This window comes from Prochlorococcus marinus str. MIT 1013, assembly GCF_027359395.1.
GTDB lineage: Bacteria > Cyanobacteriota > Cyanobacteriia > PCC-6307 > Cyanobiaceae > Prochlorococcus_B > Prochlorococcus_B marinus_E.
Window position 1 is genome coordinate 1805599 of the sequence record NZ_CP114778.1, and the last position, 57671, is coordinate 1863269.

Consider the following 57671-nt stretch of genomic DNA (forward strand, 5'->3'; position numbering starts at 1 on the left):
AATTTCACTTGGATTTAAGGTATGTTTCTCTCCATGGCGAGCTAGAAAAACAATCTCTATTCCAAATAGATTGCCTATTAGTAATTTATTAGAAGGCTTTCCATAGGGAGTGTCTAAGCTTAATTCGACTATGTTTTTAAGATTTTCTATCTTATATAGTCCGCTTCCGCCAATAATTCCTAATCTAGCTTCTTTGAAATCATAGGTATCTGATTGTGTTCCAGAAATATTCAAAAAATCATGTTCAGTGATCATCTCGTTCTTGCTGGTGGTGGTCATACTCATGCCCTTGTGATGCTTCGATGGGCAATGAATCCAAAATTGAAGCCTGCTGGAATGATTACTTTAGTCAATAAATCAAGTACTACTATTTATTCTGGGATGTTTCCAGGTGTCATAGCAGGTAAATACAAGATTGATGAAATACTAATTGATTTGAGGAATCTCGCTTCAAAAGCAGGAGTTTCATTTGTGATGGCAGAAATTGAGGGGATTGACCTTAAGAAAAAAAACTTACTTTTATCAGGACGCCCAGAAATTGAATATTCTTTATTATCTATGAATATAGGAACAAAAACTAACTTCAATTCTAAATCTGAAATTGCATGGGATAAAGATTTAGCTGTTCCCATTAAACCTTTTTCTGAGTCTTATAAATTTATTGTCGATCAAGATATTCACAAGGATAATTCTTCTGCTAAACCATTTGTAATTATTGGTGGCGGATTCGCTGGGATAGAAATAGCTTTTTCTTTAAGAAAAAGATGGCCAGAAAGATCAATTATATTAAAAGTTAAATCTCGAAGAAAATTTAGTAAAAATCTATTAAAAAAATTAAAAGATTTAAAGATTCAGATCATAAAAAAGGACCCATCTGTTTTATACCCAACATTAATATGTACTGGTAATAAATCATTTGAATGGATAAAAGATAGTGGTTTTCCTATAGATGAAAATGGGAGGATATTAACAAAAAAAACTCTTCAAGTCCTTAATTATCCAGGGTTATTTGCCGTAGGAGATTGTGGAGTTATTAAGGATCATCCCCGCCCTTCTTCTGGAGTATGGGCTGTTCGCTCAGCAAAACCATTGGCAAAGAATTTAGAGAGAATCAGTAAAGGTTTAAAACTTAAGGAATGGAAACCTCAACGAAAAGCAATACAACTTTTAGATATCAACTATATAAACATGAAATCCAAAGCTTTTATTTCTTGGGGTGAAGTGATTATTGGCCCTTTTGATTTTCTATCAAGATTAAAAGAATCAATTGATAAAAAATTTGTCTCGAAATTTCATTTTATTCAAGATATAAATACAGAAATGCTTGCGGAAAAGGAGATGATTAAATGTAGAGGTTGTGCAGCAAAATTACCATTTACCCCATTAAGCTCAGCATTAAAAAAATTAGATTTAATAGAATCTCCAAAAGATGATTCTATTGATATAGGAATATTAAATTCTTGTAAGACTTTAATACAAAGTGTAGATGGATTCCCTTCTTTAATTAGTGATACATGGCTAAATGGAAGGCTTTTGGCTTTTCATTCTTGCTCTGATATTTGGGCATGCGGAGGATCTGTGATCTCTGCACAATCTGTTGTGAAATTGCCATCCTTACCTAATGATTTACAGCAAGAGTTATTATTTCAAGTATTGGAAGGTATCAATTCTGCTTTATCTATTCAGGGGGCGAAACTTATAGGTGGACATACATTAGAATCAAGAAAAACATCTAAAGAGCCATTCTCTCTAGGAATTGAAGGCTCGTTAACTGTTAACGGAGTTATTGATGATAAAAAATATTTTTGGTCTAAGGGAGGAATGAAAAAGGGAGATCAAATTCTAATTAGTCGTTCGTTAGGTACTGGAATAATATTTTCTGCATTTATGAATAGCCAAGTAAAACCTTATGTACTTGATTCTGTTTTAAAAGAAATGAATAAAAGTCAGCATTATTTAGTTGATTTTATTTATCAATTAACAAATATAAATTCAAACTCAAAAATTGTAAATGCATGTACTGATATCACTGGTTTTGGTTTGCTAGGTCATTTATCTGAAATGTTGGAATCTACAAATAGTGATCGATTAAAGATGAACATAGAACCCTTAAAAATTATTCTTGAGCTAGATCATATACCTATATATGATGGAGTTAAAGAACTTTTAGAAAAGGGTTATGAAAGTACTTTAGCCTCTTCAAATCAGGTTTTTTTAAAAAATATTGATGGAGATAAAAACTTGAGATTTGAGCTTGTCTCCAATGATTTTGTTCCTAATAAATCGCTTTATAATGCTATGCTAAAAATTTTAGTAGACCCACAAACATGTGGACCTTTGGTTGTTAGTTGCCCATCGATTCATTCAGAAAAACTAATAGAGAAAGGACCTTGGATTCGAATTGGGTTTGTTTCTGAATAGATACTTATTAATAATTCAGGAAAGACTTTTTTTATCAATTAATTTCATTCTTTGTCGTTTTATTTCAATTCCTATTTCTGGTCCAGGTGTCCAACCTTTAGCTATTAAATCCTCTCCTTTTATTGGAGACTCTATATCCTTCCAATTGTATAGCCAAGATTTTAAGTATTCTTTTAGAGGGTTTTCTTTGTATATTTCAAGTATGAATGAAGATTCATTAGCATTTATTTCCTCTAGAAAAATTGTCCACTTGGATGGGGACCACTTTTTATATAAATTATTAGCTGTTAGATTTTCAAGATATTTGCTTAACTTAAAGGCTCCTTCTATTATTTCTTTTTGTTGTTGATCTAAGTTTAATCTTTTAGCAAGATAAATAGGGTCTTTAGATTCATAAACTAATGCTGTTAGAGGTTCAATGTTTGACTTCTTTGCAATGAATATTTTTTCGATAAGTCTTTGATCATTCTGTAACCTCGAATCTAATATTGTTAATCCTCCCCAATCTTGTAGATTTTTTAATGCATTTTTCCAATACTTACTTTTTAAAAGCAATACGAGTTCCATTTTTAATCTTATTGATAATGCTGAAGGTGCTAAATCAGCTTTATCTCCAATATGCCAATTCCAAGGCCAACGATTTATAGTATCTTTTATTTGTCTTAAGGCTTGATTTGATAGACGAAAATCTAACTTGGCTGAATAGCGAGAAGCTCTAATAATTCTAGTTGGGTCTTCTAGAACGCTTGATTCATGTAAAAAGTCCATTTCCTTGTTATTTATTGCATCTAATCCTGAAAATAAATCTATTAGCCTATTATCTTTCAGTTCAATTGCCATAGCATTTATATTGAAGTCTCTTCTAATTAGATCCTCTTTGATAGTTGATGATTCGACTAATGGATTTTCTCCAGGTATAGGGTAAGTTTCTTGACGAGCAGATGCAATATCAACTTTTATGCCATTAATTGTTATTTCTGAGGTTTTATAAGTTGTGTTATTGCGTATGATTTTTACTCTTTCTGGCCCAAGAACTTTTTGCAATTTTTTTACATAGATTGATGTCTCGCCTTCTATGATTAAATCTAGATCATTAAAGATAATTTTATAATCTTTATTTTTAGAAATTTTTATTAAGTCTCTAACAACTCCTCCAACTATCGCTATTGAATTTATATTAACTGAGATTGCTACATCTAATAGAATAGATAAGATTCCATTGGGTAATTCTTGTATCTCTTTTTCAATTTTATATTTATCAAATAATTCCATGATAGATATAATTTTTAATTGATTAACATGTCTTGTTTGAATTTTACTAATCTATTAATTTCAATGGAGCTAGTCTTGGGTCCAATATTTTGGGTCCCATCCCTGAGAATTTTATAGCAAGTGAGATTTTTTCTCCTGAACCAAAAACATGTGTTATTTTTCCTTCTCCAAATGAAGAATGTTCAACTCTATCGTTAACTGACCATCTTTTCCCTGGGGAAGGACCAGAATATGTTTTTCTTACTCCATTTTCACCTCCACTAAGAAAAGACTTTTTATTACTTTGGCGATCAATTCTAGTAAGTCTATCTAGATTTTTTTCTCTTCTCAGTGAAGCCCCACCAGATAATGGGATATCTCCTTGAACAAGATCTTCCGGGATTTCAGAAAGAAATATAGATGCGATAGCAGGTTCTCTCATCCCTCCCCACATTCTTCTCTCAGATGCATGAAAGAGAAATAGTTTTTCTTTCGCTCTAGTAAGTCCTACATAACAAAGTCGCCTTTCTTCCTCAAGTGAAGATGGATCATCAAGTGATCTATAGCTTGGGAATAAACCTTGCTCCATTCCCACAAGACAAACAACAGGAAATTCCAAACCTTTACTGCTGTGAAGAGTCATTAATGTGACGCGATTTGATGCAGTGTCTTTATTATCTACATCGCTTGATAAAGCAGCCGTTGATAAAAAACCTTCTAAATTTGCATCTTCACTTTCTTCCTGATATTGCAAAGCTGCATTCACTAACTCTTGAAGATTGCGCCTTCTTTCCTCTGCCTCATCTGTTCCTGTTGCAATTAATTCACTTAAATAGCCACTTTTTTCTAAAACTAATTGAACTAACTCGGCCGGGCTTGAAGAAAGAAGATTACTTTGCAATTCATTTATAAGCTCACTAAAAATCAAAAGACCTTTAGCTGATCTTCCCGCAAGAGATCTGACAGCTTCGGGGTCATTTACAACTTCCCAAAGGGGAATTTGTAATTGACTAGCAGCATCACTCAATCTTTGAACTGTTGTTTTACCAATCCCTCTTTTAGGAACGTTTAAAACTCTTAGAAGACTGACACTGTCAGATGGGTTAATTAAAAGTCTTAAATAAGCTAGTAGATCTTTAATTTCTCTTCTGTCATAAAAACGCAATCCTCCAACCACAATGTATGGAATACTCCACCGGACTAATGAGTCTTCGATTGCTCTTGATTGAGCATTAGTTCTATAGAGGATAGCCATATCTCCCCAATTTAATTCTGGATTCGATGCGTCTAAAATTCTTAGCCTATGAATGACTGCCTCTGCCTCTGCTATCTCATCGTCACACCTTGTTAATTTGATAGGTTCACCTTCTCCTCTAGTTGCTCTAAGAACTTTATCTATTCTTTCTTTATTGTTGGAAATTAATGAATTTGCTGCTTCGAGAATGGTAGCTGTAGACCGATAATTTTCTTCAAGTTTTACGAGAGTTGAATCATTTATATTGTCTTGATTTTTTTTCCCAAAGTCCTCCTGAAATCCCATTAGTATTCTAAAGTCCGCAGCTCTGAAGCTGTAAATACTTTGATCTGCATCGCCAACAACAAAAACTGATCGATTATTCCAATCTTTAAAAGAAGATGGTTCTTTACCATTGGTAACCAATTGTTTGATTAATTCGTATTGTGTCCAATTAGTATCTTGGTATTCATCGACTAGAACATGTTTGAAACGATTGTGCCAATAAGTTCTAATATTTTCATTTTGCTGTAGTAATTGAACAGGTATTAATAGAAGATCATCAAAATCTAATGCATTATTAGCAGCTAAAGCTTTCCTATAAAGTCTATAAGTTTCAGCAACTAATTTGACTCTCTGACCTTCTTGACTTTTTGACAAATCATCAGGAAGTAAGCATTGATTTTTGGCATTACTGATTGCCCAGCGAACTTTTTTGGGCTCAAATCTTTTAGGGTCTAATTGCAGGTCTTGTGTAACTATTTCTTTGATCAGACTTTGTGCATCTGTTTCGTCGTATATTGAAAACTGCTTAGTCCAGGTCAATCCTTCAGGATCTTTGAACTTGTCAATATCAAAGCGTAATAATCTTGCAAATAAAGCGTGAAAAGTTCCTATCCATAATTCACGGCTGATTTCACGATATATACGATTACGAATTTGTCTTTGTTCTGCTACTTGCAAGGAAGACCAAGGCTTACCATGACTTACATTTGCTAATCTTTTTGCTAAAAGTAATTCAAGTCTATCTTTCATTTCTCTTGCAGCTTTATTGGTAAAGGTGACTGCAAGAATAGAGCTTGGATCAACTTTATATTCAATAATTAAATGCGCAATACGATGAGTAAGTGCTCTAGTTTTACCACTCCCTGCTCCTGCTATAACTAATAATGGACCATGAAAATGATCGACTGCTTGAGACTGAGCTTGGTTTAATCCATTTAAAAATATATTGTTTGATTGTTTCATTTTACAGACTGAAAATACATTAATCTAAATTTAACTTTAGCCAAATTAATAGAGATCATTTTATATGATGTAAGCAGATAAAATAAAGTTATTTTATTAAACTAGAAGTCATATTTTCTTTTTGTTTATTTAGTTTAGAAAGTATTATTTTTATTTGATTAATCTCTGAATGTGAATTAATAATTGAGTTGATTTTTTTTTGAGGCATTTTTAGCTTGTTTGAAATAGTTGCAACCTCTTTTTCTAAACGATTTTTGTACTCGGTTAGTTCCTTAATTGATTCTTCTAACTCTTCTTCTGTAGGACTTTGCATTTTTTGTCTTAACAATAGCTCAAATCAGTGATATCCCATTTGCTTATAAGCTTTTTGAGATAACTCTATGAATGATGTGAGTAGAAATTCTTTTTACAGTTAAGAAGCATTGCGTTCTTAGGTCTCTTTCAGTGAAATTTGACTGTAAGTCTTAAGTTAAATAAGCAATGTCTTTATAGTCATTGCTTATTTAACTTTTTTTTATAGAGCCTAGGTATTCAAAAGATGCTTGATGCGTTCTCTAGAACAGTTGTAAATGCTGACGCCAAAGGTGCAGCAATAGGAAGTGAGGATCTTTCGGATTTAAGAAAGTACGTTTCGGATGCAAATAAAAGAATTGATGCAACCCTCGCAATCACTCAAAATGTTTCTTGCATAGCGTCAGATGCTGTGGCAGGAATGGTTTGTGAAAATACTGGACTTACTCAGCCAGGGGGACATTGTTATCCAACACGTAGAATGGCAGCTTGTTTAAGGGATGGAGAAATTATTTTGAGATATGTAAGCTATGCACTTCTTTCAGGAGATCCTTCTGTTCTTGAAGATAGATGCCTCAATGGTTTAAAAGAAACTTATTTAGCTCTTGGAGTCCCAACTTCTAATGCTATTAGGGCGGTTGAAATAATGAAGATTGCCACAGTTGCAATTATGACTGAGACAAATACAGGAAGAAAAATGTTTAAGGGCATTAATTCTGGCTCAGGAGCACAATGTCAAGATATCGCTGCGGAGGCAGCAACCTATTTTGATCTTGTAATAGAGGCTTTGAGTTGAATATTCAACTCAAATTTCAATTCCTCTTCTAAGTCATTTTAAACTAAATCTTATTAACTCACTATGAAATCTGCAGTTACAACCGTTGTTAGCGCAGCTGATGCAGCAGGAAGATTTCCTAGCATGAGCGATTTTGAGTCGGTTAAAGGTTCTTTTGATAGAGCTAAAGCTCGTCTAGAGGCCGCAGAGAAACTTGCTTCTTGCATTGATAAATTTACCAATCTTGCTGTTGATGCTGTATATCAAAATGGTTCATATGAACAGGCTAATAAAGATAAATGTGTAAGAGATATTCATCATTACTTGCGTCTTATTAATTATTGCTTAGTAACTGGTGGTACTGGTCCCTTAGATGAATGGGGGATATCAGGCATGAGAGAAATTATTCGTATTCAGCTATTGCCAACCGCAGCATATATAGAAGCATTTATTTTTATACGAGATGAAATTAAAATCAATGAAGTCATGAGTCAGCAAGCTGAAACAGAATTTAAAGGATTATTAGATTATTTAATAAATGCACTTGCATAAAAATATATTAATTGAAGTATAATATCTTTTATAGATTTTAAGTAATGGTTGGAAATTATAATGACTAATTCTTTATATTTAGATAAATATATTGAACTTTATAAAGATTTTTTGCATCCAAATCCAAATATAAATTCTAAAGCACTTTTGATATTAAGAAAAGATTTTGAGGTTAAATTTATGGATAATCTTTTAGCTAATCTCAAGGAAAAAGATTTAATAATAAGAAGAAAATCAATATTGGCTTTGGGTAGCTTTGGAAATAAAACTTTAAAATCAATAGTTCCAATTTATATGACTACAAGCAATAAAATTGTTAAAGTTAGCTGCCTTAAAACAATGATCAAAGTTGTCGTTAATTTTAATTTAATAGAATTAACTCAGGAGGAGATGTCAGTAATTGATTTAGCGCTTAAAGATGATTCACCTGAAATAATATTGACTGTTATTTCTCTTTTGAGGCAATTAGGTACAAATGGTAGAAATATTTTGATGAAAACTTGTAGGGATAAAAACTTGTTAAGAGCAAAAGCTTCGATTAGCGCTCTTTTAGAAATGAGAGATCAAACTATTGAAGATTTATTTGGTGAGTTATTGAATGATAAATCTATTGATCCAATGATAAAAGAAGATATTTCAATAGCTAAGATGAGTTAATATTTTATCTTATTTTACAAGCCTTTTAGTTATCGATTTTTTTTATAGCTAATTTAATTATTGCTCTAACATTTTTATCCTGCTCAATCTTAAGGAGGTCTTTTAGTGGATTTATAGCTTCGTTAATATTAAGTTGCATCAACGATAATACGGAAGCTTTTCGAATATCTAAGCTATTATTATTTAATTTTAATATTAAGGTAGAAACTAAAGATTCTATTCTATACAATTTACCAACTAATTTAATAGCTTCAATCTGAACATTTTCATCAGTATCATTAATAGCACTTTCTACTAATTGAATTGCTTCTTGATCTTGAGAGTGTCTAATATGCTCTTCAAGTGCAGAAATTGCAGCTGATTTCACATTGGTATTTTTTGATTTAGCTGCTTTTTTTATTGCATTAGGGGCTTTAGCTCCAATAAATTCTAAACACCAGGCTGCAAGACCATATTGCATTTCTGTATGGTCTTGATTCTCTAAGAGAATGATTAGATGGTTTGCAGCATCCTCGCCAAAAATCGCAATTGCACCAGCTGCGGAGAATTGCACTACAGCATCTGAATCATTGGTAAGTGCTTTTATTAAATGAGGTAAGGCTGTTGGATCTTCAACTAACTTTAAAGTCTTTGCTGCAGCTCTTCTCTGTATTACGTTTTTACTATTAAGAAGTACTTTAATTAACTCAGGTAAAGCGGCAGCACCTACTTGGGCTAATTCTTTTGCATGCATTCTTCTGGCTAGACCATTGTCATCACCAAGGCCTTTGATTAACAACTTGATGTCGGTTTGACGTGATTTTTTCTTACTTCTTTTGTTGTGGTTGCCTCCCTTGTTTTTTTTCTTTTCTTTTTTGTTTGTTAGGTTACTCTCCGAGTGATTATCCACTTTTTTATTATCCACTTGAAAGCTTATTATATAATCTAGATTAAATTATTCACTATAATCTTATTACATGTATTTTCATAAATAATATCCTTTTATATTCAGCATAAATTTTATACTGAATATAATGCATTCATCTTATCTACTAAATACAGATCCTTATATTCAAAGTGCAATACAATCCATTTAATAATCTACCGAAAATCAATAAAACCGATGCTATTAATACTCTTAGAAAACCAATTTCAGAAATTAAGATCTTAGCCGATTATTATAAAGCTGTATTTCACTTAGCAAATTTTCCATGCGAAGAATCAGAACTTGTACTTCTTGACTTTATTAAATATGACTGTGAAAAACTTGAATATAAGATAGCAAGAAGAAAAGCGATAGAAGTTCTTGCTGTTTTTGATTGTAAAAAAGCGATACCCATTATTGCAGATTTTCTAAAAAATGATGATGATTATCTTGTTGAGACAGCTATTTGGTCATTAGGTAAACTTAAATGTAATGATATTGATATTATTAATATCATTTGCTCATTATTATATAAGCAATTTAATAACAAAAGAGTAGTAATACAAACATTAACTAATTTAGGTGTTAGAAAAGAAATAGATAAGATTAGATCATTATCAACTGATACGCAATCTTCTAATGGAGTTAAAGGAGCCTCTCTTGCGGCATTAATAAAACTTTGTGGCGAAGAGGATAAACTTAATGATTTAAAGGATCTCTTGAGACTATCTAATCAAAATGATAGACATTGTGCAGCTCAAGATATTATAAATGCTGGTAATTTGTCTGTTTTACCTTTTTTAATCAAGTCTCCAATTTCTCCATCATTTAAATTACAGGTAATAGACTCTCTTTGGATTGATGAATGTGGATCTCGGGAAAATTTAAATCTAATCAATTCCCTTGATTCAGTTATTATTGATGATCCTAAAAAGATAGATACTTTAGAAATTTATAATTTTGAAAAAGATTTAAGCTTTTTAATAGAGCAGCTTTTTCATACAGATTTTAATAGATGCTATCAATCAATGAAAGAATTAGAAAAATTTCCTTCTGAAGAAGTCTTGTATTGTTTAAATAATAATTGGGATAGAGCTAAATCAGATTATGGGGCAATATATTTCTTTATAAATTCATATAAATTTCTATTAGATCAGCAATTATATGATAAATCTATTTTAGATAAAGTAGATTTTTTATTATCAGATAATTGGCCTAATTATATGAAATTTAAATCTTCAGCAATACAAATATTGGGTTGTTTAAATGAAACTAAATTCTATAATAATATAAATCATTTTATAGATGAGAGGCATACACCTTATTGGAAAAATAGATATACAGCCTTGCTAGTATTGCAAAATAAGAAAATTCATATTAAAAAAGATTACGCTAAATTATTTTTTAATGATAGTCATAGATTTGTGAGATTAAAGGCACAAGAAATTTGTTCTAAGTTAATTCCCCTTTAGTAAAGATAAATTGATGTTCTATTTCCAATTCTCGTCAATAAAACAATCGAAATCATCTATTTTTTTAAATATTAATGGACCAAAGTCTGACCCCCAAATTTTTTTATTAGTTTCTACTTCATATCCAGAATCTTCAGAAATAAGACTTTTTTTATTAACTGTCACTTCACTTTTCACATAAGTTTTATCTTTCCCATATTGTACATAGCATTTACAACCTGATTCTATAGTTCCTGAAAAAATTCCTGGCTTTATTTCTCTAAAATACATAGAACACCCAGACTTTTTACATAACTTATATTTAGATATATTGTCTAGAAGAGATATATCTAAAGCACCACCAGTGAATCTTTCTTTATCTTCAATCTTATGATTAGTTAAAATAAAAAAATCTTTTTCTTGGTATAATTTATTTATAGACTGTCTGTATGGATTCCATATATCGTGTTGATATCTCTGCTCTGAGTAAAACGCAAAACATTTATATGTTTTAAAAAACAATGGCCGAATATGTATTTGAATATGCGCAAAGTTTTTTGGATTATCTAATGCTTGTTTCTTATTACTAAATACTCCTGAAACTATCTTTGCAAATTCAAGTATATTTTTGTTTCCCATCTTTTAGATATATTTTATTTTTTTATATATCGAATTTCCGATGCATAAGATGTTTGCAGGATAGCTAATGAACCTATTGCTCTAGTAACAGAAGATCTACTCCTTAAATTGTTTGAGACAAACCATATTCTTTCTTCTGTACAAATATCACTATAGTTTGAATAAATAATTAGTGTCTCATCAACAAGAATTTTATATGATGATACGACTTGTACTGCTTCAGAGTATCCAATGCTCCTAATTATCTTTCCTTCTGTTTTAGAAATCTCTATTGGAACAAGTATACTTTCTCCAGAAGAGTTTTCTTTTTGATTCTCATCATCCCATTCACTTTTTGCTTCCCAATTAATTAGGAATGCTTTATTTACTGCACTAGTAGTGATTGAATTATCTTTTAGAAATTTAATAACTCTAGAATCGTTGCTTTTAGAACGAAATATTTTTATTTTACTTCTTATTTCTTCAAATTCTTGAAATGCTAGTGAATGTCCGCTTCTCATTGAGTTCCATTCCCCAACGCTTTTTAAAAAAAAATCTTCAATATTCATTACTTTATTTGAGTTTGGATTAATTTATTTTTAGACAATTAAATAATTTGAGAAATGTCACTCGTAGCGAAAGCTTTTGTTATGGATGAAGTTTCTAGAAAACTTTTTGTTTTAAAACCAATTGGAGAATTCCATGGCCTCATATATGGAACTATATCTTCACCAAAAACATTATTATATTCATCAGAATCTATTAGAAAATCAATATGAGCCTCAAAACCTAGGTTATTTATAATATTAGAACTTAGAGTTAGTTCGACTTGACTTTTGATGGTCCTACCAAGAATATGCTTATATCTTAACTTGATAGATTTATATTGGCTAATACTATCAAAGTAGAAATTTCTATAAATAATTGATTTGCAAATTCTTCTTGTAAATTCTCTTACGGTGATATCACCATTTCTTAGTTTCCTTTCAATATCAATTGGACGCTCCGATTGCATTAAAGATAAGTTTCCAAAGATATTTTTATATAATGCATTGATTGCTACAAGTAATGCATCATCATCATTAGGAACAAATTCTTTTATTTGAAGCATATTTATTCCAGCACTTTCTTTATTTGGTATTTTGTATTTATAACTTTCAATTTTATCCCTTCTGTAACTGCTCATGACTTTGTTATTAATTAAGTTTTCGAATTGTTTAGGTTTGGTTTTAGATGTGACTGTGAATTTTTCTTTTTCTCCTGGCATGGATACTCCTCTTATATGTAATCCATAGGTTGTTTTTTTACTTCCAGACACTCTGCTTTTATTATACTTAACTGGATTTTTATTAATAGATTCTGCTCCTATTTTGAACGCTTTAAATGGAATACTTGACATATCAATATTTAGTACTAAGTAAGTTTAACAATATAAAGAGAATAAATATAAATTTTTTCTTTTTAGTTACCTATATTATTTGATTTCTTAATAAATCGTTTTGAATTCAATGGCTTTTCTCTTGAGTTGCGGAGACTCTATTTTTATTAAATCCAGCGATGGTTGCTAGTGCAAACACTCCAAGTAGTGCGCCCCCAAGCATTAGTCCGGCGCCCTGACTTACGCCTGCTCCAACAGCAACAATAATTGAATCACTTATTAATAAACTGATTATTAGAGCGGGCGTAAAAAGCCTCCAACGTGTTCCCCCTATCCCTAGGGCATAGCTTAAAAAATCAAAAAGTCCAGTCATTAGTAGTCCAGTCATTAGAAAGAAATTTCCTTCTAGTTGATTTTGATTAAAACTCTCAATTCTTTTCATGGCTTTTATGCCAACTAATTTCCGAACAGGAGCACGCCCGAAATTTCTAGCTATAAAAAATGCTAACTGGCAGAAAATTAGGTCAGATATAAATATAGTAAGATAGCCTGTTTTGAAACCAAGTAATGATCCAGCTAAAAGTGAATAAACTGAGCTAGGCAATGCTGGAAGGATTACGCTTATGCCTCGAAGTATAAGAATTCCCAGAGGTGCCCAAATGCCCATTTCTTTAACGGCACTTCTTAATGGTTCAATTCCATACGTTTGAATTAAGAAGACAAGTAAAATGAAAGCACCTGTGAATAATGCAATAGAAAGGAACTTTTTTAATTTTTCTTTTTTCAAATTGAACTCCTAGCTATAGAGGATAAGCTCTTAAAAGATTTCTAATTTAATTATCTTATTTAAAATGTGTTTGATTTAGTTAATCCATAAAGATTTACGTGACATGAAATTAATCAATTTCATGATTTTTGGCACGATACTAAATAAAATTGTAAAGCGTGAAATTTATGCCCACATCTCCTTTGAAAAACTTGGTTACTGGAGGAGCTGGCTTTGTGGGTTCTCATTTTGTTAATAGCTTAATGAAGTCTGAAGAAAAAGTTATATGTTTGGATAATTTTTTTACTGGTAGTAAAGAAAATATTGAACATTGGATTGGGCATCCATCTTTTGAGCTTATACATAATGACTTTACCGCATCAATCAAGCTTGATGTAGATAGGATTTGGCATTTAGCTTGTCCAGCTTCTCCAATTCATTATCAATTTAACCCTATTAAAACAGCTAAAACGAGTTTTCTCGGAACTTACAATATGCTTGGATTAGCGAGGAGAGTTGGCGCTCGAATATTATTCGCAAGTACTAGTGAAGTTTATGGCAATCCTTAAATACAACCTCAAACAGAGGAATATAGTGGAAATGTAAATCCCATAGGAATTCCTAGTTGTTATAACTAGGGTAAAAGTGTCGCCGAATCATTGTGTTATGACTATATGAGAATCCATAAAATAGAGATAAGAATTGCCAGAATATTTAATACTTATGCTCCTAGAATGTTATTAGATAATGGAAGACTTATTAGTAAATATTTATTGTATGGTAATCAAACTCGAAGCTTTTTTTCATTTATGACTTGATCGACAGTTTAATTTTATTTATGAATTCTTCAAATACAGGCCCTATAATTTAAGTAACCGAGAAGAATTATCTATTCTTGAAATCGCAAACTTAGAAAGAAGTACATCTATTAAAAAAGTAAATCTAAATTTTTTAATAGGACTAGAAGATGATTCTTTAAAAAGAAAACCTTCAATTAGTCTTGCACAGAAAGAATTGGGATGGAACCCAAAAATCAAGTTTAATGAGGGATTGGAAATTACACGTGAATATTTTCAAAAAAAAAATTACTCTGCGAAAAATCAATAATCAATTATTTTTCTATATTAAGATTTGATTAGTAAAATGTTATAATAAAAAATATTTTATTTTTTTAATCATAATAAATCCATGAATCCAAAGCAAGTTATTGAGGAGATTATAGTTACAGGTGCCGCAGGTTTTATAGGAGCAGCTTTGGTAAAAGCTCTTCTTTCTTTTGATTTTAAAGTTATTGGTATCGATAATATAAATGATTATTATTCTACTTCATTAAAAAGAGCAAGATTAAAGGAAATCGAGAAATTCTCTGAGAAAAAAGGGGAATGGATTTTTCATGAAATTTGTATTGAAGATAATAAAGTATTATCAGAAATAATTAACAGATATAGTCCAAAAAGTTTTGTTCATCTTGCAGCTCAAGCTGGTGTTCGCTATTCAATAACAAATCCTTCTGCTTATATACAAAGTAATCTAGTAGGTTTTGCTAATGTACTTGAAGTGTGTAGGCAGAACAAAATTCCCCATTTGATTTATGCCTCTAGTAGTTCTGTATATGGTGGTAATAAGAATCTTCCTTTCAATGAAGCGCAAGCAGTAAATCATCCAGTAAGTTTATATGCTGCAACTAAGAAATCTAATGAATTAATGGCCCACACCTATAGCCATTTATATGATTTGCCAACGACTGGTCTTCGCTTCTTTACTGTTTATGGGCCTTGGGGTAGACCAGATATGGCCCCAATGATTTTCGCGAGATCAATTTTAAAAAATGAGCCAATTAAAGTATTTAATCAAGGAGAAATGCAGAGAGACTTTACTTATATTGATGACGTAGTGGAGGGGATAATCCGATGTTGTTTTAAGAAGGCTACTATTGATGATGATTTTAATCCACTTATTCCAAATCCTTCTACTTCATCTGCACCTTATAGGATTTTTAATATAGGTAATTCAAGTCCAATTCAGCTTACATATTTTATAGATTTATTGGAGAAGAGTTTAGGAAAGAAAGCAATAAAAGATTTCCAACCCATGCAGCCTGGAGATGTTGTTTCTACTGCAGCAAAGATGGACTTGCTTAATTCATGGGTAGACTATAAACCAACAACTTCTATAGAAAAAGGCATTCAATTGTTTTCAGAATGGTATTTAGATTATTTTAAAAATATATCTTAAGAAAATAATTTCTTCATCCTTTAGTATAAATTAGTAAAGACCTAATAATTTTATCCTGAAGAGAGCTATTCTTTTGGATTCGATTGGATTTTCGATTAGGAAAGGATGGGTTTCAATTTCCTGAAAAGCTATTTTAATTTTCTCTTCTATGTTTTTATCTTTATCTTTTCCAGTAACATTTTTTTTCCATGCATCATCAAATGCCATAGCAAAACTATCGGCATTATTATATAAATTTTCATTAGAAGAATGTGAATTCATAAGTGGAGGCTTAAATGCTTAGTTGATTTAATATACCAAATAAGATTATTAAAAACAGGCATGGTTTTGTAACTTATTTAAGCATTATTTGATTTATTTGATAAATTTTAGCTAATGTTTTTCTTAATTCTAAAAACATAACAAAGTAATTTCAAGATAAATGATTTTAAACCCAACATAATTTATGAATATTGTTTAAAGTAGATTTGGCTATCAAATACTCATTTTGCCAGATATTAACGATTTTTTAGTTTTATTGATTGTGCTCTTCATAGTGCTTATAAACTTCATACTAAGACGAAGAGATTAGAAAAATCATATGGTTATTAAATTAAAAAATCTATTATTTATTTTTCGTTAGGATCGACTGTGAGTTAATGACTTGTAATTTGGTTTTTATGAGATTATTTGGAACTATGAATCTCTAAGAGTTGTTCCAAGCCTCAAAGCTAGAACTCCAGCAAACATAACCATTAAAAAGGTGATGCCGGCAAGATCAGGTGAGTTTATACCTAGACCTGAGGAGAAATCCACTTTGGATAAATCGAAAGTGCTTTGAACTCCAAGTAAAAGGTTGATCATTTCTTAACTACTAATTGCTTTCATGCTAACCCAAGATAGAAATGATCTTTTATTTTTTAAGCATCCAGTATCAACTCTTATACAGTTTTGTAATAATCAGGAATCTTCTCAAATAGATTAAAAAGGCCTTGAGATATAAGACCTTGCTATTTAAAGGGTTACTTGCTGCTTGAAAAAATAAATTAAGTTTCCCATAGGGAAAGACAAAATCAGTTCCCCCCCCCATTTTCAGTTAATCCAGTTTTCTCAGAAACTATTTTGTAGTTCTATCCTTACTTATTTGCAGAACGATAGTTCGTCGAGATTAAAATTTTGGATTCATCAGCGCTTAACTCAAAGTAGGGGAAATAAAATCTTGCTTCTTCATTCAAGTTTGAAGAAAATTCCTCATATTACTCTTGATTAGCTTATTAAAACACAAAGCTATATGTACTACGGGTCTAAATTAAAGAATGCTTTTTGTAAAAGGTTTTAAAAATTGGAAGAACCGAGATTTGGAGAAACACAAAATAATCAATTGTCATCAAAAATTCGTATACACCATTAAAATCTTTTTTATGAAATTTCCTTTTGCGGATCAAATTAAATTAATAATAAATATATTTCATGCTAATAACTTGCTGTAAATTAAATAAACTCAATTTTCAATGCAGAAATTGGAAAATATTTATTTTTAATCTGTATTCAATTAAACCTATAACAGATACAATATTCTTATAAATTCTTTCAGAGTTAAACCATTTCTTAAATATGAGTGATTCTAGCAAAGGTTTTAATGAAAAGAAAATAACTAGCAGAGAAAAGACATTCCCTGTCCCATACCCATTAAAAACTAACAATAAAGAAAACATTAAATCGAGAAATCGATCTAAACAATTGTCTAAGGAAGACATTATTAGCAATGCATTTAAATTTCATTCAATAGGAAATATAAATAATGCAGTAAAATATTATAAGATGTTTATTAATAAAGGTTTTGAAGATCCAAAAGTATTTTTGAATTACTCAATTATATTACAAGATCTTGGTAGGCTAGAAGAAGCAGAGATGACTTTACGGAAAGCCATCAGATTGAATACTGATTATCCAAAAGCTTACTGTAATCTTGCTACTGTTTTACAAGAACTTGGTAAATTTAAGGAAGCAGAAATATCCTGCAATAAAGCCATTAAGTTAGATCCTAATCTTGCTGAGGCCTATTATAATCTAGCTAACATCCTTAAAGATATTGGGAAGTTAGAAGAAGCAGAGAAATATGCACTAAGGGCAATAAAGTTAAAGCCTGATGTTGGTATTTTTTATTCATCTCTTGGATCTATTCTAAGAGAAAAAGGAAATTTAGAGAAGGCTGAAGTGGTAATACGCAAGTCTATAGAGTTAAATCCTGAACATGCCATATCATATTCCAATCTAGGATGCATATTAAGAGATTTAGGAGAAATTAAAGAAGCTGAAAACTATGCTCTTAAAGCAAGTGAAATGAAACCTAACTCCTTCGATATACTAATTAATTTGTCATCTATTTTCAAGGATATTGGAAAAATAAAAGAAGCTGAATTATCTATACGTAAAGCAATTAAAATAAAGCCTAATAATTCAAAAGCATATAGTAATCTTGGGTGTATATTACTTGATTTAAATAAATTAGAAGAAGCAGAATTTTTTACTCGTAAAGCTATTGAAATTGAACCTGAATTTATAGATGCCCATTTACACCTCTCTCATATTCTTCTCAGATCTATGAAATTCCTCGAAGGTTGGGATCAATACGAATGGAGATGGAAAATAATTAGACACTTTAAAGTGAAAAATAAATTAAAGACTTCTAAACCTGAATGGAAAAGAGATATGAAACAACGAGTTTTGTTGTGGCCTGAGCAAGGGCTAGGTGATGAAATATTATTTTTATCGTTATTACCTGATATGTTAAAGTTAGTAGACAAATTAATTGTTCAAGCGGATAAAAGATTAATTCCGCTTTTGAAAAGATATTTTAATCAAGAAATTGAGTATAAAGAGAGAGGTAATTTAATTGATGAGGCTGAATATGATTGCCAAATATCTATGGGATCTTTACCAAGAATTCTAAGACCAACTCTTAAAAGTTTTCAATGCTCAGAAAAAAAATATTTAGAATCTAATAAAAAAAGATCTAAGGAATTAAGAGACAATCTTATAAAAGATCAGCAAAAAAAGCTTTTTGGGATCTCATGGAAAACAAAAAATATAGAATATTTTAATAGTGAAATATCATTAGAAAAGTTAATTTTAGCTATTAATTCATCTAATATTTGCTTTGTAAGTCTTCAATACGGAGATGTTAAAGAGGAAATCAATAACCTAAGGTTAAAACATGGTATTTGTGTAAATGAAGTTGAAGAGATTGATAAGTTTAATGATATTGATGGTTTATCTTCATTAATAACTGCTTGTGATGAGGTGATAAGTATTGAAAATTTAACTGCCACACTTTCAGCATCCCTAGGTGTAAAGACGAATGTTTTACTTCCCACTTCTTGTTATTGGCCTTTTGGTTCTAATGAGATTGAATGCTATTGGTTCTCTTCAATGAAACTCTTTAGGCAAAATGAATTTGGTATTTGGGATGAACCATTAAATAAAATAAAGAAGGAGTTACAAAAATGAGTTTTGCCTAAGAGCTCTAAATACTTCTTATATTAATAAGAGTAAAAACTATATCGAAATACTTAAACCTGTTGAGGAGATATTATCAAAACTGATAAGAAATAAGAATGACTAATTAATACAGGCAAGAAGCCTTTCCCAGTAGATAAGACACAAATAAACTTACAGAACTGGGGGAGGTTTGAAGAAAAACATCCCAAGACCTTCGCAGGTATGTATCAGTTCTCGGTTTCTCAAGGCGAATAAATAATTATTCTAAAAACAAGAAGATCAAATGAGAACACAAGGCATTTACATAAATGTTTCACGCAGAAATGATGACCTACCTCAATTAATTCAGGAGTATTCAGAACAGTTCAACCTATCCAAACCAGATACGGTTGCTGAGAATTTTAGAGCATATCCAAAACTTCTCAGAATCGCCTCTAATGCCCTTGTTTTTCACGGAAGGTATATTCTGTTTCCCTTTAAAACGCTATATTGATAGGCGATTAGAGCATAGTGAAGTAGATAGTAAATAGGCATTAAAAAAGCACCTTTCGGTGCTTATTAATGGTGCCAGGACCCAGATTTGAACTGGGGACACGGCGATTTTCAGTCGCCTGCTCTACCAACTGAGCTATCCCGGCTTGTCTTCTAATAATGTACCAATTCATTAGTACCTTATTGAAAAATAAATTGAAATCTCCTTAATTTCCTTCCCTCTCATTGAAGAGGTAATTTGAAAATATTGAGAAATCTAGCTTTTTTGTCTCTTTGCAGTAAATTTTATTTCGAGGGAATAGCTTTAATCATCTTAACCAAAGTTTTATGTGCATCTGAACAGTCTTTAAGAATATGATCAAACTTTATGTCTAATATTTTATCATCAACTTTAAGCTGAATTGATTCTGGACAGAGGCTAATAATTCTTGCTGATCTAAAACTTTTTATGTTCCCGTAATATTCTGCATATGCATTTACTGCGTCTTGGTGGTCTTTATTCATGTGATTGCATATTCTTTTACTTGACTCTTTAGTGATGGGTTCGGAATTCATGAATCTTTGTTTGGATAATTAATTCAACTATTAATTAATAAGCTAGTTAAATTTTTATCAATTGAGTTTAAAACTTTTCAAGATTTTAATTCTTTATTGATAATAAGGCTTTTAATGCAATACTCGCTACTCCTGCTGCAGGTGGCCTGTTACATATTTTTATTGGAATGCCAATTTCTCTTTCTCTTATTTTCTTCCAAGTAATATTTTTTGCACCTCCACCAATGGTAATTATTTGTCTAGGTAAATCAGCTCCTAATTCATGAAGTTTTTGCCAGCCTCTTGCTTCAATTTTAGCTAAACCTTCAAATAATGCATGAAGATAAAGAGAATCACTGACTGGTCTTGGCTCAAGTTTAGGTTGTAAATTGGGGTCGTCTACGGGAAACCTTTCTCCCGGATTTGATAGTGGAAGAAGATTTAATCCTGTTGATTTATTAGGATTTATTTGTTTGCTTAATTCCTCAATATATTCAAGATTAAAGAAATCTAATAGTATTGCAGCCCCAGCATTAGATGCTCCACCAGATAGCCAATTTCCTAATAATTTATGATTTGAGATCCCTTTACCTGAAAGGGACTCACTAACAAACTTCTTAATGACTATTGTGCTGCCAAGGATTGTTATCCCATCATTCTTATTAGGAAAAGTAGCTAAAACTCCCGCATTGGAATCTGTCGTCCCTGCTATTACTTGAAGATTCTTAGGTAAATTTAATTCATTGGCTTTTTTAGTACATATATTTCCCATGATTTGACCTGAAGGGATTATTTTAGGAAGACATTTTAACCATTTTAAATTTTGAAAACTCTCTGGCCATGAACTATTTGATATTTCCCAACCCATCCTAATATTGTTACCTTCTTCTCCATAATCCCAATTATTGATAAGCCATCCACTAATCCAATCTGCTTGGTGCCTTAAGATTATTTCATTACCGTATAAGTCTAAAAGTCTTAGTGCTCTCCCAACGCTTCCACTGATACTTGAGCCGGCACATTCTTTTGTAAATAGCTTTTCAAGCACGTATTCATATTCAGCACAGGATAAAAAATAAGGTAGAGCTTTTCCTATAGGCGCTCCATTTTTTTTGCATGCTAAAAGTGTTCCGGATGTCCCAGCTACTGAACAGGAAATCAACTTTTCCTTTAGATCTTTTGGAATTTCTTGTATTAGAGCTTTGAGGCTATTTATCCAGTCTTCTGATATCTCAAGACCTTTAGAGTATGTTTTCGAAGATGTGAACAGTATTTTTTTTTTAGTATTAATGACTGCAATTCTTACTCCCGATGTACCAAGATCAATACCGAGTACAAGAGAACTATTTAACATTTTTTGATTAAAATCTTTTATATGAGCAAACTTAGTTCTTTTGCTTTTTCAGATACATCTTCCCATGGAAGAGCAATATCAGTTCTTCCAAAATGACCATAAGCTGCAATATCCCTATAAAAACGTCCTCCTCTAAGCATAGGAAGTTCTTGCAGGTTAAAAGATTCCATAATTGCTCCTGGCCTTAAATCAAAATGTTCTTGAACAATTTCAGTTAAGTCAGCGTCTGAAACTCTACCTGTGCCATAAGACTCCACAAGTATTGATACTGGTTTGGCTACACCAATTGCATAACTTAGTTGGACTTCAACTTTTTTTGCAAGATTTGCTGCAACCAAAGCCTTCGCTACAAATCTTGCTGCATAAGCTGCTGATCGATCAACTTTTGTAGGATCTTTCCCAGAAAAAGCCCCACCCCCATGGCGAGCATATCCACCGTAGGTGTCTACAATTATTTTTCGACCCGTGAGTCCAGCATCTCCTTGAGGTCCACCAATGACAAATTTCCCTGTTGGATTTACTAGAAAGCGTGTAGTTTCTAGTGAAGGTTTTAAAGCAAGATCCTCTGTGGCTGGCTCAACAACCAATTTCCATAGGTCTTGTGCAATTCTTTTTTGGATTTCCTCTTCAAGAGTTATTCCATCGACTTCTGATTTGTGCTGAGTAGAAATCAGTATTGTGTCTATGGAGCAGGGGACTCCGTTGTCGTACGAGACACTTACTTGGGTTTTTCCATCAGGTAAAAGATAATCAATTAATTTTTGATGCCTAACTGATGCCAACCGTCTTGCTAGCCGGTGAGCGAGACTGATTGGCAATGGCATCAGTTCAGGAGTCTCGTCACAAGCAAAACCAAACATAATTCCTTGATCACCAGCACCAACTTGATCTAAAGGATCTGTTGAATGATCTTCAGCTTCATCTACTCCTTGAGCAATATCTGAAGACTGTTGGTCAAGTGCAACTAAGACTGCACAACTATTTGCATCAAATCCACCAGCACTTGCACTTTCATAGCCAATGCTTTTGATGACTTCTCTAACAAGCTTATTGAAATCAACTTCCGCTTTAGAAGTTATTTCTCCAGTTATTAGGCATAAGCCAGTATTTACTACTGCCTCACATGCAACCCTACTTGTTGGATCTTCAGTTAAGAGAGCATCTAAAACAGCATCACTTATTTGATCGCAAATTTTATCAGGATGTCCTTCTGTTACCGATTCAGAGGTAAAAACGTATCTACTCATTGGAAATCTGAATTGAATACTACTTTAGGTGTTTATCTGAATATTTAATTCATTTAACTTTTCGATAATGAATTGTTTTTCAGTAAGAGTGGGAGGATTTTTCCATCCACCAGTAAAGCCAATTATTATTGGCACGTCAGCTTTTTTGGCCATTTTTAAATCAGTATCGGCATCTGAAATGAGTGCACACTCTGAAGGATTTATCTTCATTCTTTTGCAAAGTTCTATAACTGCTTTTGGGTTAGGTTTTGCCGGTTTATTCTCAGCACTCCAAAGATAATCAAATCGACCTTCCAATTTATTGCTACAAATAAATTCTTCTATTCCTGCTTGCGTATCATTTGTCATTAATGCAATACGCACTCCATTTTTTTTTAGCGCAACTAATAGATCAAATGCCCCTGGAATTAAAGTCCTTTTTTTTTGTATATTGTCTTTATTATTAGAAAGGAAAAAATCTACTTCATCGAAGATTGTTTGACTTATTGATAGTGAATTAGACCAATCAAAACCCATTAAAGTAAATATTGTTGCTGTAGATACTATATTTTGCTCTTTAGAAGCTACAGCCAGACATGCACTAGCGGAAAGAGCTTGATTTTGTAATCCATAAATAGAATTAAGTAATTTTCTTAATAAAAAAATTTTAAAATAGTTTATTTTTAATTTTTTAAATTTAGCTACTGTAAACTCTACTCTGGTTTTTGCCAGTTCTAATAAGTATTGCTCACTATTGGATAATGTTCCATCCTTGTCAAATATTATTGCCTTAATAAAACCAACAGAACTATTTTTTATTAACAGCTCTGCCATTTTATAAAAGTAAATAATCAAATAGTCATTACTGCAATAGGATCTTCTCCTTCTTCGGCTTGCTCAAGAAGCATTTGTTTATATCTTGCTGCCATTTCTTCAGCTTTATCAAAAACTTTTTTAGGGTCAGTCAGCATATCTCCAGGTTCTGGTTCAAGTGCTTTTGTAGAAAGGGAAATTCGTCCTCTTTCAGCATCAAGGTCTATTATCATTACCTTCATTTGGTCATTGACGTTTAAAACAGAGTGAGGAGTTTCAATATGCTCATGACTTATTTCGGAAATGTGAAGCAATCCACTTACACCCCCAATATCAATAAACGCTCCATAAGGTTTAATTCCTCTCACAGCTCCTACAACAACTTCTCCAACTTCAAGACGATTCATTTTCCTTTCAACCAAAGCTCTGCGATGACTTAGAACCAGCCTATTCCGTTCCTCGTCAACTTCTAAGAATTTCAAAGGTAGAAAATCAGCAACTAGTTCTTCTTTGGCCTTTCTAGTGCTTATATGGGATCCAGGGATAAAGCCTCTAAGCCCTTCTACTCGAACAAGTGCACCTCCTCTATTCGTAGCAAAAACCTCTGAATAAATTGTGGCATCTTCTTTTTGTAATTGCCTAACTCTTTCCCAAGCTCGTTGATATTCAATTCTTCGGATAGACAACGATAATTGACCATCTTCATTCTCTTCAGTCATTATGAAAAATTCTCTAATTTCTGAAGGTTGTAAAACATCACTCAAACCCTCAACTCTATTTATTGATACTTCTTGCATAGGCATGAAAGCTGCTGTTTTGGCTCCAATGTCAATCATTGCTCCTTTGGATTCAAGAGCAAAAACAGTTCCATTGACTATGTCACCAGGTTTAAAATTGTAGTCATATTTGCTTAGCAAAGATGCAAATTCATCAAGAGTGAAACCTGCACTTTCAAGATCACTTTTATTAATTCTGCTTGAAGAATCATCAGCAGCTGGAATGTTTTTGGGAATATCGTCATCCTTAATCTCATTGATGGAATTATCTTCAAATTCTGGACTTACGGAATTTGAGATATCTTCTTCAGGTATTGATGTTTCTGTTTCGAGATTTTTGTCTTGAACTTTGCTTGCTGGATTTTCAGACATGCTTGATTGGCGGTATGCCTTTTAGGACAGTGCGATAGAAATACAAAATGGCCCGCCGACCAAATTGAACTTAAATTCTACTTTATTGATAGGTCTTTCTTGTTAAAGAACTGACGCTAATTGTTCTTTTTTTAGTGGTTTTAGTGAGTCAAGGGTTTTTATGAAATCATTAATTCCATGAAACTGTCTATAAACAGAGGCAAATCTAATATAGGCAACTTCATTTATATCTTTTAAATGTGTAAGAACCATTTCTCCAATCTCATTTGTTTTAATTTCTTTACGAACCCCTTGATGGAGTTCTAATTCTATTTCATCAACAATAAATTCAATTTTAGATCCATTTATAAGTGTTTTTTCACATGCTCTATTTAAACCACCAATTATTTTAGTTCGATTAAATAATTCTTTTGCTCCGCTTCTCTTTATCACGGTAATTGGTATAGTTTCTACTCTTTCATAAGTAGTAAATCGGAAGTCGCAATTTAAGCACTCCCTTCTTCTTCTTACGCTTCTTCCAGAATCAGCCGAACGAGATTCAAGAACTCGACTGTCTGTATTTTGACAAGATGGGCACTGCATGCAGCCCTTTTCAATGATTTACCTAACTTTAAACATTTATTTGGCTTCTGAGAAGGGGTAGATTAAATAAAACTACTTTTTAATTAAAAAAATTTTATTTATATTGAACTTTATAATTAATAAATTTTTTGATTTAAAGTCTAAACATAAAAAAAAGCCCTGAGTTATCAGGGCTTTTTTTTATGTTAATTACTTATCGTACTTCGGTGGATCACGAAATGCGACAGCAAAGAAGAGCGTTACGAGTGCCAATGTAAGGATTAGCACGTAAGAGAAAGCTTCCATCTAAGTTCTCGGTATAAGGGGGGTAAAGAATCCTGGATTAAGCTCGACCAGGAACTCGGCGGGTTGATTCGTCTCCAAGTTTTTTGAAGAGACCAAACTCAACCTGATCCCCAAGCTCTGGATCGATACCTGAGAATCTGTCGCCAAAGAGAGTCCTTGCGGCATGCCACCAGTGCCCAAAGAGGAATAACAAGCCAAAACACAAGTGTGCATAGGTGAACCATGCTCTTGGAGAGCTTCTGAATACACCATCTGACTTGTAACGATCTCTGTCAAACTTGAAGGCTTCTCCAAGTTGAGACTTTCTTGCTAGACGTTTTACTATTACTGGATCAGTAAATGTTTGACCATTTAATTCACCACCGTAAACAGTAGCTTTGACGCCAGTTTGTTCAATGGAATACTTAGCTTCTGCGCGACGGAAAGGAATGTCAGCTTTAACATTTCCATCTTTATCTTCAAGAATGACAGGGAAGTTTTCAAAGAAATTTGGAATTCTTCTTACTTCTAAGTCATTACCATCGCTATCAGTAAATGAAATGTGACCTTGCCATCCACTTGGAACTCCATCGCCGTTAACCATTGCTCCTACTCTGAAGAGACCTCCTTTAGCAGGACTATTTCCAACATAGTCATAGAAAGCAAGTTGTTCAGGGATAGCTCCATATGCTTCAGCTTTTGAGGCACCGTCATTCATAGACTCTTGAACTCTGCGGTTGATTTCTGTTTTGAAATACCCAGAATCCCATTGATATCTAGTAGGACCAAATAACTCAACTGGTGTTGTTGCTGATCCATACCACATGGTTCCAGCGACTACAAAAGATACAAAAAGAACAGCAGCTAGAGCACTAGCAAGAACGCCTTCAAGGCTACCTAGCTTTAAAGCTCTATAAAGCCTTTCTCCAGGTCTATTGGTGATATGGAATATTCCACCAATTATTCCTAAAAGTCCTGCCCCAATGTGATTAGCGACAATTCCTCCAGCATTGAATGGATTAAATCCTTCTGCACCCCAAACTGGAGCAACTTTTTCTACATGACCAGTCAAGCCATATGGGTCAGAAACCCATATGCCAACGGTTGAGCAATGAAATGCGCCAAACCCAAAGCATGTCAAGCCAGCTAAGAAAAGATGGATCCCAAAGATTCTTGGAAGATCTAAAGCTGGTTCACCAGTGCGGGAATCTTCCCATAATTCAAGATCCCAGTATGTCCAGTGCCATACGGCAGCGAGCATCAAAAGACCACTGAAAACTATATGAGCTGCAGCAACACCTTCGAAGCTCCAGAAACCGGGGTCAATTCCGGTTGCACCGGTTATATCCCATCCGTTCCAGCTACCTGTGATTCCTAGGCGGGCCATGAAGGGCATGACATACATGCCTTGGCGCCACATTGGATTAAGTACTGGATCCGAAGGATCAAAAATGGCCAATTCATATAAGGCCATTGAGCCGGCCCAGCCGGCTAACAAAGCAGTATGCATGAGGTGCACGGCCAAGAGGCGGCCAGGGTCGTTAATAACAACTGTGTGCACCCGATACCAGGGCAATCCCATGGGTCAGGTTCGTATAACGAAGCTGCTTAATGCAGCAAGACTCGAATGATCGTAAATGGTATTGCTTGAGTTAATGCACAGGATGTAGAGACCTGAAATGACTTTTGACACTCTTGGATAAAATTTAGCTTGTTTTAAGCGGCTTGAATTCGTAAATAAGCAGTGGTGGACAAGAAAAAGTTAAAAAAAAAAGAAAAAAAAGAATTTTTCAAATTTCAATCGATTTTGTAATTTTAAGTTGTTTTTCTATCCAATCAGTTTGAAAACAGTTTGAAAAAAACGAAAATTCAGGCATTAAATTCACTTCAAATCCATCGATTTAAAAAATTTTTTAAAACTACTCAGATTAAAATAATTAAAAAAGACGAATTCAACTTATTATTTTTCGGCAAATTACAAAATCTCAGACTCTTTGATTTAAATCACGGTTTTTCTGCTGAAGGGATATATAGTTTATTTCAGTAAAAATTGTTCTGAGTAAAAACCTCGGTTATGGAAACCACTAGTTTTGGCTTTGCCGCAAGTCTTTTATTTGTTGGAGTACCAACGATCTTTCTTATTGGTTTATTTGTTTCTACCAGTGAGGGTGAGAAATCAAGCTTTTATTCGGATTCCAGCAAAGGTAGATTGAGTCCTGAGCCTAAAAAGTAATTTAGGACTTTTTCTATTCAAAGATCTCAAGAAACACTTGAGATCTTAATTGCTAATGAGGTCTTATCTTGGAAGGGTATTACTTCAAAATTTTATTTATTCAATTAAAGAATTAAGATATATGGTCTTTCTTTCTGATGAGCTCAATAAATAATCATTGGAAATTAATAAAAACGGTTCTTCCTCAGCACACTGATCATGCTGGAGTTATGTGGCATGGCTCTTATTTAAACTTTTTAGAAGAGGGGAGAATTAATGCATTGGATAATGTTGGGCTTTCGTATTCAAAATTATCTAAAAATGGTTTTGAAATCCCAGTGATTTCAATTCAACTTAAATATAAAAAATCTTTTATTCATGGAGAAAAAATTCTTATGTTAAGTCAATTTAAGCTGGAAAATAAAATACGACTTATTTGTAAAACTTTATTTTTAAAATCAAATGGTGATATTGGTGCAGAAGCAAAAATTGAACTTGTTGTTGTAAGAAAAATAAATGACTCAATAAAGTTAGTAAGAGAATTACCAGTACAAATTAAAAATATATTATTAAGTCTAGAAGAAGGCCCAAAAATTTCAAAGAATTAGATAATTCATGATTTTTAAATCCATTTCTGGTGAAGCTTTTCTGCAATGGAGAAAAAAAATGATTTTGAAAGGCGGTAGGAAGGTTGATTTTGATTGGCTTTTAGATATAGCGGCTGGAGTTTCTTGGGCTAAATTGCAAAGCATTATTTTGAATCCTAAGAATTTTATTTCCTTAGAAATCTCAACTGAAGAAATAGAAGTTATTTGGGACTCTCATTTAAAAGATCAAACCCCACTTCAGTATTTGATTTCTAAGTGTCCCTGGAGAGATATTGAGTTAGAGGTTTCAGCTGATGCTCTGATCCCCAGGCAAGAAACAGAATTTTTGATTGATGTTGCTTTAAAAAAAGTTACTAATATTGATTCTGGAAGATGGGCTGATCTGGGTACAGGCTCTGGAGCTATTGCAATATCTTTAGCTAAATCTCTTCCTAATTGGGATGGACATGCAGCTGATATTAGTAATGAAGCATTAGAACTAGCACAAAGAAATTTAAAATCTATAGTGCCAAGTGCGAATGTGATATTTTCTTTGGGTGATTGGTGGGAGCCTTTGAAAAGATGGAGGGAAAGCTTTGATTTGGTTTTAAGTAATCCTCCTTATATCCCCTCTGCTTTAATTGAAGAGTTAGAACCAGTTGTTAAAAATCATGAGCCACTTATAGCTTTGGATGGTGGAGAAGATGGAATGAATGCTTCTAGGAAAATCATCCTTGGGGCATTAAATGGACTTGCTAAAGGAGGTTGGTTAATTCTTGAACATCACTATGATCAGAGTGAAAAGATAATTAGTTTTATGAAGAATATTGGCATGGAAGAAGTTTCTTTTGAAAAAGATTTAAGTGGAATCAAGCGCTATGCAATTTGTCGTAGAAAATGAAATGATTACCGAGCAATTTGGAATTTCTGACTTGGCTTTAAAGTTGAAGAAGGGATCTTTAGCCTTATTCCCTACTGATACTTTGCCAGCACTTTGTTCATATCCAAAATACTCAAAAAAAATATGGACCATTAAGAAAAGGCCTTCAAATAAGCCACTTATATTAATGGGAGCTTGCTTAGATGATTTGTTTGAATTTGTTCATCCTTGTGCTATTGAAGAAGGCTTGAAATTGGCAAAAATCTATTGGCCTGGAGCATTAACAATAGTTTTGCCAACAATAGGAAATTTTTCTGAGCATTTGAATTGCCATTCTAATTCTGTGGGTTTTAGAGTCCCCGCATTAAGACTTGCAAGAGATTTGCTTATGAAAACTGGTCCTCTTGCAACTACAAGTGCAAACGTTTCTGGAGAAGAACCTGTTAAAGATGCGACAGAAGCTTCTATTCAATTCCCTGGGATTCCTATACTGGCTCCTATTCCTTGGCCAAATTCTTCTGGCATGGCAAGCACAGTTATTGAATGGCAAAATGGAAAGTGGAATTTGTTAAGGCCTGGCTCAGTTGTTTTGAAATAAAAGTTACTAATGATTTATCTGTTATTAATAGTTTTGTTAGTGCAATCTATTTTTTGGTGGCTTTTCAGACTCCCCATAATGAGTTTTGATTCAATTTTTCAGTTAAAATTTTTCAACCTATTTATTGCAACTTTTATAATTTGGATAATCTCTGGTAAATCTAAATAGATCTTTTTAGAACTGGTTTTAAAAATGCCGGCTAACAGATTTGAACTGATGACCTTCGCTTTACAAAAGCGCTGCTCTACCGCTGAGCTAAGCCGGCAACTCTTCTATCCTACCTAAAAATATAATCCAAAAGTTAATCCATTTAGAAAATTTGTTGAAAATACTTTTTTAAACTTTTTTGATCTTATCCAAAAAATAAATAACATCTTTGAATTGGTTAAGGATTTTCAACTGTGCTTTCTGATCCTTGAGAATTTTCATCTGGTTGATTAGATGCTTCTATAAGCTTGATTTGACCATTTAAAGTTCTTTTTATTGGTAAGTTTGCAACTAGTGCGGTCATTCGATCTTCTGTCTCTAAACTTACTGCTCCTTCATCCATATCTATTTCGACATACTTTGCAACGACCTCTAAGATTTCTCTTCTCATTTGATCCAGTAGTTCTGAACTAAGATCTGAACGGTCATGAGCCAAAACAAGTTGAAGCCTCTCTCTCGCAGTGCTAGCACTTGCACGCTGTCTTCTTAGTAATTTGTTGATAAGGTCTCTAAGTGTCATTGGTTTAGAAAATTTTTGTTTGCATTAGTCTTCTAAATTTTGCACCCAACCCAGAACTTTCCTCTATGGGATTAATCATTGGAATATCCTCACCTTTTAATCTCCTCGCAATATTCAGATAACATTTAGCTGCTGGTGAATTAACGCTATTTAAAGTAAGAGGTTCCCCTCGATTCGTACTAACAATAACTTGTTCATCTTCGAGAACTAGACCAAGCAAAGGTAAGGCTAAAATATCAGTTACATCATCAATAGATAGCATCTCTTGGCTAGCCATCATTTTTGGTCTAACTCTATTAAGCACTAACTGAACTGGCTTAATCCCATTTGTATTAAGTAAACCTATTACTCTATCTGCATCTCTGACGGCAGAGACCTCTGGATTGGTAACAACGATTGCTTCTTTGGAGGCCGACATAGCATTTTTAAATCCATCTTCAACTCCTGCAGGGCAATCAATCAGAACGTAGTTGAACTGTTCTTTTAACATGTCTACTATGCGTTTCATATCTTCTGGTTTTAACCAATCAAGCATTCTTGGATTACCAGCAGGAAGTAAAGATAGATTTGATTCTTGTTTATGCTTGACCAAGGCCTGATCAAGTCTGCACTCTTCTTCAAGAACTTCCTGGGCTGTATAGACTATTCGATTTTCTAGACCTAACAGTAAATCTAAGTTTCTCAGACCAAAGTCTGCATCTAAGACAGCAGTACTTAGTCCTTGTCTGGCGAGTGAAATGCCAAGATTTGCAGTAAGAGTTGTCTTGCCAACACCACCCTTTCCTGAGCAGATAAGAATGACGCGTGTATCTGTCTTCACGGACCTCCTTGAATTCGACAAATCTTAATTCGATTTTGATTAAGAAAAAAGCTTTATTGTTAGATCGGTTGCATTGGGTTTGCTTTTGAAGACATCTCTAAGGGCTTTTTTCAATTTTCCCAACTTTTTTTAAAACTATTTGCAGTTAGAATCTCGAATTAAATAGAGTCCAGTGGAGAAATTACAATTTCTTCGGAATTAATACTTGCTTGCTCTGCAAGACCAATTTGAGGTTTCTCCTTTGGGCCTCTAGCAACTTTCTTAGCGATTCTTAGTTGAACAGGTCTGAGTTGAAGTGCCGATATTGTTGCTTGAGTGTTACCTTTGCTTCCTGCATGCGCAATCCCAAGAAGTCTCCCCCAAATAATAATATTCCCTTCTGCACTAACTATTGCCCCTGGATTAACATCACCAAGGATTAACAAATCCCCGGGACTGTCAAGATAATCCCCAGATCGGACAGTTCCATGATGAAAATGGGTTTTTGAAAAAATTAAATTTTGCTCATTAATCTGTAAAGTGCTATTTGAACAATTTTGAACAATAAATTGAGATCTATAACCTAATGATTGAGAGCTTACTATTGTCTTTGTAGATGTTGAGCAAAAACAAGTAATTTTACAGTTGTTTTGATTTGCAATATCTGATATTTCTGAAATATCTGCACATGAAAGGTCGAGATCTTTACAATCAATTTCTATAAGATTTGATTTAAGAATTCTTAATTTATTTTTTAAACATAATTTCCAATTCGTATATTTACTCTCCTCGATAGTAATGATTGTTTTTTGATTTTCCGAATTCATTTTAAATTATGTTTTATTTTTAGTTTTTCAATCTCTATTTTTAATTCATTTTCAATTTCTTTTGGATAAATTAACCATGAAGATTGATTAGGCTCTATTAATCTTTCAACTAATGGAGAAGCTTTCTCTAAAGCCTGTAGCATGTCTCCATCCCATAATCGAAGTCCATGTTTATAAGGATGGTAACTTTTGATTACTTGCTCTCTTAACCCACATGATATATCTGGTTCGATATGATATTTCTCTGATAATATCCTCGCTTTTGATAGAGCTTCTAACCTTATCTCTAAAGTAAAGGATGATATATTTAAGGCTTTTAATAAATTTCTATTTATAAAACGTTTACAGAGATTGGATAGATTATCTGAACTAGATTGTTGCCATCTATAAATATGATAACTAGTTACGATGTCATCATTAGATAAAAAACTTTCTAAGGTCATTTCTTTATGATTCCATAGCCATTCAGACATGTTTCTATCTGCCCATACTTTTTTTGGCCCCAATTTTCTTGCTGTTATTATAATTTGTTCTAATAGCCAATTGCAAACTTCATTTAATCGATGGTTATATACGCTTCTGTACATGAGATTTCTTATAACTAAATAATGCTCAACTGCCATTAAACCTTTGGGGTGTATTGCTAAATTACCATCTGGCGCAATTGTCATTGCTGAAATTATTCGATCAATATCTAACTGTCCATATTTTGCACCTGTTGTATAACTATCCCTCATTAAGTAATCAAGTCTGTCACAATCTAGCTGACTACTAATTAGTGAAATTATTAATTTATTTGAGGCTTTCCTTGAATGAATTAAATCTGAAATTGATTCTGCATTTCTCCTCCCATACTTGTTCAGGATTAAAGTAATTTCTTGACTAGATTTTATTAACTTGGCTGTCCAATCCTCATGATTTATTTTGAATATTTCCTCACTTGTATGACTTAGAGGTCCGTGCCCTAAATCATGTAAAAGCGCTGCGCCGTAGAGAATTAATTTGTGTTCTTTTAATTTAGAGTCCAACTTAGCTAAATGATTTATTGCTCTTCTCGCTAGATGAAAGACACCAAGAGAATGAGTAAATCTGCTGGATTCTGCACCATGAAATGTTAGATAAGCAGGGCCTAATTGCTTTATTCTTCTTAATCTTTGAAATGGGGAGGAATCTATTAACTCCATCACCATTTGTTCCTCTGGAATTGAGCTGTTTAACGAAATGGAGTGATGCAGAGGGTCATAATACGTTCTGATTGACATGCCTTAATTAATTTCGTTGCCAATTAATTGCTCTTTTTCTTCTTTAAATTGACTTTCTTGTGATACCTCTTCTTTGTCTAAAGTGGCTTGCATAATTAGCTCTGCATCTAATAGCCATCTGTCTTCATCAGAGCCTGGGTTAAGTGGCTCTGGCATTTCTAAGAGGCGATCAGGATCTATTCCTAAATTTTGTATATCTCTTCCACTTGGAGTTAAATAACTGGCAACTGTTACTGCTAAACCACTGCCATCACTTAGGTTTGTTAAAGATTGTATGAGGCCTTTCCCAAATGTTTTACTTCCTATTAGCTCAGATCTTTTATTGTCTTGTAAAGCACCCGCAAGAATTTCACTAGCACTTGCTGTACCTTCATTTACAAGCGTAACCATGGGACCGTTATAAAAAGTTTCTATTCCAGAGCGGATCGGATCATTTATTGAATCTCTTTTCTTTGTTTCAACAATAGGCATATTGCTAAGGAAATCGTCGGCAACGGCAAGTCCCGAACTTACTAGTCCTCCAGAGTTATTTCTTAAATCTAAAATCAGTCCTTCGATATCTTTGCCAGAAAGTTCTTCCAAAGCTTCCTTGACTTGCTCAGGGACCCCTTCACTAAATTGTGTAATTCTTAAGTAGCCAAGTGTGTGAGATTCATTTCTTATTCTCTTAGTCCTAACTGGCCTTAAGTCAACACTTCTTCTCTCTAAAGAAATTTCCTTTAGTTCTTCATTAGGTTGCTGTAATTCAACAATTACTTGCGTTCCAGTTTGCCCTCTCAATTTCGCTGCTGTTGCTTCAAGTCCCAATTGTTTTGGAGATTGATCATTGACTTTTTTTAAAATCGTTCCGCTTTTGATACCTGCGTCTGAGGCAGGAGAGCCTTCAAGAGGTGATATCACAACAATTTCTCCATCTTCTTTTCTTGCTCCTAACTGAAGTCCAACCCCATTGATTTCGCTTCCTATGTTGCTTTTTTTCATTGCTTCATAATCATCTGGTCTCAATAACCTCGTATAAGGATCTCCAATAGGTATAAGCATTGCTTCAATGGCTGAATATGCTTGTTGAGAATTGTTTATTGGCTTTTCAAGTGCTTTTTGACGAAGTTTTTTCCATTGAATTGCATCAAATTTCTCAGGAGCTAGATACCCCTCATTAACTAGATTCCAGGCCTCAATAACTAGCAATTGCCCATCGTTGAGTGCAAAAGCGGGCTTGGTAAAGACTTGAAATAAAATACCAAAGCTAATTAAAACTGCAAAAAATCTTTGCAGCAGCTTAGTTAAAGATTTAACAGATGGAAGCATTGGATTGATCTTTTGCGGCGACCAAGGGGCACATCGAGTAAGATATTTGAAAGTACAGTGCATAAGTGGATGGCGAACTCTTCACCGGTTTATGACTGGTTCCAGGAACGTCTTGAGATACAGGACATAGCTGATGACGTCACTTCAAAATACGTTCCTCCACATGTCAACATTTTTTATTGTCTTGGTGGGATAACACTTGTTTGTTTTTTGATTCAATTCGCGACTGGATTCGCGATGACCTTTTATTACAAACCTACAGTAACTGAAGCTTATAGCTCAGTTAGTTATCTCATGACAGACGTGAGCTTTGGTTGGTTGATTAGGTCAGTGCATAGATGGAGTGCCTCAATGATGGTACTCATGCTTATTTTGCATGTTTTTCGCGTTTATTTAACTGGAGGATTCAAAAGACCTAGAGAATTGACATGGATTACTGGTGTTGTTATGGCAGTTATAACAGTTGCTTTTGGAGTTACCGGATATTCTTTACCCTGGGATCAAGTCGGGTATTGGGCAGTTAAAATTGTTTCAGGGGTACCTGCAGCCATACCTGTTATTGGTGACTTTATGGTTGAGCTGCTTAGAGGTGGTGAGAGTGTTGGTCAATCAACCTTGACTAGGTTTTATAGTCTCCACACTTTTGTAATGCCATGGCTATTAGCGGTGTTTATGTTGATGCATTTCCTAATGATTAGAAAACAGGGAATCTCTGGTCCTCTATAAGCTATAAATATAATTATTTATAATTATTTATCCAAATTTATCCAAACAACCTTTAAATTTTTTCCATAAATTTTTTGATCCATGTCTACTCTTAAAAAACCAGACTTATCTGATACCAAACTAAGAGCAAAACTTGCTAAAGGCATGGGGCATAATTATTACGGTGAACCAGCATGGCCAAACGATCTATTATATATTTTCCCTGTAGTAATTCTTGGGACAATTGCTTGTGTTGTTGGTTTAGCAGTTTTAGATCCTGCATTTCTTGGAGATAAAGCAAATCCATTTGCAACTCCCTTAGAGATTCTTCCTGAATGGTATCTATACCCAGTTTTCCAAATCTTACGTGTTGTACCAAATAAGTTACTTGGTATCGCTCTGCAGACATTAATACCTCTTGGCTTAATGATCCTGCCTTTTATTGAAAATATCAATAAATTTGCTAATCCTTTTAGAAGACCAGTAGCGATGTCATTATTTTTATTTGGAACAGTTTTGACAATTTATTTAGGAATAGGAGCATGCTTACCTATTGATAAATCTCTAACATTAGGTTTCTTCTAGAAGTTTTCCTCTAAATCAAGCATTAAGACATCATCAGGTTCAGCTCTTAATAAATGGTGCAATAACAGGAATCCAACAATAGTCCAAGTTTGATAAGTCCTTGATTGTTGACCTACCCACGTACCGGTTGGCCCATCAAAATATTCTGCCCATTTTTGTCTTGGGAGTTGATTCAACTGACTCCAATAACATTCTTCTATAAGAGCTCTCATTTGTCCCATTAGTAGGACATCAGCTTTTGGGTAACGTTTTTCATGAAGCAGTATAGAAGCACCAAAAAACCATAAAAGACTAGGCCAATGCCCGCCATTGTGATAACTCCATGGCCAGTTCTTTGGATCTGAACCGGTTTTGTTTTGCCACTCTTCTACATCCATTGGTGGATGGCAGATTCTCATTGGCATTTGAGCCATAAGGTGTTCCCGATTATGCAGAACTAGACGAAATAAGGCTCTTTGTTGAGGTGCTGTCAATACTCCGAACATGCATGCTAAGGAATTTCCTAAGCTATAAAAGCGAAAATCTGGCCTACCAGTTCTTATGTTTCCGATAAGATATCCACCTCTATTTTCAAGCCAATCTTGAAGCCATGAAGGGACTACTTGAGGCTGTACATTGAATTCATTTTGATGTTGATCTTCACCATATTGCTCGGTAGGTCTTCTTCTCAGGACTTGCATTGTTTTGCTTGTGACCCAATAGTGCTTCAAAAGAAATTGTCGAAGGTCATGCACCCACTGACGAGTTAAAACAAGTCTCTGATCAAGTAATCGACTTTTTTGATGTTTTCTGCTTAATTCCATTAATTGAATACAACTTTTAAGACATGCATGCAATAAAACCTCTACCTCAAGGGGAGCCCCCCAAACATCCATAGGTCGATCGATCATGAATGAACAATCTGGTACAAATAAAACTGGATTACCCTCAAAAGTTGGATGTAGAACTAAATCAAGAAGAAGTTGAACCCCTCTTTGAACCTGTTGACTTGTTCCAAAACTTTGATCGCCACTTTTTTTTACATATAGCCAACAAAGTACTGGCCACCATAGGCTCGCATCAGCAGAGGTAATTCTTCCTATAGATCTCTGACCATAATCTGCTATTAAGTTTCCTTTTTCCTCGATAAAGCTTGTTGGGAAAACCCCTCTGGTTTGATAAGTGGTGCTTTGTAAATCCAGACTGACTGTCAAGAATTTTTTGACTATGTCAAATCTTTTTTGAGTTAGTAGATAAATCATTACCGGGACGTTGTCCCTTAAAAAGATCTCTCCATAATTGAGAGCATCATTTTTTGTAGGATGCTCTAAGGCAGCGACACTACCTGCAATATCTCCAGAAATTTCAATGAGAGTTTTTTCAAAATGCTCTTTAGCTCTTGCCACAACTTTGTCTTCATTTGAGTTGGGACGTACTCTTTGGTGCTGTTGGCTAAAACGTGCGGGCATTAAAATAATTTGATGCCATCGCTAAAAGCTAGTCATGGCTTACTCCTCTTACGTCAATACTAAGAGGTAAAACATTTCATTTGCAACTTTGTTGCATGTGAGTACGTCGAGGGTCTACAATATTTTTCTGCGCGGAAGTTAATCTGAAGCGTAGTCACTGAGCGAAATTACGAAAGTTTTTAGTTAAGTGGTAGTTCTATAACATTTGAAGACTAAACCCTTCTCTGTTGTAAGCTAAAAAACGGTCGAAAGATCGAAAAACGTTTTGGCTTTTTTGGCCAAAACAGAACCTAGACAACTTAAAAAATTTAGGAACTGACGCTTTTATCGCGTCTGATTCGTGTTCGAATCAGATGTATTGCGATAAAGGTGTGAGGTCCCGTCAAAAGAAATTAGTTGCATGATTTTGTCACTATTTCAAATTGGAGTTTCACGGCTCCATTTTGATATTCGGTGTTACAGAGTTAGAGCAACGACGGATCTGAGATCCGGGAAAGTCACGAAGATAAAACTAAGTGCACTCTTGAGAACCCTTATTAAAAACAAGGTGGCAACAATCACAAGCAGTACGCCAGTGCTGTTATCTGTGGGAGAAGCAAATCAGACTGAGTAGAATTTATTTTTACAATAGGGCCTGACTACAACGGAGAGTTTGATCCTGGCTCAGGATGAACGCTGGCGGCGTGCTTAACACATGCAAGTCGAACGAACCTTCGGGTTAGTGGCGGACGGGTGAGTAACGCGTGGGAATCTGCCCTCAGGAGGGGGATAACGGTTGGAAACGACCGCTAATACCCCATATGCCGAGAGGTGAAATGAATTTCGCCTGAGGATGAGCCCGCGTCTGATTAGCTTGTTGGTGAGGTAAAAGCTCACCAAGGCTTCGATCAGTAGCTGGTCTGAGAGGATGATCAGCCACACTGGGACTGAGACACGGCCCAGACTCCTACGGGAGGCAGCAGTGGGGAATTTTCCGCAATGGACGAAAGTCTGACGGAGCAACGCCGCGTGAGGGACGAAGGCCTCTGGGCTGTAAACCTCTTTTCTCAAGGAAGAAGATATGACGGTACTTGAGGAATAAGCCACGGCTAATTCCGTGCCAGCAGCCGCGGTAATACGGGAGTGGCAAGCGTTATCCGGAATTATTGGGCGTAAAGCGTCCGCAGGCGGCCTTTCAAGTCTGCTGTTAAAACGTGGAGCTTAACTCCATCATGGCAGTGGAAACTGATTGGCTTGAGTATGGTAGGGGTAGAGGGAATTCCCGGTGTAGCGGTGAAATGCGTAGATATCGGGAAGAACACCAGTGGCGAAGGCGCTCTACTGGGCCATTACTGACGCTCATGGACGAAAGCCAGGGGAGCGAAAGGGATTAGATACCCCTGTAGTCCTGGCCGTAAACGATGAACACTAGGTGTCGGGGGAATCGACCCCTTCGGTGTCGTAGCTAACGCGTTAAGTGTTCCGCCTGGGGAGTACGCACGCAAGTGTGAAACTCAAAGGAATTGACGGGGGCCCGCACAAGCGGTGGAGTATGTGGTTTAATTCGATGCAACGCGAAGAACCTTACCAGGGCTTGACATCCTGCGAACCTTTAAGAAATTAGAGGGTGCCTTCGGGAACGCAGTGACAGGTGGTGCATGGCTGTCGTCAGCTCGTGTCGTGAGATGTTGAATTAAGTCCCGCAACGAGCGCAACCCACGTTTTTAGTTGCCAGCATTTAGTTGGGCACTCTAGAAAGACCGCCGGTGATAAACCGGAGGAAGGTGTGGATGACGTCAAGTCATCATGCCCCTTACGTCCTGGGCTACACACGTACTACAATGCTACGGACAAAGGGCAGCAAACTCGCGAGAGCTAGCAAATCCCATAAACCGTGGCTCAGTTCAGATCGTAGGCTGCAACTCGCCTACGTGAAGTAGGAATCGCTAGTAATCGCAGGTCAGCATACTGCGGTGAATACGTTCCCGGGCCTTGTACACACCGCCCGTCACACCATGGAAGTTGGCCACGCCCGAAGTCGTTACTTTAACCCTTGTGGAGAAGGACGCCGAAGGTGGGGCTGATGACTGGGGTGAAGTCGTAACAAGGTAGCCGTACCGGAAGGTGCGGCTGGATCACCTCCTAACAGGGAGACAATAAATCGATTGTTATGTCTAAGTTATTTATTCTTAGGCGACAATCCTGTCACCTTAAGGTCGATCGGTACCTCAGATTTATCTATTAATTTTATAATTAATTTTTGAATTTCAGTTCCTAAATTTTTGTCTAGGTCACACCCAACAAGGTTTTCTCCTGGGCCATTAGCTCAGGTGGTTAGAGCGCACCCCTGATAAGGGTGAGGTCCCTGGTTCAAGTCCAGGATGGCCCATGCGTTGTTGGGGGTATAGCTCAGTTGGTAGAGCGCCTGCTTTGCAAGCAGGATGTCAGCGGTTCGAGTCCGCTTACCTCCACTGAAAACTACCCTGATAACTAATTTCAGGTGGAAATTTGTAAATGTGACTTAGAATTGTCTATTTGAAAAGAACCTAGCTTCTTATCATCTTCTTATACGTTGATAATATGCTGGGCTCCCATGAATTTATTTCATGAGAATTCAGTAGAACCTTGAAAACTGCATAGATTAGAAAGAATAAAGCATCTCATGGATGCATAATTCTGTTTTGATTTTTTAGCTTACATACTAAATGATCAAGTTTCAGAATTCATGTTTAATTCTTGAGTAATAGCCGAGCACAATTGATTTTGTGTTTGTATTTAAGGTCAAGCTACAAAGGGCTCATGGCGGATACCTTGGCACACAGAGGCGATGAAGGACGTGGTTACCTGCGATATGTCTCGGGGAGCTGGATACACGCTTTGATCCGGGAATTTCCGAATGGGGCAACCCTTAGAACGGCCAGCTGAATATATAGGCTGGCACGAGCCAACCCAGCGAACTGAAACATCTTAGTAGCTGGAGGAAAGGAAAGTAAATAACGACTCCCTAAGTAGCGGCGAGCGAACGGGGAACAGCCCAAACCGATAGTTTCGACTATCGGGGTTGTGGGACAGCAATGTGGACTAACAAACCTAGAAGAAGCGTTTGAATGGCGCGCCATAGAGGGTGAAAGCCCCGTAATCGAAAGGAGAGTTAGCCTAGCTGTATCCCGAGTAGCACGGAGCACGTGGAATTCCGTGTGAATCTACGAGGACCACCTCGTAAGGCTAAGTACTCCTGTGTGACCGATAGTGCAACAGTACCGTGAGGGAAAGGTGAAAAGAACCCCGGGAGGGGAGTGAAATAGAACATGAAACCATGAGCCTACAAGCAATGGGAGCCCGACTTATCGGGTGACCGTGTGCCTGTTGAAGAATGAGCCGGCGACTTATAGGCACTGGCGGGTTAAACCGGGAATGGTGGAGCCATAGCGAAAGCGAGTCTGAATAGGGCGTTTTGTCAGTGTTTATAGACCCGAACCCTGGTGATCTAACCATGGCCAGGATGAAGCTTGGGTGATACCAAGTGGAGGTCCCAACCGACTGACGTTGAAAAGTCACCGGATGAGCTGTGGTTAGGGGTGAAATGCCAATCGAACCAGGAGCTAGCTGGTTCTCCCCGAAATACGTTGAGGCGTAGCGTCTAGTGCTCCAGCAGGGGGGTAAAGCGACCATTTCGGTGCGGGCTGCGAGAGCGGTACCAAATCGTGATGAACTCTGAATACCCTGTGTGTAACTAGGCAGTCAGACTGTGGGGGATAAGCTCCATAGTCGAAAGGGAAACAGCCCAGACCGCCAGCTAAGGTCCCAAAATCAACACTAAGTGATAAAGGAGGTGGGATTGCCCAGACAACCAGGAGGTTTGCTTAGAAGCAGCCATCCTCAAAGGAGTGCGTAATAGCCCACTGGTCGAGCGATCCTGCGCCGAAAATGAACGGGGCTAAGTGTTGTACCGAAGCTGCGGATTTAATTTTTTAAATGGTAGGGGAGCGTTCTATGTAGGGTGAAGCGTTAGCGTAAGCGGGCGTGGACAGCATAGAAGTGAGAATGTCGGCTTGAGTAGCGAAAACATGGGTGAGAATCCCATGCCCCGAAACCCTAAGGGTTCCTCCGGCAGGCTCGTCCGCGGAGGGTTAGTCTGGTCCTAAGGTCAGGCCGAAAGGCGTAGTCGATGGATAACAGGTCAACATTCCTGTACCAGTTATGTTTTGGGAAGGGGGACGGAGAAGGCTAGCCAATCCAGATGTTGGTTACTGGTTCAAGCGTTCAAGGCTTTGAGGAACGGAGAAAACGTTCTGAGCTGAGGCGTGAGTACGAGCTGCCACGGCAGCGAAGTTGGTGATGTCATGCTTCCAAGAAAATCCCTATACCCGTTAAGGCATAACTGCCAGTACCCGAAACCGACACAGGTGGGGTGGTAGAGAATACCGAGGGGCGCGAGATAACTCTCTCTAAGGAACTCGGCAAAATGGTCCCGTAACTTCGGGAGAAGGGATGCCAGCGCAAGCTGGCCGCAGTGAAGAGGCCCAGGCGACTGTTTACCAAAAACACAGGTCTCCGCTAAGTCGCAAGACGATGTATGGGGGCTGACACCTGCCCAGTGCCGGAAGGTTAAGGAAGCTGGTTAGCGTAAGCGAAGCTAGCGACTGAAGCCCCGGTGAACGGCGGCCGTAACTATAACGGTCCTAAGGTAGCGAAATTCCTTGTCGGGTAAGTTCCGACCCGCACGAAAGGTGTAACGATCTGGGCGCTGTCTCGGAGAGAGGCTCGGCGAAATAGAATTGTCTGTGAAGATGCGGACTACATACACCCGGACAGAAAGACCCTATGAAGCTTTACTGCAGGTTGGTATTGTTCTCGGGCTCTGAATGCGCAGGATAGGTGGGAGACATTGATGTAGTGCTTTTGGGTGCTACTGAGTCAACGGTGAGATACCACTCTTTCAGAGCTAGAGATCTAACGTTTACCCGTTATCCGGGAAACGGACAGTATCTGCTGGGCAGTTTGACTGGGGCGGTCGCCTCCTAAAAGGTAACGGAGGCGCACAAAGGTTTCCTCAGGCTGGTTGGAAATCAGTCGTCGAGTGCAAAAGCAGAAGGAAGCTTGACTGTGAGACCTACAAGTCGAACAGGGACGAAAGTCGGTTTTAGTGATCCGACGGTTCTGAGTGGAAGGGCCGTCGCTCAACGGATAAAAGTTACTCTAGGGATAACAGGCTGATCTCCCCCAAGAGTTCACATCGACGGGGAGGTTTGGCACCTCGATGTCGGCTCATCGCAACCTGGGGCTGAAGTCGGTCCCAAGGGTTGGGCTGTTCGCCCATTAAAGCGGTACGCGAGCTGGGTTCAGAACGTCGTGAGACAGTTCGGTCCATATCCGGTGTATGCGCAGGAATATTGAGAGGATTTCTCCCTAGTACGAGAGGACCGGGAGGAACGCACCTCTGGTGTACCAGTTATCGTGCCAACGGTAAACGCTGGGTAGCCATGTGCGGAGTGGATAACCGCTGAAAGCATCTAAGTGGGAAGCCCACCTCAAGATGAGTATTCCCATGGTTTAAACCAGTAAGATCACGGGAAGAACACCCGTTGATAGGCTCTACGTGGAAGTCTGGTAACAGATGCAGCGGAGGAGTACTAATAGATCGAGGGCTTGACCTTCTTTTGCTTTTACTCAAATTATTGCTTTATTTTTTCTGATTATTTTTTAATAATTTCTATGCAGTCTTCAGGGTTCACAAATAACACTATCCTGGTGTTCATGGCGATGTGGAACCACTCCGATCCATCTCGAACTCGGTTGTGAAACGCATAAGCGGCGACGATATTTGGGGGGTAGCCCCCTGAGAAAATAGCTCAATGCCAGGTAAAATATTAAAAAAAGAGCCCTTAGGGCTCTTTTTTTAATGCTCAATTATTTTTGGCAATTAGGACACCAGTGAGTGCTTCTCCCACATATTTTCTCTCTCAAGATCTTCTCTCCACATTTCTTACAACTTTTACCACCTCTTCTATATACCCAGGCTTGTCCACCATAATTTCCATTGCTTCCTTCTAAATCTCTAAAATCACTAAAAGTAGTGCCACCTTCTCCAATACTTACATTTAAAATTTTAACAAGACTTTTGCAAAGCTTTTTTAATTGATGGCTTTTTAAATGCCTACTTTCTGTTTTCGGATTAATACCTGCATCAAATAATGTTTCATCTGCATATATATTGCCAACACCAGCAACAATTTCTTGATCTAATAAAGCAGATTTAATTGAGCGTTTCTTGTTCTTAAAGTATTGTTTTAAATAATAACTATTAAAAATATCGCTAAAAGGTTCTGGACCTAATTTCTTAATCCCAGTTACGATTTCTGATATTGGTTTCGAAGATGGTACGAACCACATTTGTCCAAAGTTTCTTATATCTATAAAACGAAGTTCTTGTCCTCTCTTTTCGAAAAACCTCACTCTCGTATGCTTACATGGGAGTATTTGTTTATCTATTAACTTGAATTGGCCAGTCATTCTAAGGTGAACAACTAGAAAACCTTTATTATTTTTATCTTTCGTATGTAGTGAGCCTAGTAAATACTTACCTCTTCTTTCCCAAGTACCTAAATAACTATTTTTAATATTATTTATGAAATATTTTGAACCACCACTACTCGCAATTGATCTTTCTTTTAATACTTCTACTCTTTCAATATAAAAATTATTTAAAAGTTTCTCAAGTCCCTTTCTAACTGTCTCAACTTCAGGTAATTCTGGCAAAAGTATTAATGCTGCTAGCTTGCGGCAGCTTCTAACTCTTTCACTGAAAATTGACTGGTATTTGCACCACCATCAACACCACTAAAAGCTTTGAAATCACATTTTTCAAATTTGACAGTTACTGGGTACCTCATTGCTGGAGATTTATCGATAGAGACTATTTCTCCAATCTGATTGAACCAGTATGATTCTTGACGCAAGATGCGAACCTTGTCTTTTCTAGCAAAGCTCATCTGACTTTCCTAAATAATTTTAATAACTTTATTATCTATCAGAACAGGAGATATTTGTATTTGTGTCACAGACTGTCGCTGGTATTTTAAAAAATAGATCGCTTTTAAAAGATTTTTTACTTTCAGAGAAAATAATTCATATTGATTTAAGGGCGAATTTTCAATTAGCTTTGAAATGTTTAACTTTAAAGGATTTTATTTTTTGTGATATCACAGCCAGCTTTAGACCCCTCTTCTCTTAGCTTTGATTTGCCTGATCCCGAGCAAGACGACCTAAGTAATACTGATTTCATTGATAAATTAGAGAATGCATGGTCAATTTGCGAGCAGTTTGATTTGCAAACCGAAATTTGGCGAGGAAGGATTTTACGTGTTGTAAGAGATAGAGAAAAGAGAGGTGGGGATGCTAGAGGCACTGGCTTTTTGCAGTGGTTAAGGGAGATGGAAATCAGCAAAAGCAAAGCATACTCTCTTATTCAATTAGCTGATTCATCGGATAATCTTGTCGTTGATGGGATTCTTGAAGAATCAAGTGTAAATAATTTTTCAAAAAGAGCTTTTATTGAAACGGCACACGCTGAACCTGAGATCCAACATATGATTTCTGAGGCTGCCAATGAAGGAAAGGGCATAACCAGAAGACAAGTAAAGAGCTTGACTGATCAATTTATGGCTGCAACCAGCACTCTTTTGCCTGAAGAAATTAGAGAAAGAACGCAATCAAATTTATTACCAGCCAAGTTTGTTGCACCATTGGTAAGAGAATTATCTAAATTGACGCCTATTCAGCAAGAAGAAATCTGCGAAACTTTAAGAGAAAATCCTGAAATTGATTCAGTAAAAGATATGACGAATACTGCTAAATGGATGGGCAAGTCTTTTGACGCTTCTCTAGCGTTAAGAGCCTTTCAAAATAAAAATTTAAATCTAGATAAAGCTACTCAGGAAGCTCTCAGATTAGATTCTTTAGGATTGCTTTCAGATGCTTTCGGACAAGCAAAAACCATAGAGAGTTCTATTTTAAAGTTTCATTCTGCTTGGAAAAGACTAGAAGGCTTGCAAGAGAGACTATGGGTCGAATCTGGCAGTAGTACGCCTTATTTAAGAGAGCTTTTGGATACCCTACAAACACTAACTGGTTCGACAATAAGAGTTTCTCTTGGAGAACTTTCAGGAGGAAAAAGGTTGAGATTGCAACTTGTTGAGGAAGACGCTGAAAGATTGGAACCCCCATCTCTTGAAATGAATAAATAATTTAGAATTTAAAATCCTTATCACAAAAATCACTAATTAATTTAAATTCAAAATCATTTTTTGGGAAATACCAGCTTGTCCAGTAAGAATTATTTAAAGTATTATTTAACGCTCTTTTTTTACAGCTAAGAGCTAAATAAAAGGATGTATTTTTCTTTGTTTTTGCTGGAGCAATATAATTGCCATCAAAATATGTCCAGTCTGACCACTTTATTGTTATCGAGCCATATTTTAACCATTTCAAACGATTTTTTACCCTTATTTTAAATTTAGTATTAGGATCAATTGCCTCAGAATCATTTAACTTATTTAAAGTAATAATTTCTTCTCTTGGAACTTTATGTATCTCTGCAATGTCTGAAAGAAATTCTCCATGAGAAGTTTGGTGATAAAAAACTTTCTTACGTGCTAATTTAAAATCTTCTCTATTAATTTCTTTCTTATGGATGGCTCCCTCTGGTAATAAGATGATCTGATTGAGCTTAAGATAAGAATCATTATTTAGATTATTTATGGAAATAATATCTTTTAAATTTAGGTTGTAATCTCTTGCGATCTTGTAAAGAGTATCTCCTTTGATAACTTTATAAGTAGTATATTGATTTTTTCTTTCTTTATTATTGCTTTTAAGAGGTATTATTATAATTTCTCCTTCTATAATTTTGGTTGCATCGGTGATATTATTTTTATACATTAGTTCTTTTAGAGGAATTCCATATTGCTTAGATATCTTGAAAAGATTATCGCCATTTTTTGCAATAATCTTTGTTTCTGCATTAACTTCGAAAGCAAATATTGACAAGAGAAAAACAATGCTATTGATATAAAATAAACCGAGATTTTTTTTTATCTTTTTGATCATCACTAGGCTAAATTAATAATCTTTTTTGTAGATATTTAAGTTATTTTAACCTATTAATTTGTTAAGTAAAGATAAGTCCAACTTGTAAGGAGGGTACCTGAAGTTTAGATCTAGCCAAAAAGGTCTTTTTAGGACTGATTTATAATGAGTAAAGTTATCAAAACCTGCTTTGCCGTGGTATTTCCCCATACCACTTGTTCCAACTCCTCCAAATGGAAGTTCTGGAATCCCAGCCTGTAAAACGACATCATTAAAGCAAACCCCCCCAGATGAGGTCATTGAAAGTACTTTCACTTGCTCTTTCTCACCCCCTCCAAAAAGATACAGAGCAAGCGGTTTAGGCAATAACTTAAAGTCTGCAATGGTCTCGTCGAGATCTTTAATACATAAAATAGGGAGCAATGGACCGAAAAGTTCTTCCTTCATTAGTGGATCATTTCGATTATCGATTTTGATCAGAGTAGGGCTAATTCTTTTCTCCTTTTCATTGCTATCTCCTCCATAGATAATCTGGTTATTCTTTTTAGCTTGTTTTAGTAAATTATTAAGTCTATTAAATTGGTTTTGATTGATAATGCTCCCCAGATGTTTTGAATCTAAAGGTGTATTTCCGTAAAAATTATTAATCGAACTTTTTAAATTTGTAATTAAAGAATCAAAAAGTTTATGCTCAACCAATAAATGATCCGGAGCAATACATGTTTGACCAGCGTTTAAACTTTTCCCCCATATAATTCTCTTTGCAGTTACTTCGAGATTTGCACCATTGATTACGATTGCTGGGCTTTTGCCTCCAAGTTCTAAAGTTACTGGAGTAAGGTTTTTTGAGGCAGCTTCCATTACTTTTTTTCCTATATTTTCTCCACCTGTAAAAAAGACGTGATCAAATGGTTGAGTCATTAAATCAGCAGCAATATTTCCATCTCCTTCGAAAACTTGGACGATCTCTGGTGGAAAGTATTTTTCTATAAGGTTTTTTATTAGAGTTGACACATTAGGTGCATGCTCTGATGGTTTTAAAACAGCAGTATTCCCAGCAGCTAATGCTCCTACTAATGGTTGCAAAGTAAGCGAAAAAGGATAATTCCATGGACCAATTATCAAAATGCAGCCCAAAGGGTCTGGCTGGATCAATGCTTTCGCAGGTCTAAGAGAAACAGGAACTGTGATTTGCTTCGCCTTCATCCAATTAGATAAATTTTTCTGAGCAAGTTTTATTTCTTGTTTGACAGCAATAATCTCAAAGAACGCTTCTGTTGAAGGCTTTCCTAAATCCAAATTTAAAGCGTTTAAAATTTCATTCTGATGATTATCTAATAAATTTGATAAAGCTTGAAGTTGTTTTCTTCTCCATTTTTCATTTCTTGTTTTACCAGATAAAACTAGATCTTGTAATTGATTAAGCACGAAATCTTGTAATGACATTGTTCTTTACGATTTTCATTCCTTCTAACAAAATAAATCATTTATCGAGGTTAAAGCCTAAGAAGATGGCCCCTATAAGCATTTTAACTCAGTTTTTTACACCTAAAAGCATGACGGTAACTATGCTGTTGATCTGATGATCAATAAGACTAGTGATTAAAAATATAAATGCAATAACCACTGTTTTCAGTAAACAATAAGGAAAAGGGTTTTGAGTATTATTTACGAGTTACTTTTGTTTGATACTGTGCCTAATATATTAAACCCTAGAAGAGAAAGATTGATTAATCATTTATTTGTTATTTTTGCATTCTCCTTGGCTTTTATATTGGTTGCTGAGGTGATGTACTGGCTGTATAAAAAAGAATATCTTAGGGCAAGAGCTAAATATTTAAGAGAATTAATAGATCAAAAAAATGATTTAAGTAGCTTAAATGAGCCTTTTTATACATGTGTATATGAGAAATGGAACTCTGGAGAAATGCCTTTAACAGAGGCTAATACAATGTGCAGCTTAAAGTTTGAACAGAATTATTGATTTTTCAGCAATTTTTTATAATTTCATTACTATAAAATTAAGATAGACTTAGATTGAAAAATATTTTATGTCCAACAAGTTGATCAGTAGTAAATATTTTAAGTATGCAATAATAACTTTCTTCGTTGTTATTTTAAGCATTTCTCTTATTCTCTTGGATGTTAATATTATTAGTGATTTCTTTTATGACGTTGTTAGTAGTTTAAATTCGAATAATTCTTTTAGCCTAATATTAATATTCTTATTATTTATTTTAAGATCCATTAGTATAATCATACCGATTCTACCTGGAACAATATTTTCTGCAGCTGCTGGCTTTCAGTTTGGCTTTACGCAGGGATTATTTATTATATTTTTTGCTGATTTTGCCTCTTGTTCAATATCATTTCTACTGGCTAGAAAATTAGGAAGAAATTATATTGCTAGATTACTTGGTTCAAGACAAATGCGAAGAGTTGAAAGCATTAGTCAATATTATCTAGAAAATAATTATTTCCTGATGACAGCTTTGTTAATGTCAGGTTTTTTTGATTTTGTTTGCTATGCCATAGGGCTAACAAAAATAACCTGGAAAAGGTTTATGCCTGCTTTGATTTTTAGCATAATAATCTCAGATTCACCTTTTATAGCTAGTGGTTTTGCTGCAAGAAAAATCAAGGATATGGGATTAAAGAATTTCTTACAAAAAATATTAAACGGAGAATTAGATATGATTACTGGAAATTATTTTTTTCTATTCATAGCATCTTTTTTAATAATTTTTACCTTGGCAATGATAAATATTTATTTAAATAAAAGATCAAATATTATTAAGTAATTTATTAGTTTGCATTAAAAAGCCCTTGAGAAATTAAGGGCTTTTAAGAATTAGATTTTTCTAGCTTTGGTAAGATTTCCCTCGATATGTAAGTTGTACATGCTGCTTTTCTGCAACTGTTTTTTGCTGGCTGTACTTCAGACCTCTATAGGTTAAAGACATTTTTTTCTCCGAAATATGCTCAAGTCCCCGTTCCTTGGCTTGAGTCAAACTGCGGCTCATCATTTGATGAGTTGAACGTTTTTGGTAGTTTTTGCTACAAAAAAAATTATAAACAAAATTGTATATCCCTGGTGTTCAGCTTGTTACATAAAGCTAATTGTCTTTGCAAAAGCAAAAATTTTAAATTCTTTTGATCTGTGACAGTTGAAAAACTTTACTGATTGTTGCTCTTATTTCTTTAAATCAAACTATTTTGTATTTGTGAGGAGTTGGAATCCTCCGCAGTGGAAACAAGGAAACACTTGCGACTGATTTCACAAAAAAACCGCCTTGTTCAGAACGGGCGGTTTTTTTGTGCCTATTAATCCTCTTATCTAATATTATTTTCTCGACTTTTAATAAATAGAATCATTTGAAAGAATAGGTTTGAAGGTAATGAAATATTTTTAAGCAGAAAGAGATTCATACCCTGCGCCACATTGAAATTATCTTTCTTTTTACTCATATAGTTTTTCCGAAAAAGAGATTTAGGTTGTAGATATTGTTTGCTTGTATAAAGAATAAAGGCATAAGTAGAATTTACCTCCTTTTGGTAATTAGGAATTGATCCTGATGGAACTCTTTGTGGGTTTAATTAAAAAAAAAGCAGAACAACTCCTCAAACAATCTGTTCTGTAAATGAATAGGGGGGCTCTAGTCGCCAAAACAGCAGGGGTCCCCTTTCTTAATACAGGTTTTTGATAAAGACAATCAGTCTCCTTTGTCGTGAATATCGCCTGAATAAGACTGGGTCCCTATCTCTGGTGGAGGATTATTACCGAAGTCATCAACTAAAGCATCCGCTTCACTAGTGAAAAGTTTAGAGAACCATTGTCTAGTTGCAATGATTGCAGTCCATATTTTGTCTCTTTTTCTATTCATGTTGATACCTCGTAAAAAGCGAATGTGCGTCTAATTGCCCCTTTAGAGACCATCCCCCAGATATTGAAATTATCTAATCATTTTTACTCCTCTTAGGTTGAAATTAATATGGGTGAGATCACCAAGGTATTTCTACTTTTGGGTTTCTCCCATAGATATTTTCAATTAAGAGGAGTAAACATAAATCAAAGCACTATTAGGAGGTCAAGCTATGTCATGCGGCAATCCTTTTAAACATGCAATAGAAGACGTAAAGGAAACATTCTCGAAATCTTGTGGAGTTCCTATCCAGGGAAACGATTGGTGTGGTCTGGTTTCTAATTATGAAACTGATTTTGATGAGGTCGATTACGAGAATGAGTGTTTGCAGTTCGGAATCTGCTCAATGGACTATTAAAAAAACATTGAACTCAAATGAGGTCTAATCATGCAAACAACCCGTAGTTTCAGATCTAATGGATCGAATACTCATTCATCAATCTTTCTTTGGTTTTCTGTCCTTTTAATTTCCTTTGGAATGCTGCCACACCTAATTCCTTATTACTTTCAGTTAAAATATTGAGGTAAACAATGATTCTTGATCTTCTTAAACTAATCCTTAGAAAACACAAAGATTACTGGGTTGTTGGTTAAACAGGAGTTTTTTCACATGTTCACCTGATCTGGATTTGTTAGAAATGGGTTAGGAGTTCTAGCACTTCCGTTCCAGTAGATGGTTGGGTTAGTAAAGGTTGGATTGTTCAGTTGGATACAAAAGTGCTGAACTCAAAAGGGGCGACCAAATCTCGCCCCTTCTTTAATGGAATCCCCTTTGTAGGTGGCAAAAGCCACCAATGAGCAGGTGACTTTTGTCGTTTGAATTAAGAGAATGAACCAACCAATAAGAGAATCATTGCCAACTCTATCAGGATGATTAGTTGCTACTGCCAGAGATTTCTGCTTTTTCTTTATTCCTGACCCGCAATCGGTCATAGTTGCTTCGACTGTCTTTACTCAACTTTGGTATTGAACAGAAAAGGCCTTCCGACCAAGTTGAAAAACACAAGAAGACTGGATTATGAATCTGCACATGAAACGCGGAATGAATTGCTATCTAATGATTGGGAATTAATTGAACATCAGATTAATGACGCTTTTGCTTAAGCACTTGTTTACCAACATGGTCTCCTGATACAGATTTGGTCTCAATGATTCAACTAATTAATCCAAGTAAGATTAATGATCATAAAAATCTCAAGCTCAAATTATAAGCTATTAAGAGAGAGTTGATGGTTGTTTTGGATGAATAATATTGGTGACTATTGATTGCCTTCTCTTGGGAAATTCTCAACAATCTTCTAGTCCAATTACAGATAATTCGGTTAAAAGATTACTTCTTACTCCTTGCCAGATTCATGGCGAGATTAAGGTAGACGTTAAAAAAAAATCTAGTTGGTAAAAAAAAGTTCTTAACCAGACCGCTAAGAACTTTTGTTAGATCTTTTCAAAAGGTTTTGAAAAAATTGTTGATAGGGTTTAAATGGATTGAGCTCCACTTAGAAAATTCCAGGAATGATTTGACCTGTTGTTGCATATGCACCAAAGGCTGCAACGAAGCCAAGCATTGCTGCCCAACCGTTAAACTTTTCTGCTTCAGGAGTCATGGCAAAAAATGAAATATGAAGCAAATATAAAGAACAATTAGCAATACTGTGAGTGTCTACTCACGGCTTTTGATTATGAGAATTGATGCTTCTTATAAGAAAAGTTTATTTAATCATCGAGATGATTTGTGCTGAGTGCAATCTTTGCTCTCGTTCTTTTTTTCTGGCTAAGTGGTTATTCAAGCTGGAGGAGCTAGTACTGCATTTAGAAGCAAGATTCAATTCGGACTGATGTATTGCTTTTCTTTTTAGATTTATACTGCTCTCTAAAGCCTTTCATTTTTAAAACTTTCAGGTGCTTTAGTTGTTGTAAGAATAGTATTATCGCAAGAAACGAAAGAGAGAATAGAAAAAATGGATAGATCTAGTAAAGAAGTAGAAGGAAAGCAGAAAATTACTGAGGTAAAAATATTTCCAGTTCCATTTCCTTTAGGAGAAATCAAAGAAAATATCACTATTACTACTCATACTCCTTCTAATCCTTCTAAAGAACAAATAATTAATCAAGCATTTAAGTTTCATTCCCAAGGAAACATTTCAGAAGCAGCAAAGTATTACCAATATTTTATTGATCAAGGATTCAAAGATCACAGGGTTTTTTCTAATTTTGCAACAATCTTAAAAGGTCTTGGTAAATTAAAAGAAGCAGAATTTTTGCAACGTAAAGCAATTAAACTTAATCCTAATTCTGCAATAGCATATTATAATTTAGGGAACACATTGAATCTTCTTGGTGAATCACAAGGAGCCGAAATATCAATACGTAAAGCAATTGAATTTAATCCTGATTATAAAGAAGCTCATTACAACTTGGGAAATATATTAAAGAAACTTGGTAAATTAAAAGAAGCAGAAATATCATTGCGTCAAGCAATTAAATTGAAACCTGAATTCGTAAAGGCTTATTGTAATCTTGGACTCATATTAAAAGATCTTGGGAACGCAAAAGAAGCGGAATTATTTACTCGTAAAGCAATTGAACTGAAACCTGATCTCGCAGAGGCGCATTCAAATCTGGGAATCATATTGAGAGATATTGGCAAATTTCAAGAAGCAGAATTATCTACTCGCAAAGCAATTGAACTTAAACCTGGTTTCGCAGAAGCTCATTCCAGTCTGGGAAACATATTGAATGATCTTGGCAAATTAAAAGAAGCAGAATCGTCTTTTCTTAAAGCAATTGAACTTAAACCTGATTTTGCTGAAGCATATTCTAATTTAGGAAGTATATTGATCGATCTTGGAAGATTTTCAGATGCAGATAAATATCTATCATCTGCATCAAGTCATGCTCCTGATAATGTTTTTCATTTTATAAACTCGAATTTAAGACTATCTCCGATTGTGGAGAATAATTCACAAATTGATAATGAAAGAAGTCACTATAAAAAAGAAATTAATAATTTAAAAAATAAGGACAATATGATTTATGAATATCCAAAGAGTTTTACTTCAAGTATTTTTTATCTAGCATACCAAAATAGGCTGGATGATAGAAAGATTCTAGAAGATTTTTCCGACGCAATCTCAAAATCAAAGGGGATGATATTGAATGGATTCTCTCATGATAAATATTTGGTTGCCTCAAGTAAAAGGAAAAATTTAAAAATAGGTGTTTGCTCAATGTTTCTTAGAGCAAATCATAGTGTGGGTAAGTGTTTCATTAATGTCTTGAAAGATTTATCAGAAACTGATATTGATATGACAATATATATCATTCCAGACGAAAAAAATCATTCACAAATAAGAGAAATAAATGACTCCTTTAAAAAAGTAATAGATTTACCCAATTGTCCACAAATGGCAGCAAAAGAAATACTTTCACACCAACTTGATGTGATGTTTTATCCAGATATTGGTATGAATAGCTTTTCATATATTCTGGCTTTATCAAGATTAGCATTAGTGCAAATTAATGGATTGGGACACGGATCTACATCGGGTATAAAAAATATTGATTATTATATTACTCATGGAATAGAACCTAGTAAGTCCGATTTAAACTACACAGAAACCTTGATAAGATTTAGAAGATTACCCTTCAATTTTTCTGCTCCTAAAATAAATGAAAGCAATATTACACTGAAAAATATTATAAATTCACCAAGTAATTTTTATATTGGTTTAATTCAGTCATTAGTCAAACTTCATCCAAGTTATGACGAGATACTTGAATCAATATTATTAAACATCAAGAATTCATATTTAGTTCTAATCACAGACAAAAGTAATTATAAATTCAAATTAATTCAAGATCGATGGAGAAAAAAGAATAATTTGTTGATAGAAAGATCAATTTTTCTTGATCGGATGGGAACAGATGATTTCCTCCACATAACAAGAAGCTGCGATATAATGTTGGATCCTTTTTACTTTGGTGGTGGCGTCACTTTTTATGAAGCGATGGCATATGGAATCCCATTTATTACATATCCCCACAATCAAAAAGTAAGAATTGTCTCTGCAGGCTATAAACAAATGAAGATACAGAATCCACCTATAGCTGCATCTCCGCAGGATTATATAAATTGGTGCAAATTATATTCTAAAGATAAAATGTTATTAGATTCAACAAAGAAAGAGTTAAAGCAACAAGCAGAAAAATATTTATTCAATGATAATGAAATATATAAAGAGTACTATAAATTCTTTAAAGAAGCTGTTAAAAGCTCAAGAAAAGGATAATCGTGATTATTCAAAAGTCCAAATAGAACTAATATTTTGAGATGCTCTTCTATCCAATCTGGGCGACCAAATTGATACTACCTATGAAAAAAGTGTTCTGTAATTTGCCTCGATGTTTTCCTGTCGGTTTATTATTAGTTTCTTCCTTAGAACCCATTTCCGTTGTATTGACTTCCAGAAGAACGAGCAGTGCCACTGCAACATATTCTCTGGAAACTTAAGCAGAAATAGTAGTTCTTAAAAAGCTTGAAATCAGATTGATGGGAACAAAATATTTTTTCATTGGTTAATTCTTCACACCTTATCCTTATCTAGTCCTGAGTGTTCTTGATGGATGCTTTTTATACATCCTCAGTTACTCCAACGCATTCGCATGAAAAAAAGACCCCTTCTGGGGTCTTTTTAGTGCTCTTAGTAGAGGGTCTTTATGCCCTCGTCGGGACTTGAACTGTTAGGCATGTCTTGTTGATGATTGGTCTTGTGGCGTGTAACTACGTTTTTATTGTTGATTTTGGGGAACTTTTGGGGAACTTTTGTCCCCAACTTCTCTCGCTAAATATAAACTAATTAACTCTTAGAAACTAGGCGTGGAAAGGGATTTATGCTATAATAGCAGTATTAGATGCGAAGAGAAGGATCTTTAAGGTTTAATTAGCGTCTCTAATTCTTTATTCTAAGTTAATTGATTATGACCTTAACTAACGTTGGTGCAGTTGATCTGCGAAATTATTTTTTGTTTTGGAAGGATGTAATTGCTTTGACTGGTTCATCGGAAATGACCATTCGTCGAGCAATTGCAAGAGGTGACTTCCCTCCTCAAGTGAAGTTGTTTGGGAATAGAGGAAGAGTTGGATTTCGCAAGGCAGACATTCACCTTTGGTGCGAAGGGGGTTGGAGTGCAGAAGGAAATACGTGATGCCTATTAGTGCAAGACAGATTAATAAAGCAATATCAGGAACGCTATCAGTTGAAAAGGGAAGTAGTTGCTATTTGCTTGTTAAGGGCAAGAGCAAAAGATTCTATGGGGTAACAAATATCGGATCGTCAGGTAGACGAAAGTACAAAGTTTATTTGGGTTATTGGCAGAAGGATTTCAACTCATCGGATAAAGTCCTTCAGCAATGGAATGAGATGAAAACTTGGGGTCTGGAAAATAATTGTGATCTCAGAAGATATGGGGAACGTTTTAATGTCAACAAATCAGAGGTGACATTGAAAAAAGTTGTTGATCTTTTTATTCAACATAAAACCCATCATCAAAAATCTGATTCCAGTAAAACTTTCAGAAATCGTTTTGATCGCATCCTTCGGCGATTGCCTGATGGGATATTGGTTGACGACCTCGCTGGTTATGAAGGAACTCAGTTCATAAAAGAAAAAGTTCTTGATCCTGATGTTGCTCAAGGAAAAATTCCAACTGCAAAAAGATACAGGCAAATGTTGAACAATCTTTTTAACTATGCGGTCGCTGATCGCTTGGTGCATCCAGAGCAAATTCCATACCGTTTAGATATGCAGTTCCCTTTTGAGAGTGAACATAAATCCAGACCACATCCACATCTTTCTTGGAACGATTTCAGCGGTTTCCTGCAAGTGCTTAATCTGAACCCATGCAATGCTGATCGTCTTACTGATCTATCAACAAAGGCAGTTCTGTTGATGCTTACAAGGGTCTCTACCGTGGTAAGTATGCAATGGGACTGGTTCGATGCAGATAAAGATTGCTGGGTTATACCTTCCGAAACAACAGGTCTAAAAAGAAAAAAAGGTGATATAAAAAATCACCATTACATTCCAAATACTCCTCAATTGAGCAGGTTGATGGACTCATTGCGTCAAATCAATAGGAATGAAAAATATGTTTTTTACAGTCCATACAAAGGTCGTTATCCTTATGTCTCAAAGCAGACGCCAAATGATCATTTGAAGAATCTTGGTTATCAAGGCAGGCAAGATGTTCACGGTTTCAGGCACGTTGCAACTAACGCATTGGTGGATAAGTGTGAAATGGATGAGCGTATGGTTTCTCGTTGTTTAGGGCATCTCCATAAAGATGGTTCTATTGGTCACTATGACTTTGCCGAAAGAATTAAACCAAGAAAAGTGGTTCACGAATGCTGGAACCAGTTGTTAGATGATGAAGGATTGAGCGTCTAGGCAGCAGCATCATTGATTTGATGCTCTATTAATTCCCAATCATTAGAGAGAAGTTCATTCCAAGTCTCATGAGCAGATTCATAATCCAATCTTCTTGTGTTCTTTAATTTGGTTGGTATGCCTTCTTCGGTGCAATACCAGAGTTGAGTGAAGACAGTCGGAGCAACCATGACCGATTTGGGATCACGAATAAAGAACAGACAAAAATCTCTTGTTGGTGCAACTAACCATCCTGTTGGTGTTGGCAATGCTTCTCTGATTGGTTGATTCATACTTCTCTCCTTTAATTCAAGGCATCAAAAAAGCACCTTGCTCACTGGTATTACGCAGGTGCTTTATGAGTTAGGACTGCTTGCGTGAGGAATGTCCTAGTACAGATATACTATTAAGATTATTCGGAGTCGTCAAGTGATTTGCATTAAGGAAGGCAAACTGCTGCTTCAGCGACCTTGAGTGCCTTCCTCTGCCCAACAGAACATTTGCCTGAGGAGTTGTTCTGCTTTTCCTTTTCTAATCAAAAAACAAAGTGGTAGACATCAAGAAAAACTCCTAATTAGTACTTGGGTATAAAAGTCATAACTGAGATTTAATTCCTTCTGCCCATGCTTTCCATTCCTGATCTTC

The 57671-nt window shown here is 35.2% G+C and carries 56 protein-coding genes, 4 tRNA genes, 3 rRNA genes and 1 pseudogene (2 of these 64 only partly in view); 27 read left to right on the forward strand and 37 right to left on the reverse strand.

Features of this window, described 5'->3' with window-relative positions; translation table 11 throughout:
- Window positions 1-255, reverse strand: the beginning of a protein-coding gene (mtnP, locus tag O5633_RS10225) for an S-methyl-5'-thioadenosine phosphorylase (protein ID WP_269611357.1). 678 nt of this gene lie to the left of the window's left edge; only the first 255 of its 933 coding nucleotides appear in the window; the start codon lies at window positions 253-255; the stop codon falls past the left edge of the window.
- Between mtnP and selD the strand changes: the two genes are divergently transcribed.
- Window positions 241-2421 (forward strand): selenide, water dikinase SelD, encoded by a 2181-nt coding sequence (gene selD, locus O5633_RS10230; protein WP_269609602.1) that lies wholly within the window; start codon window positions 241-243, stop codon window positions 2419-2421. The two genes, mtnP and selD, sit on opposite strands and share 15 nt — an antisense overlap.
- A gap of 15 nt (window positions 2422-2436) precedes the next feature.
- Here the strand turns inward: selD and O5633_RS10235 are convergent, their stop codons facing one another.
- The 3 genes from O5633_RS10235 to O5633_RS10245 form a co-directional block, all read right to left on the reverse strand.
- The gene (locus tag O5633_RS10235; protein WP_269609603.1) at window positions 2437-3693 is read right to left on the reverse strand and encodes a CCA tRNA nucleotidyltransferase; all 1257 of its coding nucleotides are present in this window, start codon (window positions 3691-3693) and stop codon (window positions 2437-2439) included.
- A 46-nt stretch (window positions 3694-3739) separates the two neighbouring features.
- A complete protein-coding gene (locus O5633_RS10240) occupies window positions 3740-6154 on the reverse strand; it encodes an ATP-dependent helicase (RefSeq protein WP_269609604.1) in 2415 nt (804 codons plus the stop codon).
- Window positions 6155-6242: 88 nt separating this feature from the next.
- Window positions 6243-6467 carry a hypothetical protein gene (locus O5633_RS10245; RefSeq protein WP_269609605.1) on the reverse strand — a complete coding sequence of 75 codons (225 nt, stop codon included), beginning with the start codon at window positions 6465-6467 and terminating at the stop codon, window positions 6243-6245.
- 225 nt (window positions 6468-6692) lie between these two features.
- Here O5633_RS10245 and O5633_RS10250 point away from each other — a divergent pair, with 225 nt between their 5' ends.
- The 3 genes from O5633_RS10250 to O5633_RS10260 all read left to right on the forward strand — a co-directional run bounded on the left by O5633_RS10250 (window position 6693) and on the right by O5633_RS10260 (window position 8429).
- Entirely contained in the window at window positions 6693-7241 is a 549-nt protein-coding gene (locus O5633_RS10250) for a bleomycin hydrolase (protein ID WP_269609606.1), read from the forward strand.
- A 63-nt stretch (window positions 7242-7304) separates the two neighbouring features.
- Window positions 7305-7772 (forward strand): bleomycin hydrolase, encoded by a 468-nt coding sequence (locus O5633_RS10255; protein WP_269609607.1) that lies wholly within the window; start codon window positions 7305-7307, stop codon window positions 7770-7772.
- Between the two features lie 60 nt (window positions 7773-7832).
- Window positions 7833-8429: a glycosyltransferase gene (locus O5633_RS10260; RefSeq protein WP_269609608.1), complete on the forward strand. Its 597-nt coding sequence runs from the start codon at window positions 7833-7835 to the stop codon at window positions 8427-8429.
- A gap of 25 nt (window positions 8430-8454) precedes the next feature.
- On the opposite strand, the gene O5633_RS10265 is transcribed toward O5633_RS10260, so the two are convergent.
- Entirely contained in the window at window positions 8455-9318 is an 864-nt protein-coding gene (locus O5633_RS10265) for a HEAT repeat domain-containing protein (protein ID WP_269609609.1), read from the reverse strand.
- 167 nt (window positions 9319-9485) lie between these two features.
- Between O5633_RS10265 and O5633_RS10270 the strand changes: the two genes are divergently transcribed.
- Window positions 9486-10805, forward strand: a complete 1320-nt coding sequence (locus O5633_RS10270) for a HEAT repeat domain-containing protein (RefSeq protein WP_269609610.1) — start codon at window positions 9486-9488, stop codon at window positions 10803-10805.
- A gap of 18 nt (window positions 10806-10823) precedes the next feature.
- On the opposite strand, the gene O5633_RS10275 is transcribed toward O5633_RS10270, so the two are convergent.
- The 4 genes from O5633_RS10275 to O5633_RS10290 form a co-directional block, all read right to left on the reverse strand.
- Window positions 10824-11423 (reverse strand): chromophore lyase CpcT/CpeT, encoded by a 600-nt coding sequence (locus O5633_RS10275; protein ID WP_269609611.1) that lies wholly within the window; start codon window positions 11421-11423, stop codon window positions 10824-10826.
- A 14-nt stretch (window positions 11424-11437) separates the two neighbouring features.
- Complete coding sequence (locus O5633_RS10280; RefSeq protein WP_269609612.1) at window positions 11438-11971, reverse strand: phycobiliprotein lyase; 534 nt, start codon at window positions 11969-11971, stop codon at window positions 11438-11440.
- A gap of 38 nt (window positions 11972-12009) precedes the next feature.
- Window positions 12010-12801: a phycobilisome rod-core linker polypeptide gene (locus tag O5633_RS10285; RefSeq protein WP_269609613.1), complete on the reverse strand. Its 792-nt coding sequence runs from the start codon at window positions 12799-12801 to the stop codon at window positions 12010-12012.
- Between the two features lie 106 nt (window positions 12802-12907).
- On the reverse strand, window positions 12908-13567 hold the full coding sequence (locus O5633_RS10290) for a TVP38/TMEM64 family protein (RefSeq protein ID WP_269609615.1): 660 nt from the start codon (window positions 13565-13567) through the stop codon (window positions 12908-12910).
- Between the two features lie 167 nt (window positions 13568-13734).
- On the opposite strand from O5633_RS10290, the pseudogene O5633_RS10295 reads away from it, so the two are divergent.
- Window positions 13735-14653 (forward strand): annotated as a pseudogene (locus O5633_RS10295) (GDP-mannose 4,6-dehydratase).
- A gap of 81 nt (window positions 14654-14734) precedes the next feature.
- Entirely contained in the window at window positions 14735-15781 is a 1047-nt protein-coding gene (locus O5633_RS10300; RefSeq protein ID WP_269609616.1) for an NAD-dependent epimerase/dehydratase family protein, read from the forward strand.
- Window positions 15782-15811: 30 nt separating this feature from the next.
- On the opposite strand, the gene O5633_RS10305 is transcribed toward O5633_RS10300, so the two are convergent.
- The gene (locus O5633_RS10305; protein WP_269609617.1) at window positions 15812-16042 is read right to left on the reverse strand and encodes a hypothetical protein; all 231 of its coding nucleotides are present in this window, start codon (window positions 16040-16042) and stop codon (window positions 15812-15814) included.
- A gap of 414 nt (window positions 16043-16456) precedes the next feature.
- Complete coding sequence (gene psaM / locus O5633_RS10310; RefSeq protein WP_269609618.1) at window positions 16457-16624, reverse strand: photosystem I reaction center subunit XII; 168 nt, start codon at window positions 16622-16624, stop codon at window positions 16457-16459.
- 750 nt (window positions 16625-17374) lie between these two features.
- Between psaM and O5633_RS10315 the strand changes: the two genes are divergently transcribed.
- Window positions 17375-19270: a tetratricopeptide repeat protein gene (locus O5633_RS10315; RefSeq protein WP_269609619.1), complete on the forward strand. Its 1896-nt coding sequence runs from the start codon at window positions 17375-17377 to the stop codon at window positions 19268-19270.
- Window positions 19271-19823: 553 nt separating this feature from the next.
- Here the strand turns inward: O5633_RS10315 and O5633_RS10320 are convergent.
- The 9 genes from O5633_RS10320 to psbB form a co-directional block, all read right to left on the reverse strand.
- Window positions 19824-19899: transfer RNA gene (locus O5633_RS10320), tRNA-Phe, on the reverse strand.
- A 139-nt stretch (window positions 19900-20038) separates the two neighbouring features.
- On the reverse strand, window positions 20039-20308 hold the full coding sequence (locus O5633_RS10325) for a DUF2470 domain-containing protein (RefSeq protein WP_269609620.1): 270 nt from the start codon (window positions 20306-20308) through the stop codon (window positions 20039-20041).
- A gap of 85 nt (window positions 20309-20393) precedes the next feature.
- Complete coding sequence (locus tag O5633_RS10330) at window positions 20394-21641, reverse strand: FGGY-family carbohydrate kinase (RefSeq protein ID WP_269609621.1); 1248 nt, start codon at window positions 21639-21641, stop codon at window positions 20394-20396.
- Between the two features lie 17 nt (window positions 21642-21658).
- Window positions 21659-22888 (reverse strand): methionine adenosyltransferase, encoded by a 1230-nt coding sequence (metK, locus tag O5633_RS10335; RefSeq protein WP_269609622.1) that lies wholly within the window; start codon window positions 22886-22888, stop codon window positions 21659-21661.
- A gap of 24 nt (window positions 22889-22912) precedes the next feature.
- The gene (locus O5633_RS10340; RefSeq protein ID WP_269609623.1) at window positions 22913-23701 is read right to left on the reverse strand and encodes an HAD family hydrolase; all 789 of its coding nucleotides are present in this window, start codon (window positions 23699-23701) and stop codon (window positions 22913-22915) included.
- A 17-nt stretch (window positions 23702-23718) separates the two neighbouring features.
- Complete coding sequence (locus O5633_RS10345) at window positions 23719-24828, reverse strand: 30S ribosomal protein S1 (protein ID WP_269609624.1); 1110 nt, start codon at window positions 24826-24828, stop codon at window positions 23719-23721.
- 102 nt (window positions 24829-24930) lie between these two features.
- The gene (gene nrdR, locus O5633_RS10350) at window positions 24931-25410 is read right to left on the reverse strand and encodes a transcriptional regulator NrdR (RefSeq protein ID WP_269609626.1); all 480 of its coding nucleotides are present in this window, start codon (window positions 25408-25410) and stop codon (window positions 24931-24933) included.
- A 189-nt stretch (window positions 25411-25599) separates the two neighbouring features.
- Entirely contained in the window at window positions 25600-25695 is a 96-nt protein-coding gene (locus O5633_RS10355; protein WP_011294325.1) for a photosystem II reaction center protein T, read from the reverse strand.
- Window positions 25696-25732: 37 nt separating this feature from the next.
- The gene (psbB, locus tag O5633_RS10360) at window positions 25733-27256 is read right to left on the reverse strand and encodes a photosystem II chlorophyll-binding protein CP47 (RefSeq protein WP_269609628.1); all 1524 of its coding nucleotides are present in this window, start codon (window positions 27254-27256) and stop codon (window positions 25733-25735) included.
- 492 nt (window positions 27257-27748) lie between these two features.
- On the opposite strand from psbB, the gene psbM reads away from it, so the two are divergent.
- The 4 genes from psbM (at window position 27749) to O5633_RS10380 (ending at window position 29951) form a co-directional block, all read left to right on the forward strand.
- The gene (gene psbM, locus O5633_RS10365) at window positions 27749-27907 is read left to right on the forward strand and encodes a photosystem II reaction center protein PsbM (RefSeq protein ID WP_269609630.1); all 159 of its coding nucleotides are present in this window, start codon (window positions 27749-27751) and stop codon (window positions 27905-27907) included.
- Window positions 27908-28044: 137 nt separating this feature from the next.
- Entirely contained in the window at window positions 28045-28494 is a 450-nt protein-coding gene (locus O5633_RS10370; protein WP_269609631.1) for an acyl-CoA thioesterase, read from the forward strand.
- A 58-nt stretch (window positions 28495-28552) separates the two neighbouring features.
- Window positions 28553-29374: a peptide chain release factor N(5)-glutamine methyltransferase gene (prmC, locus tag O5633_RS10375; RefSeq protein WP_269609633.1), complete on the forward strand. Its 822-nt coding sequence runs from the start codon at window positions 28553-28555 to the stop codon at window positions 29372-29374.
- A gap of 1 nt (window position 29375) precedes the next feature.
- Window positions 29376-29951, forward strand: a complete 576-nt coding sequence (locus O5633_RS10380; protein ID WP_269609634.1) for an L-threonylcarbamoyladenylate synthase — start codon at window positions 29376-29378, stop codon at window positions 29949-29951.
- Window positions 29952-30144: 193 nt separating this feature from the next.
- Here O5633_RS10380 and O5633_RS10385 read toward each other — a convergent pair.
- The 6 genes from O5633_RS10385 to ctpZ form a co-directional block, all read right to left on the reverse strand.
- Window positions 30145-30216 (reverse strand) — tRNA-Thr (locus O5633_RS10385).
- Between the two features lie 120 nt (window positions 30217-30336).
- Window positions 30337-30678: a cell division topological specificity factor MinE gene (minE, locus tag O5633_RS10390; RefSeq protein ID WP_269609635.1), complete on the reverse strand. Its 342-nt coding sequence runs from the start codon at window positions 30676-30678 to the stop codon at window positions 30337-30339.
- Between the two features lie 4 nt (window positions 30679-30682).
- On the reverse strand, window positions 30683-31498 hold the full coding sequence (gene minD / locus O5633_RS10395; protein ID WP_269609636.1) for a septum site-determining protein MinD: 816 nt from the start codon (window positions 31496-31498) through the stop codon (window positions 30683-30685).
- Window positions 31499-31656: 158 nt separating this feature from the next.
- Window positions 31657-32304, reverse strand: coding sequence for a septum site-determining protein MinC (gene minC, locus O5633_RS10400; RefSeq protein WP_269609637.1), 648 nt, complete (start codon window positions 32302-32304; stop codon window positions 31657-31659).
- On the reverse strand, window positions 32301-33566 hold the full coding sequence (locus tag O5633_RS10405) for an HD domain-containing protein (RefSeq protein ID WP_269609638.1): 1266 nt from the start codon (window positions 33564-33566) through the stop codon (window positions 32301-32303). The genes minC and O5633_RS10405 overlap by 4 nt, the downstream gene beginning before the upstream one ends.
- 3 nt (window positions 33567-33569) lie before the next feature.
- Entirely contained in the window at window positions 33570-34874 is a 1305-nt protein-coding gene (gene ctpZ / locus O5633_RS10410; RefSeq protein WP_269609639.1) for a carboxyl-terminal processing protease CtpZ, read from the reverse strand.
- Window positions 34875-34943: 69 nt separating this feature from the next.
- Between ctpZ and petB the strand changes: the two genes are divergently transcribed.
- Together petB and petD are read left to right on the forward strand one after the other, a co-directional pair.
- Window positions 34944-35600 carry a cytochrome b6 gene (gene petB / locus O5633_RS10415; protein WP_011294336.1) on the forward strand — a complete coding sequence of 219 codons (657 nt, stop codon included), beginning with the start codon at window positions 34944-34946 and terminating at the stop codon, window positions 35598-35600.
- A gap of 81 nt (window positions 35601-35681) precedes the next feature.
- Window positions 35682-36164: a cytochrome b6-f complex subunit IV gene (gene petD, locus O5633_RS10420; protein ID WP_269609640.1), complete on the forward strand. Its 483-nt coding sequence runs from the start codon at window positions 35682-35684 to the stop codon at window positions 36162-36164.
- Here the strand turns inward: petD and O5633_RS10425 are convergent.
- Window positions 36161-37612, reverse strand: coding sequence for a glycoside hydrolase 100 family protein (locus O5633_RS10425; protein ID WP_269609642.1), 1452 nt, complete (start codon window positions 37610-37612; stop codon window positions 36161-36163). The two genes, petD and O5633_RS10425, sit on opposite strands and share 4 nt — an antisense overlap.
- Window positions 37613-38252: 640 nt before the next feature.
- On the opposite strand from O5633_RS10425, the gene O5633_RS10430 reads away from it, so the two are divergent.
- From O5633_RS10430 to rrf, 5 genes are all read left to right on the forward strand, one after another.
- Window positions 38253-39737, forward strand: a 16S ribosomal RNA gene (locus O5633_RS10430).
- A gap of 169 nt (window positions 39738-39906) precedes the next feature.
- Window positions 39907-39980 (forward strand) — tRNA-Ile (locus O5633_RS10435).
- A 9-nt stretch (window positions 39981-39989) separates the two neighbouring features.
- Window positions 39990-40062: transfer RNA gene (locus O5633_RS10440), tRNA-Ala, on the forward strand.
- 308 nt (window positions 40063-40370) lie between these two features.
- Window positions 40371-43248, forward strand: a 23S ribosomal RNA gene (locus tag O5633_RS10445).
- Window positions 43249-43338: 90 nt separating this feature from the next.
- A 5S ribosomal RNA gene (gene rrf / locus O5633_RS10450) occupies window positions 43339-43455 on the forward strand.
- The 16S, 23S and 5S rRNA genes sit together here with 2 tRNA genes alongside, the layout of an rRNA operon.
- Before the next feature lie 46 nt (window positions 43456-43501).
- On the opposite strand, the gene O5633_RS10455 is transcribed toward rrf, so the two are convergent.
- Together O5633_RS10455 and O5633_RS10460 are read right to left on the reverse strand one after the other, a co-directional pair.
- Window positions 43502-44350 (reverse strand): DNA-formamidopyrimidine glycosylase, encoded by an 849-nt coding sequence (locus tag O5633_RS10455; RefSeq protein WP_269609644.1) that lies wholly within the window; start codon window positions 44348-44350, stop codon window positions 43502-43504.
- A gap of 14 nt (window positions 44351-44364) precedes the next feature.
- Entirely contained in the window at window positions 44365-44583 is a 219-nt protein-coding gene (locus tag O5633_RS10460) for a photosystem I reaction center subunit IV (RefSeq protein WP_269609645.1), read from the reverse strand.
- A 204-nt stretch (window positions 44584-44787) separates the two neighbouring features.
- Between O5633_RS10460 and O5633_RS10465 the strand changes: the two genes are divergently transcribed.
- Complete coding sequence (locus O5633_RS10465) at window positions 44788-45837, forward strand: hypothetical protein (protein ID WP_269609646.1); 1050 nt, start codon at window positions 44788-44790, stop codon at window positions 45835-45837.
- Window position 45838: 1 nt separating this feature from the next.
- Here O5633_RS10465 and O5633_RS10470 read toward each other — a convergent pair whose 3' ends face one another.
- Window positions 45839-46699, reverse strand: coding sequence for a lytic transglycosylase (locus O5633_RS10470; RefSeq protein WP_269609647.1), 861 nt, complete (start codon window positions 46697-46699; stop codon window positions 45839-45841).
- Window positions 46700-46744: 45 nt separating this feature from the next.
- Window positions 46745-48124: an aldehyde dehydrogenase family protein gene (locus tag O5633_RS10475; RefSeq protein WP_269609648.1), complete on the reverse strand. Its 1380-nt coding sequence runs from the start codon at window positions 48122-48124 to the stop codon at window positions 46745-46747.
- Window positions 48125-48335: 211 nt separating this feature from the next.
- On the opposite strand from O5633_RS10475, the gene O5633_RS10480 reads away from it, so the two are divergent.
- Both O5633_RS10480 and O5633_RS10485 read left to right on the forward strand, forming a co-directional pair.
- On the forward strand, window positions 48336-48662 hold the full coding sequence (locus O5633_RS10480) for a hypothetical protein (protein WP_269609649.1): 327 nt from the start codon (window positions 48336-48338) through the stop codon (window positions 48660-48662).
- Between the two features lie 67 nt (window positions 48663-48729).
- The gene (locus O5633_RS10485) at window positions 48730-49479 is read left to right on the forward strand and encodes a TVP38/TMEM64 family protein (protein WP_269609650.1); all 750 of its coding nucleotides are present in this window, start codon (window positions 48730-48732) and stop codon (window positions 49477-49479) included.
- A 60-nt stretch (window positions 49480-49539) separates the two neighbouring features.
- On the opposite strand, the gene O5633_RS11665 is transcribed toward O5633_RS10485, so the two are convergent.
- Both O5633_RS11665 and O5633_RS10495 read right to left on the reverse strand, forming a co-directional pair.
- Window positions 49540-49704, reverse strand: coding sequence for a DUF4278 domain-containing protein (locus tag O5633_RS11665; protein WP_332299678.1), 165 nt, complete (start codon window positions 49702-49704; stop codon window positions 49540-49542).
- 687 nt (window positions 49705-50391) lie between these two features.
- Window positions 50392-50562 (reverse strand): hypothetical protein, encoded by a 171-nt coding sequence (locus O5633_RS10495; RefSeq protein ID WP_269609653.1) that lies wholly within the window; start codon window positions 50560-50562, stop codon window positions 50392-50394.
- A gap of 211 nt (window positions 50563-50773) precedes the next feature.
- Here O5633_RS10495 and O5633_RS10500 point away from each other — a divergent pair, with 211 nt between their 5' ends.
- Window positions 50774-50959: a hypothetical protein gene (locus O5633_RS10500; protein WP_269609654.1), complete on the forward strand. Its 186-nt coding sequence runs from the start codon at window positions 50774-50776 to the stop codon at window positions 50957-50959.
- Window positions 50960-51327: 368 nt separating this feature from the next.
- On the opposite strand, the gene O5633_RS10505 is transcribed toward O5633_RS10500, so the two are convergent.
- Window positions 51328-51534, reverse strand: coding sequence for a hypothetical protein (locus tag O5633_RS10505; protein WP_269609655.1), 207 nt, complete (start codon window positions 51532-51534; stop codon window positions 51328-51330).
- A gap of 33 nt (window positions 51535-51567) precedes the next feature.
- Between O5633_RS10505 and O5633_RS10510 the strand changes: the two genes are divergently transcribed.
- Window positions 51568-51705, forward strand: coding sequence for a DUF1651 domain-containing protein (locus O5633_RS10510; RefSeq protein ID WP_269609656.1), 138 nt, complete (start codon window positions 51568-51570; stop codon window positions 51703-51705).
- A 392-nt stretch (window positions 51706-52097) separates the two neighbouring features.
- Here the strand turns inward: O5633_RS10510 and O5633_RS10515 are convergent, their stop codons facing one another.
- Window positions 52098-52205 (reverse strand): high light inducible protein, encoded by a 108-nt coding sequence (locus O5633_RS10515; protein WP_011125327.1) that lies wholly within the window; start codon window positions 52203-52205, stop codon window positions 52098-52100.
- Between the two features lie 354 nt (window positions 52206-52559).
- Here O5633_RS10515 and O5633_RS10520 point away from each other — a divergent pair, with 354 nt between their 5' ends.
- From O5633_RS10520 to O5633_RS10530, 3 genes are all read left to right on the forward strand, one after another.
- On the forward strand, window positions 52560-54890 hold the full coding sequence (locus O5633_RS10520; protein ID WP_269609657.1) for a tetratricopeptide repeat protein: 2331 nt from the start codon (window positions 52560-52562) through the stop codon (window positions 54888-54890).
- A gap of 688 nt (window positions 54891-55578) precedes the next feature.
- Entirely contained in the window at window positions 55579-55806 is a 228-nt protein-coding gene (locus O5633_RS10525) for a helix-turn-helix transcriptional regulator (RefSeq protein WP_269609658.1), read from the forward strand.
- The gene (locus tag O5633_RS10530) at window positions 55806-57047 is read left to right on the forward strand and encodes a tyrosine-type recombinase/integrase (protein ID WP_269609659.1); all 1242 of its coding nucleotides are present in this window, start codon (window positions 55806-55808) and stop codon (window positions 57045-57047) included. Before O5633_RS10525 ends, O5633_RS10530 begins: the two co-directional genes overlap by 1 nt.
- Here the strand turns inward: O5633_RS10530 and O5633_RS10535 are convergent.
- Window positions 57044-57319: a DUF1651 domain-containing protein gene (locus tag O5633_RS10535; protein ID WP_269609661.1), complete on the reverse strand. Its 276-nt coding sequence runs from the start codon at window positions 57317-57319 to the stop codon at window positions 57044-57046. The genes O5633_RS10530 and O5633_RS10535 overlap by 4 nt on opposite strands.
- 301 nt (window positions 57320-57620) lie before the next feature.
- On the reverse strand, window positions 57621-57671 hold the 3' portion of the coding sequence (locus O5633_RS10540) for a GIY-YIG nuclease family protein (protein ID WP_269609662.1). The gene runs 1692 nt beyond the window's last position; the window shows 51 of its 1743 coding nt (coding positions 1693-1743); its start codon lies off the right edge, out of view; its stop codon occupies window positions 57621-57623.

What these genes read in the sequence shown, in the direction of transcription:
- selD (WP_269609602.1), top strand. Translation starts at nt 241, where the DNA reads ATGTTCAGTGATCATCTCGTTCTTGCTGGTGGTGGTCATACTCATGCC.
- O5633_RS10235 (WP_269609603.1), bottom strand. Translation starts at nt 3,693, where the DNA reads ATGGAATTATTTGATAAATATAAAATTGAAAAAGAGATACAAGAATTA.
- O5633_RS10240 (WP_269609604.1), bottom strand. Translation starts at nt 6,154, where the DNA reads ATGAAACAATCAAACAATATATTTTTAAATGGATTAAACCAAGCTCAG.
- O5633_RS10245 (WP_269609605.1), bottom strand. Translation starts at nt 6,467, where the DNA reads ATGCAAAGTCCTACAGAAGAAGAGTTAGAAGAATCAATTAAGGAACTA.
- O5633_RS10250 (WP_269609606.1), top strand. Translation starts at nt 6,693, where the DNA reads ATGCTTGATGCGTTCTCTAGAACAGTTGTAAATGCTGACGCCAAAGGT.
- O5633_RS10255 (WP_269609607.1), top strand. Translation starts at nt 7,305, where the DNA reads ATGAAATCTGCAGTTACAACCGTTGTTAGCGCAGCTGATGCAGCAGGA.
- O5633_RS10260 (WP_269609608.1), top strand. Translation starts at nt 7,833, where the DNA reads ATGACTAATTCTTTATATTTAGATAAATATATTGAACTTTATAAAGAT.
- O5633_RS10275 (WP_269609611.1), bottom strand. Translation starts at nt 11,423, where the DNA reads ATGGGAAACAAAAATATACTTGAATTTGCAAAGATAGTTTCAGGAGTA.
- O5633_RS10280 (WP_269609612.1), bottom strand. Translation starts at nt 11,971, where the DNA reads ATGAATATTGAAGATTTTTTTTTAAAAAGCGTTGGGGAATGGAACTCA.
- O5633_RS10285 (WP_269609613.1), bottom strand. Translation starts at nt 12,801, where the DNA reads ATGTCAAGTATTCCATTTAAAGCGTTCAAAATAGGAGCAGAATCTATT.
- O5633_RS10300 (WP_269609616.1), top strand. Translation starts at nt 14,735, where the DNA reads ATGAATCCAAAGCAAGTTATTGAGGAGATTATAGTTACAGGTGCCGCA.
- O5633_RS10305 (WP_269609617.1), bottom strand. Translation starts at nt 16,042, where the DNA reads ATGAATTCACATTCTTCTAATGAAAATTTATATAATAATGCCGATAGT.
- psaM (WP_269609618.1), bottom strand. Translation starts at nt 16,624, where the DNA reads ATGATCAACCTTTTACTTGGAGTTCAAAGCACTTTCGATTTATCCAAA.
- O5633_RS10315 (WP_269609619.1), top strand. Translation starts at nt 17,375, where the DNA reads ATGAGTGATTCTAGCAAAGGTTTTAATGAAAAGAAAATAACTAGCAGA.
- O5633_RS10325 (WP_269609620.1), bottom strand. Translation starts at nt 20,308, where the DNA reads ATGAATTCCGAACCCATCACTAAAGAGTCAAGTAAAAGAATATGCAAT.
- O5633_RS10330 (WP_269609621.1), bottom strand. Translation starts at nt 21,641, where the DNA reads ATGTTAAATAGTTCTCTTGTACTCGGTATTGATCTTGGTACATCGGGA.
- metK (WP_269609622.1), bottom strand. Translation starts at nt 22,888, where the DNA reads ATGAGTAGATACGTTTTTACCTCTGAATCGGTAACAGAAGGACATCCT.
- O5633_RS10340 (WP_269609623.1), bottom strand. Translation starts at nt 23,701, where the DNA reads ATGGCAGAGCTGTTAATAAAAAATAGTTCTGTTGGTTTTATTAAGGCA.
- O5633_RS10345 (WP_269609624.1), bottom strand. Translation starts at nt 24,828, where the DNA reads ATGTCTGAAAATCCAGCAAGCAAAGTTCAAGACAAAAATCTCGAAACA.
- nrdR (WP_269609626.1), bottom strand. Translation starts at nt 25,410, where the DNA reads ATGCAGTGCCCATCTTGTCAAAATACAGACAGTCGAGTTCTTGAATCT.
- O5633_RS10355 (WP_011294325.1), bottom strand. Translation starts at nt 25,695, where the DNA reads ATGGAAGCTTTCTCTTACGTGCTAATCCTTACATTGGCACTCGTAACG.
- psbB (WP_269609628.1), bottom strand. Translation starts at nt 27,256, where the DNA reads ATGGGATTGCCCTGGTATCGGGTGCACACAGTTGTTATTAACGACCCT.
- psbM (WP_269609630.1), top strand. Translation starts at nt 27,749, where the DNA reads ATGGAAACCACTAGTTTTGGCTTTGCCGCAAGTCTTTTATTTGTTGGA.
- O5633_RS10370 (WP_269609631.1), top strand. Translation starts at nt 28,045, where the DNA reads ATGAGCTCAATAAATAATCATTGGAAATTAATAAAAACGGTTCTTCCT.
- prmC (WP_269609633.1), top strand. Translation starts at nt 28,553, where the DNA reads ATGATTTTGAAAGGCGGTAGGAAGGTTGATTTTGATTGGCTTTTAGAT.
- O5633_RS10380 (WP_269609634.1), top strand. Translation starts at nt 29,376, where the DNA reads ATGATTACCGAGCAATTTGGAATTTCTGACTTGGCTTTAAAGTTGAAG.
- minE (WP_269609635.1), bottom strand. Translation starts at nt 30,678, where the DNA reads ATGACACTTAGAGACCTTATCAACAAATTACTAAGAAGACAGCGTGCA.
- minC (WP_269609637.1), bottom strand. Translation starts at nt 32,304, where the DNA reads ATGAATTCGGAAAATCAAAAAACAATCATTACTATCGAGGAGAGTAAA.
- O5633_RS10405 (WP_269609638.1), bottom strand. Translation starts at nt 33,566, where the DNA reads ATGTCAATCAGAACGTATTATGACCCTCTGCATCACTCCATTTCGTTA.
- ctpZ (WP_269609639.1), bottom strand. Translation starts at nt 34,874, where the DNA reads ATGCTTCCATCTGTTAAATCTTTAACTAAGCTGCTGCAAAGATTTTTT.
- petB (WP_011294336.1), top strand. Translation starts at nt 34,944, where the DNA reads ATGGCGAACTCTTCACCGGTTTATGACTGGTTCCAGGAACGTCTTGAG.
- petD (WP_269609640.1), top strand. Translation starts at nt 35,682, where the DNA reads ATGTCTACTCTTAAAAAACCAGACTTATCTGATACCAAACTAAGAGCA.
- O5633_RS10425 (WP_269609642.1), bottom strand. Translation starts at nt 37,612, where the DNA reads ATGCCCGCACGTTTTAGCCAACAGCACCAAAGAGTACGTCCCAACTCA.
- O5633_RS10460 (WP_269609645.1), bottom strand. Translation starts at nt 44,583, where the DNA reads ATGAGCTTTGCTAGAAAAGACAAGGTTCGCATCTTGCGTCAAGAATCA.
- O5633_RS10470 (WP_269609647.1), bottom strand. Translation starts at nt 46,699, where the DNA reads ATGATCAAAAAGATAAAAAAAAATCTCGGTTTATTTTATATCAATAGC.
- O5633_RS10475 (WP_269609648.1), bottom strand. Translation starts at nt 48,124, where the DNA reads ATGTCATTACAAGATTTCGTGCTTAATCAATTACAAGATCTAGTTTTA.
- O5633_RS10485 (WP_269609650.1), top strand. Translation starts at nt 48,730, where the DNA reads ATGTCCAACAAGTTGATCAGTAGTAAATATTTTAAGTATGCAATAATA.
- O5633_RS11665 (WP_332299678.1), bottom strand. Translation starts at nt 49,704, where the DNA reads ATGATGAGCCGCAGTTTGACTCAAGCCAAGGAACGGGGACTTGAGCAT.
- O5633_RS10495 (WP_269609653.1), bottom strand. Translation starts at nt 50,562, where the DNA reads ATGAATAGAAAAAGAGACAAAATATGGACTGCAATCATTGCAACTAGA.
- O5633_RS10500 (WP_269609654.1), top strand. Translation starts at nt 50,774, where the DNA reads ATGTCATGCGGCAATCCTTTTAAACATGCAATAGAAGACGTAAAGGAA.
- O5633_RS10505 (WP_269609655.1), bottom strand. Translation starts at nt 51,534, where the DNA reads ATGACCGATTGCGGGTCAGGAATAAAGAAAAAGCAGAAATCTCTGGCA.
- O5633_RS10515 (WP_011125327.1), bottom strand. Translation starts at nt 52,205, where the DNA reads ATGACTCCTGAAGCAGAAAAGTTTAACGGTTGGGCAGCAATGCTTGGC.
- O5633_RS10520 (WP_269609657.1), top strand. Translation starts at nt 52,560, where the DNA reads ATGGATAGATCTAGTAAAGAAGTAGAAGGAAAGCAGAAAATTACTGAG.
- O5633_RS10525 (WP_269609658.1), top strand. Translation starts at nt 55,579, where the DNA reads ATGACCTTAACTAACGTTGGTGCAGTTGATCTGCGAAATTATTTTTTG.
- O5633_RS10530 (WP_269609659.1), top strand. Translation starts at nt 55,806, where the DNA reads ATGCCTATTAGTGCAAGACAGATTAATAAAGCAATATCAGGAACGCTA.
- O5633_RS10535 (WP_269609661.1), bottom strand. Translation starts at nt 57,319, where the DNA reads ATGAATCAACCAATCAGAGAAGCATTGCCAACACCAACAGGATGGTTA.